This is a genomic window from Paenibacillus thailandensis, from assembly GCF_042685365.1.
GTDB classification, from domain to species: domain Bacteria; phylum Bacillota; class Bacilli; order Paenibacillales; family Paenibacillaceae; genus Paenibacillus_AP; species Paenibacillus_AP thailandensis.
Map to the genome: position 1 here is coordinate 1 of NZ_JBHUMY010000004.1, position 53,497 is coordinate 53,497.

General features: G+C 53.7%; 68 protein-coding genes and 3 pseudogenes. 9 read left to right on the top strand and 62 right to left on the bottom strand.

The genetic code is table 11. The features are described from left to right. The 48 genes and pseudogenes from ACFSW5_RS04070 to ACFSW5_RS04305 all read right to left on the bottom strand — a co-directional run. Positions 1-593 (bottom strand): pyocin knob domain-containing protein (locus tag ACFSW5_RS04070; RefSeq protein ID WP_379270133.1); only part of this gene is annotated, 593 nt, incomplete at its 3' end. After that, on the bottom strand, positions 593-1,006 hold the full coding sequence (locus ACFSW5_RS04075; RefSeq protein WP_379270134.1) for a hypothetical protein: 414 nt from the start codon (positions 1,004-1,006) through the stop codon (positions 593-595). The genes ACFSW5_RS04075 and ACFSW5_RS04070, both read right to left, overlap by 1 nt. Next, on the bottom strand, positions 1,006-2,559 hold the full coding sequence (locus ACFSW5_RS04080; RefSeq protein ID WP_379270135.1) for a phage tail protein: 1,554 nt from the start codon (positions 2,557-2,559) through the stop codon (positions 1,006-1,008). Before ACFSW5_RS04080 ends, ACFSW5_RS04075 begins: the two co-directional genes overlap by 1 nt. 9 nt (positions 2,560-2,568) lie before the next feature. Next, positions 2,569-2,919 carry a DUF6711 family protein gene (locus ACFSW5_RS04085; RefSeq protein ID WP_379270136.1) on the bottom strand — a complete coding sequence of 117 codons (351 nt, stop codon included), beginning with the start codon at positions 2,917-2,919 and terminating at the stop codon, positions 2,569-2,571. A gap of 11 nt (positions 2,920-2,930) precedes the next feature. Next, positions 2,931-5,600, bottom strand: a complete 2,670-nt coding sequence (locus ACFSW5_RS04090) for a phage tail protein (protein WP_379270137.1) — start codon at positions 5,598-5,600, stop codon at positions 2,931-2,933. Beyond that, positions 5,536-5,958: a hypothetical protein gene (locus ACFSW5_RS04095; RefSeq protein WP_379270138.1), complete on the bottom strand. Its 423-nt coding sequence runs from the start codon at positions 5,956-5,958 to the stop codon at positions 5,536-5,538. Before ACFSW5_RS04095 ends, ACFSW5_RS04090 begins: the two co-directional genes overlap by 65 nt. Positions 5,959-5,993: 35 nt before the next feature. Next, positions 5,994-6,335 carry a DUF6096 family protein gene (locus ACFSW5_RS04100; RefSeq protein ID WP_379270139.1) on the bottom strand — a complete coding sequence of 114 codons (342 nt, stop codon included), beginning with the start codon at positions 6,333-6,335 and terminating at the stop codon, positions 5,994-5,996. 70 nt (positions 6,336-6,405) lie between these two features. Next, positions 6,406-6,825 (bottom strand): phage tail tube protein, encoded by a 420-nt coding sequence (locus tag ACFSW5_RS04105; RefSeq protein WP_379270140.1) that lies wholly within the window; start codon positions 6,823-6,825, stop codon positions 6,406-6,408. A gap of 15 nt (positions 6,826-6,840) precedes the next feature. Continuing rightward, positions 6,841-7,194 (bottom strand): hypothetical protein, encoded by a 354-nt coding sequence (locus tag ACFSW5_RS04110; RefSeq protein WP_379270141.1) that lies wholly within the window; start codon positions 7,192-7,194, stop codon positions 6,841-6,843. Next, positions 7,194-7,733, bottom strand: coding sequence for an HK97-gp10 family putative phage morphogenesis protein (locus ACFSW5_RS04115; protein ID WP_379270142.1), 540 nt, complete (start codon positions 7,731-7,733; stop codon positions 7,194-7,196). Before ACFSW5_RS04115 ends, ACFSW5_RS04110 begins: the two co-directional genes overlap by 1 nt. Beyond that, entirely contained in the window at positions 7,730-8,047 is a 318-nt protein-coding gene (locus ACFSW5_RS04120; protein ID WP_379270143.1) for a hypothetical protein, read from the bottom strand. The genes ACFSW5_RS04115 and ACFSW5_RS04120 overlap by 4 nt, the downstream gene beginning before the upstream one ends. 7 nt (positions 8,048-8,054) lie before the next feature. Continuing rightward, positions 8,055-8,375, bottom strand: a complete 321-nt coding sequence (locus tag ACFSW5_RS04125) for a phage head-tail connector protein (protein WP_379270144.1) — start codon at positions 8,373-8,375, stop codon at positions 8,055-8,057. A 30-nt stretch (positions 8,376-8,405) separates the two neighbouring features. Next, on the bottom strand, positions 8,406-8,654 hold the full coding sequence (locus ACFSW5_RS04130; RefSeq protein WP_379270145.1) for a hypothetical protein: 249 nt from the start codon (positions 8,652-8,654) through the stop codon (positions 8,406-8,408). A 4-nt stretch (positions 8,655-8,658) separates the two neighbouring features. After that, on the bottom strand, positions 8,659-9,576 hold the full coding sequence (locus tag ACFSW5_RS04135) for a hypothetical protein (RefSeq protein WP_379270146.1): 918 nt from the start codon (positions 9,574-9,576) through the stop codon (positions 8,659-8,661). Between the two features lie 4 nt (positions 9,577-9,580). Further along, a complete protein-coding gene (locus tag ACFSW5_RS04140) occupies positions 9,581-10,204 on the bottom strand; it encodes a DUF4355 domain-containing protein (protein WP_379270147.1) in 624 nt (207 codons plus the stop codon). A gap of 100 nt (positions 10,205-10,304) precedes the next feature. Beyond that, positions 10,305-10,982 carry a hypothetical protein gene (locus ACFSW5_RS04145; RefSeq protein WP_379270148.1) on the bottom strand — a complete coding sequence of 226 codons (678 nt, stop codon included), beginning with the start codon at positions 10,980-10,982 and terminating at the stop codon, positions 10,305-10,307. 3 nt (positions 10,983-10,985) lie between these two features. After that, positions 10,986-12,122, bottom strand: a complete 1,137-nt coding sequence (locus ACFSW5_RS04150) for a hypothetical protein (RefSeq protein ID WP_379270149.1) — start codon at positions 12,120-12,122, stop codon at positions 10,986-10,988. Continuing rightward, on the bottom strand, positions 12,112-13,152 hold the full coding sequence (locus ACFSW5_RS04155) for a minor capsid protein (protein WP_379270150.1): 1,041 nt from the start codon (positions 13,150-13,152) through the stop codon (positions 12,112-12,114). The genes ACFSW5_RS04150 and ACFSW5_RS04155 overlap by 11 nt, the downstream gene beginning before the upstream one ends. Then, complete coding sequence (locus tag ACFSW5_RS04160; RefSeq protein ID WP_379270151.1) at positions 13,133-14,533, bottom strand: phage portal protein; 1,401 nt, start codon at positions 14,531-14,533, stop codon at positions 13,133-13,135. Before ACFSW5_RS04160 ends, ACFSW5_RS04155 begins: the two co-directional genes overlap by 20 nt. Beyond that, positions 14,533-15,795, bottom strand: a complete 1,263-nt coding sequence (locus ACFSW5_RS04165) for a PBSX family phage terminase large subunit (protein ID WP_379270152.1) — start codon at positions 15,793-15,795, stop codon at positions 14,533-14,535. Before ACFSW5_RS04165 ends, ACFSW5_RS04160 begins: the two co-directional genes overlap by 1 nt. 189 nt (positions 15,796-15,984) lie before the next feature. Further along, positions 15,985-16,485 carry a terminase small subunit gene (locus ACFSW5_RS04170; protein WP_379270153.1) on the bottom strand — a complete coding sequence of 167 codons (501 nt, stop codon included), beginning with the start codon at positions 16,483-16,485 and terminating at the stop codon, positions 15,985-15,987. Between the two features lie 52 nt (positions 16,486-16,537). Continuing rightward, the gene (locus tag ACFSW5_RS04175; protein ID WP_379270154.1) at positions 16,538-16,717 is read right to left on the bottom strand and encodes a hypothetical protein; all 180 of its coding nucleotides are present in this window, start codon (positions 16,715-16,717) and stop codon (positions 16,538-16,540) included. A 420-nt stretch (positions 16,718-17,137) separates the two neighbouring features. Beyond that, the gene (locus ACFSW5_RS04180; protein ID WP_379270155.1) at positions 17,138-17,569 is read right to left on the bottom strand and encodes a transcriptional regulator; all 432 of its coding nucleotides are present in this window, start codon (positions 17,567-17,569) and stop codon (positions 17,138-17,140) included. After that, positions 17,550-17,846 carry a hypothetical protein gene (locus ACFSW5_RS04185; RefSeq protein WP_379270156.1) on the bottom strand — a complete coding sequence of 99 codons (297 nt, stop codon included), beginning with the start codon at positions 17,844-17,846 and terminating at the stop codon, positions 17,550-17,552. Before ACFSW5_RS04185 ends, ACFSW5_RS04180 begins: the two co-directional genes overlap by 20 nt. 1 nt (position 17,847) lies before the next feature. Next, positions 17,848-18,039, bottom strand: a complete 192-nt coding sequence (locus ACFSW5_RS04190) for a hypothetical protein (RefSeq protein ID WP_379270157.1) — start codon at positions 18,037-18,039, stop codon at positions 17,848-17,850. Continuing rightward, positions 18,036-19,422: pseudogene (locus ACFSW5_RS04195) on the bottom strand (SNF2-related protein). The gene ACFSW5_RS04190 and the pseudogene ACFSW5_RS04195 overlap by 4 nt, the downstream one beginning before the upstream one ends. After that, a complete protein-coding gene (locus ACFSW5_RS04200; protein ID WP_379270158.1) occupies positions 19,419-19,814 on the bottom strand; it encodes an HNH endonuclease in 396 nt (131 codons plus the stop codon). Before ACFSW5_RS04200 ends, ACFSW5_RS04195 begins: the two are co-directional and overlap by 4 nt. A gap of 22 nt (positions 19,815-19,836) precedes the next feature. Continuing rightward, complete coding sequence (locus ACFSW5_RS04205) at positions 19,837-20,124, bottom strand: VRR-NUC domain-containing protein (protein ID WP_379270159.1); 288 nt, start codon at positions 20,122-20,124, stop codon at positions 19,837-19,839. A 115-nt stretch (positions 20,125-20,239) separates the two neighbouring features. After that, positions 20,240-22,730 (bottom strand): annotated as a pseudogene (locus tag ACFSW5_RS04210) (VapE domain-containing protein). Between the two features lie 15 nt (positions 22,731-22,745). After that, complete coding sequence (locus ACFSW5_RS04215) at positions 22,746-22,916, bottom strand: hypothetical protein (RefSeq protein WP_379270160.1); 171 nt, start codon at positions 22,914-22,916, stop codon at positions 22,746-22,748. Positions 22,917-23,529: 613 nt separating this feature from the next. Continuing rightward, positions 23,530-24,024: a hypothetical protein gene (locus tag ACFSW5_RS04220; protein ID WP_379270161.1), complete on the bottom strand. Its 495-nt coding sequence runs from the start codon at positions 24,022-24,024 to the stop codon at positions 23,530-23,532. Positions 24,025-24,355: 331 nt separating this feature from the next. After that, entirely contained in the window at positions 24,356-24,724 is a 369-nt protein-coding gene (locus tag ACFSW5_RS04225; RefSeq protein WP_379270162.1) for a hypothetical protein, read from the bottom strand. 11 nt (positions 24,725-24,735) lie between these two features. Beyond that, on the bottom strand, positions 24,736-25,041 hold the full coding sequence (locus ACFSW5_RS04230) for a hypothetical protein (protein WP_379270163.1): 306 nt from the start codon (positions 25,039-25,041) through the stop codon (positions 24,736-24,738). A gap of 142 nt (positions 25,042-25,183) precedes the next feature. Then, on the bottom strand, positions 25,184-25,798 hold the full coding sequence (locus ACFSW5_RS04235; protein WP_379270201.1) for a DUF3310 domain-containing protein: 615 nt from the start codon (positions 25,796-25,798) through the stop codon (positions 25,184-25,186). Between the two features lie 243 nt (positions 25,799-26,041). Beyond that, positions 26,042-26,188: pseudogene (locus tag ACFSW5_RS04240) on the bottom strand (zinc-finger domain-containing protein); the annotation flags it as partial. Beyond that, complete coding sequence (locus ACFSW5_RS04245; protein ID WP_379270164.1) at positions 26,185-26,958, bottom strand: hypothetical protein; 774 nt, start codon at positions 26,956-26,958, stop codon at positions 26,185-26,187. The pseudogene ACFSW5_RS04240 and the gene ACFSW5_RS04245, both read right to left, overlap by 4 nt. A gap of 6 nt (positions 26,959-26,964) precedes the next feature. After that, positions 26,965-28,923: a DNA polymerase gene (locus ACFSW5_RS04250; protein WP_379270165.1), complete on the bottom strand. Its 1,959-nt coding sequence runs from the start codon at positions 28,921-28,923 to the stop codon at positions 26,965-26,967. Then, on the bottom strand, positions 28,920-29,111 hold the full coding sequence (locus ACFSW5_RS04255; protein ID WP_379270166.1) for a hypothetical protein: 192 nt from the start codon (positions 29,109-29,111) through the stop codon (positions 28,920-28,922). Before ACFSW5_RS04255 ends, ACFSW5_RS04250 begins: the two co-directional genes overlap by 4 nt. Continuing rightward, positions 29,108-29,476, bottom strand: a complete 369-nt coding sequence (locus tag ACFSW5_RS04260; protein ID WP_379270167.1) for a hypothetical protein — start codon at positions 29,474-29,476, stop codon at positions 29,108-29,110. Before ACFSW5_RS04260 ends, ACFSW5_RS04255 begins: the two co-directional genes overlap by 4 nt. A gap of 65 nt (positions 29,477-29,541) precedes the next feature. Then, the gene (locus ACFSW5_RS04265; protein ID WP_379270168.1) at positions 29,542-30,138 is read right to left on the bottom strand and encodes a DUF2815 family protein; all 597 of its coding nucleotides are present in this window, start codon (positions 30,136-30,138) and stop codon (positions 29,542-29,544) included. A 6-nt stretch (positions 30,139-30,144) separates the two neighbouring features. Next, positions 30,145-31,338, bottom strand: coding sequence for a DUF2800 domain-containing protein (locus ACFSW5_RS04270; protein WP_379270169.1), 1,194 nt, complete (start codon positions 31,336-31,338; stop codon positions 30,145-30,147). After that, entirely contained in the window at positions 31,335-31,781 is a 447-nt protein-coding gene (locus ACFSW5_RS04275; protein ID WP_379270170.1) for a hypothetical protein, read from the bottom strand. The genes ACFSW5_RS04270 and ACFSW5_RS04275 overlap by 4 nt, the downstream gene beginning before the upstream one ends. A 147-nt stretch (positions 31,782-31,928) precedes the next feature. Beyond that, positions 31,929-32,174 (bottom strand): AbrB/MazE/SpoVT family DNA-binding domain-containing protein, encoded by a 246-nt coding sequence (locus ACFSW5_RS04280; protein WP_379270171.1) that lies wholly within the window; start codon positions 32,172-32,174, stop codon positions 31,929-31,931. Further along, positions 32,167-32,931, bottom strand: coding sequence for a hypothetical protein (locus tag ACFSW5_RS04285; RefSeq protein WP_379270172.1), 765 nt, complete (start codon positions 32,929-32,931; stop codon positions 32,167-32,169). The genes ACFSW5_RS04280 and ACFSW5_RS04285 overlap by 8 nt, the downstream gene beginning before the upstream one ends. Before the next feature lie 204 nt (positions 32,932-33,135). Further along, positions 33,136-33,294, bottom strand: a complete 159-nt coding sequence (locus ACFSW5_RS04290) for a hypothetical protein (protein WP_379270173.1) — start codon at positions 33,292-33,294, stop codon at positions 33,136-33,138. Next, entirely contained in the window at positions 33,291-33,542 is a 252-nt protein-coding gene (locus tag ACFSW5_RS04295; RefSeq protein WP_379270203.1) for a DUF7667 family protein, read from the bottom strand. The genes ACFSW5_RS04290 and ACFSW5_RS04295 overlap by 4 nt, the downstream gene beginning before the upstream one ends. Then, positions 33,487-33,741: a helix-turn-helix domain-containing protein gene (locus ACFSW5_RS04300; protein ID WP_379270174.1), complete on the bottom strand. Its 255-nt coding sequence runs from the start codon at positions 33,739-33,741 to the stop codon at positions 33,487-33,489. Before ACFSW5_RS04300 ends, ACFSW5_RS04295 begins: the two co-directional genes overlap by 56 nt. Beyond that, a complete protein-coding gene (locus tag ACFSW5_RS04305; protein ID WP_379270175.1) occupies positions 33,738-33,935 on the bottom strand; it encodes a helix-turn-helix domain-containing protein in 198 nt (65 codons plus the stop codon). The genes ACFSW5_RS04300 and ACFSW5_RS04305 overlap by 4 nt, the downstream gene beginning before the upstream one ends. A 223-nt stretch (positions 33,936-34,158) precedes the next feature. Here ACFSW5_RS04305 and ACFSW5_RS04310 point away from each other — a divergent pair, with 223 nt between their 5' ends. From ACFSW5_RS04310 to ACFSW5_RS04320, 3 genes are all read left to right on the top strand, one after another. Next, entirely contained in the window at positions 34,159-34,533 is a 375-nt protein-coding gene (locus tag ACFSW5_RS04310; RefSeq protein WP_379270176.1) for a helix-turn-helix domain-containing protein, read from the top strand. A gap of 194 nt (positions 34,534-34,727) precedes the next feature. Beyond that, on the top strand, positions 34,728-34,967 hold the full coding sequence (locus tag ACFSW5_RS04315; RefSeq protein ID WP_379270177.1) for a helix-turn-helix transcriptional regulator: 240 nt from the start codon (positions 34,728-34,730) through the stop codon (positions 34,965-34,967). 145 nt (positions 34,968-35,112) lie between these two features. Beyond that, entirely contained in the window at positions 35,113-36,303 is a 1,191-nt protein-coding gene (locus ACFSW5_RS04320; protein ID WP_379270178.1) for a tyrosine-type recombinase/integrase, read from the top strand. 64 nt (positions 36,304-36,367) lie between these two features. On the opposite strand, the gene ACFSW5_RS04325 is transcribed toward ACFSW5_RS04320, so the two are convergent. The 11 genes from ACFSW5_RS04325 to ACFSW5_RS04375 form a co-directional block, all read right to left on the bottom strand. Next, positions 36,368-36,508 carry a hypothetical protein gene (locus ACFSW5_RS04325; protein WP_379270179.1) on the bottom strand — a complete coding sequence of 47 codons (141 nt, stop codon included), beginning with the start codon at positions 36,506-36,508 and terminating at the stop codon, positions 36,368-36,370. A gap of 31 nt (positions 36,509-36,539) precedes the next feature. Next, entirely contained in the window at positions 36,540-36,689 is a 150-nt protein-coding gene (locus ACFSW5_RS04330; protein ID WP_379270180.1) for a hypothetical protein, read from the bottom strand. A 37-nt stretch (positions 36,690-36,726) separates the two neighbouring features. Next, a complete protein-coding gene (locus ACFSW5_RS04335) occupies positions 36,727-37,620 on the bottom strand; it encodes a hypothetical protein (protein ID WP_379270181.1) in 894 nt (297 codons plus the stop codon). A gap of 39 nt (positions 37,621-37,659) precedes the next feature. Further along, a complete protein-coding gene (locus ACFSW5_RS04340; protein WP_379270182.1) occupies positions 37,660-38,595 on the bottom strand; it encodes a type II secretion system F family protein in 936 nt (311 codons plus the stop codon). Further along, positions 38,589-39,941, bottom strand: coding sequence for an ATPase, T2SS/T4P/T4SS family (locus ACFSW5_RS04345; protein ID WP_379270183.1), 1,353 nt, complete (start codon positions 39,939-39,941; stop codon positions 38,589-38,591). The genes ACFSW5_RS04340 and ACFSW5_RS04345 overlap by 7 nt, the downstream gene beginning before the upstream one ends. Further along, positions 39,938-40,786: a hypothetical protein gene (locus ACFSW5_RS04350; protein ID WP_379270184.1), complete on the bottom strand. Its 849-nt coding sequence runs from the start codon at positions 40,784-40,786 to the stop codon at positions 39,938-39,940. Before ACFSW5_RS04350 ends, ACFSW5_RS04345 begins: the two co-directional genes overlap by 4 nt. After that, positions 40,783-41,511, bottom strand: coding sequence for an SAF domain-containing protein (locus ACFSW5_RS04355; RefSeq protein ID WP_379270185.1), 729 nt, complete (start codon positions 41,509-41,511; stop codon positions 40,783-40,785). The genes ACFSW5_RS04350 and ACFSW5_RS04355 overlap by 4 nt, the downstream gene beginning before the upstream one ends. Before the next feature lie 242 nt (positions 41,512-41,753). Beyond that, positions 41,754-42,104, bottom strand: coding sequence for a type II toxin-antitoxin system PemK/MazF family toxin (locus tag ACFSW5_RS04360; RefSeq protein WP_379270186.1), 351 nt, complete (start codon positions 42,102-42,104; stop codon positions 41,754-41,756). A gap of 3 nt (positions 42,105-42,107) precedes the next feature. Continuing rightward, positions 42,108-42,389: a CopG family ribbon-helix-helix protein gene (locus ACFSW5_RS04365; RefSeq protein ID WP_379270187.1), complete on the bottom strand. Its 282-nt coding sequence runs from the start codon at positions 42,387-42,389 to the stop codon at positions 42,108-42,110. A gap of 227 nt (positions 42,390-42,616) precedes the next feature. Continuing rightward, positions 42,617-43,804: an alanine racemase gene (alr, locus tag ACFSW5_RS04370; protein WP_379270188.1), complete on the bottom strand. Its 1,188-nt coding sequence runs from the start codon at positions 43,802-43,804 to the stop codon at positions 42,617-42,619. A gap of 143 nt (positions 43,805-43,947) precedes the next feature. Continuing rightward, the gene (locus ACFSW5_RS04375) at positions 43,948-45,126 is read right to left on the bottom strand and encodes a LolA family protein (RefSeq protein ID WP_379270189.1); all 1,179 of its coding nucleotides are present in this window, start codon (positions 45,124-45,126) and stop codon (positions 43,948-43,950) included. 358 nt (positions 45,127-45,484) lie between these two features. Here ACFSW5_RS04375 and ACFSW5_RS04380 point away from each other — a divergent pair, with 358 nt between their 5' ends. Continuing rightward, the gene (locus tag ACFSW5_RS04380; RefSeq protein ID WP_379270190.1) at positions 45,485-46,249 is read left to right on the top strand and encodes a hypothetical protein; all 765 of its coding nucleotides are present in this window, start codon (positions 45,485-45,487) and stop codon (positions 46,247-46,249) included. A gap of 85 nt (positions 46,250-46,334) precedes the next feature. Here ACFSW5_RS04380 and ACFSW5_RS04385 read toward each other — a convergent pair whose 3' ends face one another. Together ACFSW5_RS04385 and ACFSW5_RS04390 are read right to left on the bottom strand one after the other, a co-directional pair. Next, positions 46,335-46,985, bottom strand: a complete 651-nt coding sequence (locus ACFSW5_RS04385; RefSeq protein ID WP_379270191.1) for a PspA/IM30 family protein — start codon at positions 46,983-46,985, stop codon at positions 46,335-46,337. 43 nt (positions 46,986-47,028) lie between these two features. Further along, on the bottom strand, positions 47,029-47,232 hold the full coding sequence (locus ACFSW5_RS04390) for a PspC domain-containing protein (RefSeq protein ID WP_379270192.1): 204 nt from the start codon (positions 47,230-47,232) through the stop codon (positions 47,029-47,031). Between the two features lie 249 nt (positions 47,233-47,481). On the opposite strand from ACFSW5_RS04390, the gene ACFSW5_RS04395 reads away from it, so the two are divergent. From ACFSW5_RS04395 to ACFSW5_RS04415, 5 genes are all read left to right on the top strand, one after another. Beyond that, entirely contained in the window at positions 47,482-48,084 is a 603-nt protein-coding gene (locus ACFSW5_RS04395) for a TetR/AcrR family transcriptional regulator (RefSeq protein ID WP_379270193.1), read from the top strand. Between the two features lie 17 nt (positions 48,085-48,101). Further along, the gene (locus ACFSW5_RS04400; RefSeq protein ID WP_379270194.1) at positions 48,102-49,382 is read left to right on the top strand and encodes an HlyD family secretion protein; all 1,281 of its coding nucleotides are present in this window, start codon (positions 48,102-48,104) and stop codon (positions 49,380-49,382) included. 1 nt (position 49,383) lies between these two features. Further along, entirely contained in the window at positions 49,384-50,595 is a 1,212-nt protein-coding gene (locus ACFSW5_RS04405; protein ID WP_379270195.1) for an ABC transporter permease, read from the top strand. A 35-nt stretch (positions 50,596-50,630) separates the two neighbouring features. After that, positions 50,631-52,001 (top strand): TolC family protein, encoded by a 1,371-nt coding sequence (locus ACFSW5_RS04410; RefSeq protein WP_379270196.1) that lies wholly within the window; start codon positions 50,631-50,633, stop codon positions 51,999-52,001. A gap of 213 nt (positions 52,002-52,214) precedes the next feature. After that, positions 52,215-52,907: a YqaA family protein gene (locus ACFSW5_RS04415; RefSeq protein WP_379270197.1), complete on the top strand. Its 693-nt coding sequence runs from the start codon at positions 52,215-52,217 to the stop codon at positions 52,905-52,907. Between the two features lie 116 nt (positions 52,908-53,023). Here ACFSW5_RS04415 and ACFSW5_RS04420 read toward each other — a convergent pair whose 3' ends face one another. Continuing rightward, positions 53,024-53,494 (bottom strand): GNAT family N-acetyltransferase, encoded by a 471-nt coding sequence (locus ACFSW5_RS04420; protein WP_379270198.1) that lies wholly within the window; start codon positions 53,492-53,494, stop codon positions 53,024-53,026. Positions 53,495-53,497 lie beyond the last annotated feature (3 nt).

Below are 53,497 nucleotides of genomic sequence, written 5' to 3' on the forward strand. Positions count from 1 at the left end.
GTTGCAGTATCGGACGAAGTATATATGCCTTCCAAAATTACGGGCTTTTTCCCTGTATGATAAAAATTCATCCAAGCAGACCACGATCCAGTTCCTCCGATATTCGGTGGATTGCCGGTCCTAAAAGAAATCATCCCGTTCGAATACCCCGAGACAACTTGTAGAATTGTATCGCCTCCACCATGCACTACAAGCATTTGGCCGTAATCGGCCCCCGAAGGAGCGTTAACCAAATTGTCCCAAAGTCGGTAAAACCCCGATATCGTAAAGTTATTTAAGTCGGCCCCGCCGAATGCGTCCCCCGTTCTCTGAGCAAAGGTAGACGCATGTATCCCGTCCAATGTATCCGCGTCTAACCCACTTCCCGCTCCATCAACGGTTTTAAGCCACGCCAGAATATTAGCAGGCGTCTGCGCATCCGCTATACCCTGTTCCATTTTGTTCGCCAGCGCAGCGGAGAACGCCGTTCCCGGCTCGTATACCGTCCCCGGCGCCGGAATGAGCGTTATCGTCCCGTCTCCGTTGTCTTGCATGGTGTAGGTTAACGGGCGTTGCACCGCCCTGTCTTTCCAATCTGTCGGATCATACGCCATTAATATAATTCCTCCCCAGCGCCGCAAGTGAACGCGCCGCAGTATCTGAACTCCTTGACGACGTTACCCCACAATTCGTAAATCAAGAGCAAATTTTTCTCCAAGCGGATTGCATCGCGGAATCCGAACCCACGAACGGCAGCCGACCAATCCGTAACCGGCTGTTCCCAGCCAATCGGCTCGTAAAAGGCGTCGACAATCGCTCGCTCATTCGATTCAATCCGGTTCAGTTCGTCGGCGAACTCGATAGTTTTCACGGTCCGGCCCGTCTTCGTGACAATCTCCACGGTATAGCCGTAGGAAGTCAGAACGTCGGCGAGATACCTTGTGTTATTCTCTACCCGGTCAAGGTCGCCAAAGTTATACCTATCGCTTGCCGTCCAGTTTGTACGCGGCTCAATCCAATCCGCCATTAAATCGCCCCCCTCGTCAGCGAACGGCCCCGGAGAAATCCCGCGTAATTGTATTCCTGCCTCGTTATGCGGCTCTGCTTCGTCTCGTTGTAGCTATTCTCCACTTCCACAAGGTCGCCGCATTCAAGCGCGGGATTCTGCCGCCAATTGATCTCGTATATGGCCCGCTTCAAGTTCTCGGCAAGAAACCAATTCGCCACGGCCTGCGCGTGCGCTTGGCTGCTGATTAAGGTATTCTCTACCTTTAGCGTTTTTCCACCGGCTACGGCTACGGTAGCCACGGCCACCCCCGCCACGTCAACCCCGGAATAATAGTTAACCTCAACGCGGGTAACGAGTTCTTCAAGGTTTATTTTTGGCTCCTTGTAGATATTGTCGAAGTCCAGTGTATCGACGGAAGCGCCTGCCGGTAGCTGCTCAATAATCAACTTGTCGTACCGGTCAACACGCACGACGGACATACCGGCCAAAGCGATCATTTGCAGAATTTCACGGCGCGTAAGCGAATCATAAACGCCTTGCGTCGTAATAGACGAAAGCGCCGGGTCGATCTCGTAGCGTTCGACGCCTGCCCCGGTAAGGAGCGCCGCCGTGAAGTCGTAAAGGCTCATACTGCCCGACGTCAAGTTCGTTATTTCCTCGTCCGAAAGGAAGTCTATCAGGTTCCGGGCCGTGAAAGTCGTCGTTAAGGCCCCCTCGTCGCTCTGCCAATCGCTTAAGTAATAATAGCCAAGAGTCAAATATTCGAAGCGATTCGGCGCAATCATGACGCCAATCTCCGTATGAACCCGCTGCCGCTCCGCCAAATACGCATAGCTACCGGTCGGATTGAGTATATTAAACTCCCGGCTGGAATTGTCCACGACAAATTTCATCTCCGAGACGGGCAATGCCGCACTTGTCGGGTCGATTTCCTCCGTCACATCTACCCGGATCAATTTATTGTCTTCGTAGACGCGGACAACGCCAAACGTTACTTCGATCACCTTCGCCCGGCGGTTCCCTGCGCTCCATTTCGATATAGAAACCGTAACCCGGTTGTAATCGTTAAGCTGTTTTTCAAGGACGTACTGCGCCAAGGTATTACCGGTAACTGTATCCGTATATATAACAGTTCCGCCGTTATAAACGTTAATAACAAAGTCCGTCGCACATTCCCCGGTAGGTGTGTCAAAAGTCACGGTAATACCAATGCTGGAATGCGTTTGTCCGAAAGTATAGTCGAGTACTTGCGGAACCGAAAACGATCCGTCAGCGTTTGAAAATGCGTCCGAGTACCATCCCACCTCATAATCAGTTTCGGAGGGCTTCGGCGGCAGGACAAACGATCCGTCCAGCTTCCAGTAATCAGGCTCAAACGTGGCGTAAGCCGGGCGCGTTAGAATACTGTCTTTCGTCTCTTGCAGCCGACTAAACCCCGCCACTTCACTCGTTACCGTAACGGCGGCGTCGCCGGGAGCCGTAACGTCCGAAATGTTGAACGACACCCGCGCCCTCGTCGTCCGCGTTGGCGCGTAAACCGCTGTTTTAAACTCGGGGCTTACGTTCAGCACGCGCACCGCCTACCTTTCGATAATGTTAAATTTGAAGTCCTTCCAACGGACAACGCCGTTCAGGAAGTCTAGCGCTCCCGCCGAACGATCCCCGGCGTAAAACGTCTTTGTCGTCTCCCCGAGTTCCGGGTCGATATACGTTACATTGAAAAAGTTTTCGGAAGTGTAGGAGAACGCCCGTTGTATATCCTCCTGCGTCATAAACTTCCAACCAAGCGATATTTTCCGCTTATAGGTTATATGTTCTTTCAGAATGTCGCCCCGCGCGTTACGTTCGGCATTCGATATTTCCGATACGGTTACGGAATAGTCGGAAGGAGTTGGCAGCGCCAACCCCTGAACCTTGATTAAATGAGCCAAGCCCACTCCCCCTAACTCGTAATGATCCGCATGCCTTGGCGATTCATTTCCCGCACCAGCGACGGTAGGAATGCCCGTGCAAACGTCGTGCCGTCGATGTTAAATATTGCCTCGGTAGGTTGATTCGTGTTGCTGTTGCCGCCAGTAAGCTGCATTACACTCAACATGGCCGTGCCCACTGCCGATGTAATCATGTTTTGCAAATCTCCGAGCGGCGCCACGACTTCACGCTGCGTCTTATTGTCGCCGATCATAGCAAGAAACGGGCTATTAACGTCGGTAATACCGCCATTAGCCAGCTTCGGTATGTTCGGGACGTCGAAGCCGAAAGAAAACCCGTCGGTAATCCCCGGAATGGCTGGCACATCAACGCTTAATCTGTCCAAGCTGTCGAGAAATTCATTAATGAGGTCGATAACCCGGTTTACCGGCCTTCTTATTACGTCGATAAATCCGTCCCACACTTCTCCGAGCGTATCTCCCACGCCTTCCCAAGAAGTGCGCCATGCGGTCGTAAATGTCGTCCTAATGTAAGTGATAAAGTCATCGAACCGATGTTCATCTGTAACGACGGAGACAATATTGTTCCATAGGCCGCTTATGTCGGATTGGATATTCCCCCATGCTTCGGTAGCGCCCGTCCTGATATTCCCCCAAACGGTCGAGACGCGAGTTACAACGTTATCCCAAGTTACATGTGTTTGAAGGCCATTCCACCATTCGGAAACGGTCGTTTGAATCTGTGACCATCCGGTCGCCGCGCCGGTCCTAATCTCCTGCCATACTTGGGAGGCTCGCTCCGTCATTCGGTCCCATTGGATGAATGTTAAAAACATTTCCCAAGCAACCTGAAGCGTGATCCCGATTTCCGTCCATCGGGTCGCTGCGTCGTCCCTTATGTTCCCCCATATTTCCTGCAATCGGCTGCGGATGTCGCCCCACCAGTTGCCGGTAGCCTCCATTACGTCGCCCCAAGTTTCTGCTGCTTTGTCCCGGATGAAATATACAAAGTCGGTGAACTCGAGTTTTGTCGGATCGCCGTATGCGGTAATATCGGCTTTAATCTGCTGCCACGCTTCCGACAAACGGCCCTTGAAGTTCGCCATTGCGTCGCCCCAATCGCTATTAATCAGGTATACGACACCATTAATGATGTCGTAGAAGCCGGAAATGGCTGTTTCTCCGCCTTCGAAGAATTGTTCAAAGTTGCCGGAGGTAATACCGTCGAAACCTTTAATAACGCCCGCCAAAACGTTTAGGGCGCCCGCAGCGGCATATGCAACGCCGGTGATAGTGCCGGTATGCTTCCAAGAGAAAAATTCAAGTAACCGCTCGATAGCCGGATTGTCCGCAACCTCTTTAATCGAATCGAGGAGATTATCGAAAGCTTCACGCACTTTTTCAATACCATTTTTGATTCTGTCGCGGGCCTCTTGCGGGAAGATGCGGTCGAGAAACGACTTAATTTCCTCAGCCATCTTTTGGAACTTCTCCGATATGCCTTGCGTTCCATCGTCCGTTTCTTTAAGCGCCTTATTAACATCCGTCACAAGCCCCGCGCCAACACCGCCAGCAGTTCCTCCAGCAGTCGCGCCGGTTGCCTTGGAAATACTGTTGATCTCGTCGAATCCGGCCAGTGCGCCTGTCATGGCTTTAGCGGCGTCGGCTGTCTCTTTTGCCGCATTGGTAGCACCTGAACCGATCGACGAAACGGCATTCGATGCTTGCGTAGCAGCTTGGGCTGTTGCTTCAAAACTTGTCCCGAAAAGCGCTTGTGATAAGTTTGCCAGCCAGCCTAATGCGTCAGCAATTGCTTGGCTGAATGCCGTGAGCGCCGGAAGGACGGCATTATAGATCGGTTGAAAAACCTGTCCAAGGCTCAAACGCATATTTTCAAGCTGTGCGATAAATCGAGCCTGGCGAACGGCCGTATTATCGACAAGTTGCGTCCCGTACAGAGCGGATGCCTGTTCAAGAATAGCAAAGTGGCGAATAAGTCCTTGCGTCTTAAAATCGATTTGATCCCACGACCGGCCGTTCGCAAAGTCCCTAAATGCTTTAGTCGATTCGATCATGGAGACACTGATTTGAATACCTAGGTCCTCAATCGCGTCGGTCTCGCCCCGGAGACCGGAGAGAATACGTTCGTTTACGTCCGCGAGACTACGGCCCGTTCTGGACTGTATGATCGTCGAAGCCTTTAACAGGTCTTGCGTAAAAGTCGCGAGTTGTGCCTTGCTCGATGCGAAATTTCGTTCCATCGTTGCATATTGTGCGGCGAATTGAGCAAATACGAGTCTGCTCATACCTAGCGCTTCCCGATTGGCATCGCCCCATGCAAAAAAGCTATCAGCAGCTTCCCCGAGTTGCAGGTTAAGCGTGCCAATAGCCGATTCATATTTTATAGCGTCCTGCAAGGCTGCATTAAGCCCAAGAGTGCCTATAGCACCAACCAATCCCATGAACGCATTTTTCAGCGTAGAGGCCGTATTTTTTAGCTCTACACCAAAGCTAGCAACGTCCCGTTTGACATTGTTCAGTTCTTTGTTGATGTTTCGCGTACTTTGCTTAAGTCCATCGTCCATGCTGGAAAGTTGCTTTTTAACTGCGGCCAGCTCACGCTTTAGCGAGGCCGTCTCCGCCGAGATCAGTATTTGCAGCTCCTCGATCGTCAGCGCCATTCTTCTCACCTCGCTTTCTCTTGCTGTAAGCTGCAGCATGTTGCTCGATGCGAGCCTTCATAATCCGCCAATCCTGCTGCTTAGGCGTAGCGGTAAAGTCATCGAAAATGCCAGGATATAGTTCAGAAATGCGTTGAGCGGGAGCTTTAGATCCAAAAATACGAGCAACGTTTTCCGCAATATGGTTAGCCTGGTGACAAGCAATAACCGCGGAGTGTTGGAGCTGGCGCCGCTCTTTTTCAATTAACCCTTTGAGATAAGAAGAAGCATCCTTAATGCTCATGGCGTAAAATTCATCAGGCTTAACACCATATTCGCAGGCGTGCATAAACAACCTCTCGACTGCATCTCGTACCATGAAAAGTGGCGCCTCGCTGAGGGATCCGTCAGAGGTTAGGCGTTCGTTCCCTCCGTCGTCCCCTTCGGGAAAAAACCCGCCTTCTGGAATACCTCCATAAGCACCTTAATAAGTTCGACCACGTTTCCGCCCTCAGCGACAAACTCATCATAAATCGCTAAAGTCTGGTTGAAATTCGTTCCGTGGTTAAATTGCTGAAGCGAGGCATGCAGGATCTGCAGCAAGGACGTGATTTGCGGAAAGCTACCGGACCGCTCCATTTCCATCAGCACCATAACCGGATTCATCCCACCGAGTTGCTTTTCGAGCTGAACCGCTTGCGCTGCAGGAAGGTAGAGTTTGTACTCTTTCAAGCCGACGTTCAAAATTGTAAACATTTGCATCTCTCCTTTTGGACATGAAAAAAGCACCCTCATGAGGAGAGTGCTTTATCATCGTATTTTTAGATTAGACCGGGTCAGTGATATCGATGTCGCTTTGTAAATAAAACGTCGCTGTGAATTGCAGCGCACCATTTACCGCGGTCGATCCCATTTTCACATTTACCTGGGCATCGAATTCGTGCTTCGTACCGTCTGGATATTCCAGAGTAAATGAAGCAGTTTCCCCGGATTCCTGCAAACCTTTCAGAATGCGGAAATTAGAAGTTGCACTGCTGTTGTCATAAAGGAACGTAAAAGCAAGGTCGCCATAATCTTTTACCCCCGGAATGTACTGGCGTACGCTGTTGGCCAGTGTCGTTACGTCCACTTGCTCCGGATCTCCACCCATCTCCGGGACCTCTAGCATATCTTTAATTTCTGTGGGAGTAGTAACCGTCGCCGATGTATAGCTAAGTTTCGTCCCTTTAGAAAGAATACCGCTCATTTAAAGGATCACCTCTCATTGATATACTAAATTTGTCCTGCTATCGACGATTCCGCGAAAGCGCATCGTCTTGCGTTTCAAACCGCTCGGATCCGGCAGGTCAGCCGACAGGTCCCGCCGCAGACCCATTTCATTCATTTTCTCGTTAACCACCTGCGCGATTGGCCCCGTGGAACGGTCATGCCAGATATCGATCTGGAAAACAATCTCTGTCAAAACTCCCGGAATAGCCGGCTGCCCCTCTCGATTGGACTGCTCGTAGAAGGCAATATGCGGGAGCTTGGAGAAGTCGGATGGATAGAAATCGGATACGTGCACACCCTCAATCGATGACAGCTCGTCGCCGATAATCTTCTTCGCATCAAACATCAGCTTTCGCCTCCTAGTCCCTTAATCTTCTGCCGAATCACCGCCGCGACCATCTTCGGCACGATGTCTTTGTTCTGATTAGCGGCTGGGAACAAGAACGGCTGCGCCGGCTGTCCTTCCGTGTAGTAAAAAACACCATCGTCCGTCTCTCTGCGGACAAAATGGTATTTCTCAGCGGTCTTCGCGTCGATTTGGCTTTCGTGGATCCACCAACCGTTATGGCGGTAGGAGAGCTTGCTCAATACGTCATGAGGCAGTTCCCCTTTGTCGGAAGCCATACCGACTGGCCCCGTACCGAACTCCACATACGGCGCGTGCTCAGCGTTCGTGTAAACCTCACCGACGATTTTATCGCCTTCAACCTTAACATCGTCGTTTATGCTGTTCCGCAATTCCCCATCGTTGACGGGAGCCAGCATTTTCGCGTCCCCGGCAACCTTTTTGGCCCCTTGAGCTACTCCGATCTTGAGCGCTTGATTGACGTCCCCGCCTAGCGCATCGAGCTTGGCAAGTAGCCGACTCAAATTCTTTACCGTCATCGTTTCACCTTCTCCAGCGTTAAGACCTTATGCGTTCCCCACGGCTGAATAGATACCAGCTTATAATCCGGATCCCTCCCGGCATCGTATGGGATCTCTACGTACGCCCCGGCGCTCTCCGTGATCGTCTCCGGCCACTTCGTCACGTAGAAGGTTCGCATATAGCTCAACCGCTCCCCGTACTGTTCGGCCATGACACGGCCGCCGGCCGGATAGTCCTTAACCTCAACCGCAACCGGTTCGCCCCAGCCCTCATACGTCGTATAATCTTCGTCCTGGAGCGTCTCACGATTCCGGAATATGATCTTCTTCATATCGCGCCTACGTAGCCGCATTCAGCCTCACCAACTTCACAAGCCGATACTGGCCGATAGTCTGACGGATGGGCAGCGGCAGCTCATCAAAGGAGCGGGAGACGCCGCCCTCACCATGGGAAGTCTGCCCCTCGATGCCCTGCATATTAAAGCGGATAACGGCGATCTGCCGTTGCGTTGGCTCCAATGCGGCTGGCAGCGTAGTTCTGTTCGTCCAAGTGAGCAAATCGGACAGCACATCATCAAGCAGCAGCTGCAATGCCTCGTCCTGGTCCGTCGTGCCGCTCAGCTCCGGGATCATCAGCTTAAGCTTTTCAAGCTGCGTCATACGAACCGCCCTCCAATAGAAAGAGGACGGTTATTCGCCGCCCTCTGCTTCTTTGATTTTCGCCAGAATCTCGTCTTTCTTCGTGGCCTCACCCAGGTCAATGCTATTGGCCTTGGCATAAGCTTTCAGTTCGGTTACAGTCATTTCACCGACCGGCTTGTCGGCTTCTTCCTTCTCGGCCACCGACTCAATATCTTTATAACCCAGCGTCCGGAGTTGCTGGGCCTTTGCCGTTGAATCCGTAATTTTCACGACGTTTAGCAGTTGCAGTTTGTACATCAAATTAAGCCCCCACGCTTACGCGCATCGTTCCGAGCTGATTTTCAGGGATGATGAGATCGTGGTATTTGCGGTAATCGATCTTCCACGCATGCGCCTTTTGGTTTTGCATCGGATCGAAGATGCGGATGGTATCCGTCTTAGAAATACCGATCGGAGCCCGGCGCGGCGTAATGATCCAATTAATGTCTTTCGCTTCTGCAGTCGGTGTGAAGCCCCCAGCTTCCTGTCCAGCGGTTGTGCCATCGTTGAAGACATAAGCGGTCTTCATGCGATCGCCCGCAATTGGGATGATCGGCACACCCTCGAATTTCCGTACCGAGATCACGATCCCGCCCTGACTGAATTCATCAACTTGGAGCTGCTTCAAAACAGATTCGTTTTGGCCAAGGACCCCGAAGGTGTTCCAGGACATCGAGATAACGAGATTTGTCCAGTCGACACCTGTGTTGCCCAAAGCTATCAGATCAGCGTAAAGCTTATTCAATACATCCGTCGGATCAGGCGTATATGTGCTCGATTGACCAGCAGCCGCCAATTTGGTCGCAATTTTGCTGTATCGATAAGCATCGATCTCCGGAATAACCTTTAGACGCTGGAATTCGGACATTACGTTTGCCGCAGCAATGCCGAAATTCGTTTCGTCGACGTCGTTTGCGTCCAGCTGGAATGTCCGGCCGCGATCTTGAGTTAGCGTGTGTGTTTGGTAACCAAACGTTACCGAGCCTTGCACAAAACCGTTGTCCCGGTCATAATCGCCCATACCACTGGTCGAGATTTCCGGGATTTTGATTTCGTTACCGCCGTTGTATTTGACTTGTCCGGCGTTTTCCTCCATCCAGCCGGAAGTCGCTTGCTGGGTAACTTGCTTGTCGAGCTCCGTTTGGAACAGTTTTGCGTATTCGAGTGTGTTAATAGCCATCTAATTACCTCCCAGAAAATTGTTGTTTGATTGCTTCGGCATCTGGCACGGCGCTATTACTCCCGCCAGCTGCGCCTCCGCCCTTCGGCGGTGTACCCTTCAGCCGTTCATTCACGCCGGCCTCGACTGCCGCGCGGAATGCCTTCTCTACTGCTTCGATCGACTGGTTCGTGCTGTCCGCATCGGTGTAAACCAAAATCTCGGCCAAATCCTTCGGCAGCCCCTTCTCGGCCAGCGTCTCCAGTGCAGTTGCCCGAAGCTCCCGGCGCGTGATCTCGCTCTCGCGCTTCGCCAGCGCATCCTCACGCTGCTGCCGCTCATACTCGGCTTTCTGCTCGGCGTTCATCTTGGCTAGCTTCTGTGCCTCGGTCTTGGCCTCTTCGAGCTTAGTCGTAAAATCCTTCTCCCATTTCGCCTTTTCCTTGCCAAGTCGTTCGCCGAGAATACGGTCTACATCGGCTTGCGTAAATGTCTTTTCGCCTGCGCCGCCAGCCGCAGCGCCATCTCCGGCTCCGGCACCATCGCCAGTTGGGCCAGTTGGGCCAGCTCCACCTGCGCCGTCGGCACCGGCGCCGCCTTCTGCGAATGTTTGAAGATCGAGCATATATTTGTACTTGCGTTTTTGCATCGTAAGACCTCCCGTTTTACGCCCGTCGGCTAGGATCCATGCAGCTTTTAACGTCATCAGCACGTTCTGGACAAAAGATAAAGCCGCTCATATGAACGGCTTAATTGTGTATAAGGGTAACGGAAACCTGTGGAATCCGGCATGTGACCGTGGACGCCTGTCGGTTCTTTATGCCGATCTTCGGAAACATGATGTCCGCAAGTTCGATCTCGTTCGCGGCAAACGTCTTGTAAAATACAAGGCTTTCCCTCTCTCCATGCGGCCCTTCACCGAATCCGACCGTACCGTCACTTTGGATGCGGATAAGCAGGTTCCGTTTCCGGCTATGCTCACCGTTATTGATGATCTGATACGGCGCGTTGACCGTCTTAATGCCGTTCGTCGAGTGGTACGCCTTCACAAACACGGTTTGTTCCGTGCCTTGTCCGATGACAACACCTTTCGTACCGGCTGCATTCAAAAACTCGAAAGAGATGTCCGATTGATTGGAGCCAAGCACGAGCGAATCGAACTCGAAAATGATTTCTTTCAGGTATTGGAACCCGATGCCGGTAGCCGCGAACATGTTCAAGAAGCAACTATTCCCCGCACCTGCCGATGCCGTAAGCCGAATACCACCGGAAGATTGATCCGGCGTTACAATCGCGCCTGTTGGCGTTCCCGCCCCGGTAATCGTCAGCCATTCCGGAAGCGCTGTTATTCCGAGAAATGTCTCGCGGATCGTCCGCGATGTTTTCCCGCTGGGCACTTCGCCATTATAACCATGCAAAATAGCCATGCTTTACGCCTCCCCTATCGCTAATCCGAAGGCGTTATCTCCGGCAGCATTCACGCCTTCATAGAACAGATAAAGCTTGTCCTCGTATTCCGTGATCGTGACATTGCGGATGCTCTTTTCGTCCCACGCCCCCGCGCCACCGACCTTAAGAATCTCGTACAGGCCATAGCCCGGCTTGCGCGGCCCGTTGTACGGCGATACAAATACTTTCGACGTCGAATCGCCGGAGCCGGACGCCCACGAGTTTTCGTTGACGTTTGCCCAAAGGCGACCACGCCATTGGAACACGTCATTGACTCCAATTTTCCGCGTCGTGCCGTCTGATGCAATTTCGGCATTGCCAAGGATCGGGTACGGGTCCGTTGTCCAATTGATGCCGTCCAGCGAGTACGAAATACCGTTGTGCGAGTAGTTTGTGCCTCCCATCGAGTGCCGCATGATCCACAATTCATTAAAGCGGTAAACGCGAGCATAGCCGGTATGCCCGTCGCCCGGAAAGTCGCCGTCAGGAATCGTAATCAGCGGAGCCTTAAGGATCGTCCACGTAACCCCGTCCGGACTTGTTGCAAGGCAAGTCGCCTGCGAACGGTAGACGTTCGTGTCACCAGCAGCGTAGTAGTTTTGATGGTAGTACATGTGGAAAAGGCCGGTGTTCTCGTTGTACAGGACGCAAGGCGTTTCGGTTTGCTCTCCTGCTGTCGTATCTACGAATACACGGCCACGGTCCTTCCATGGTCCGCCGGGATGCGGAGCCGTCGCAAGGCCGATACCGCCCGCGCCGCTGGCATGGTCAGTGGAATAATATAGATACCATGTGTCGAGCGCTGCAGAACCCAACACCGACCGCATCTCTACAAGACATGGGAAGTAAATCGGTACACCGCCCGTCCACGACGCCATAGCTTTTGTGAATACCGCTTTCGTGCCGTATTTCTTGAATGTCGGCGGCTGCATGCGTTGCCCTTGTGTTAGTGCGACCGGGTCCCAATAACCTCCGGTACGCTTCTTAACAAGATCAACGTCTTGCTTCCGCCCGAAAACCCGCCCTAAAGGACCATACACCATTGTAAATTCACCCCTCAATGAATAAATTTGGAATAATAAAAGCACTCCCAAAGAGAGAGAGGTGCTAGGTTCCATATTTCTGTTTCCAATCCTCATAGCTCATGCTTGCCGGAACGAGCACGCTGCGGCCCGTCTCCGGATCCGTAGCCCTCCTCTGGATGCCTTCCAGCGTCTCCAGCCCAAAATAAGCCCGCGTCGTTGATCGGCAGTATGGATGAAGGGGAGGCATATTGACTCCAGCTTTCGCCTCCTTCACCGCGTAGACCTTCAAATCATGTTTTCGGCATATCTCCGATGTCCTAGAGTCAAGCGTCGCCAAAAACTGATACTCGTCGACTTCGGCCTCTTCGTAGCTCTCCATCTCCGCGCTGTTGGCCATGTACGTTGTTTCTGTCCGGACAAGTCGGTTTGCCGCGTGCTTGCCGACATTCATTCGTTCTTCCAGCTCGAGTGCAAGCTTTCGTCGAGGTGTGCCGCTCATAAAGCCAGCTGTTAACCTCTCCTCCAGCAGCTTCGCCAGTTCCTCCGTATTCGCCCATACACGCCGGCTAAAGTGCTTGCCGCTCCACGGATTACGGAGGATCTCCTGAACCACTTTCTGCGGCATCGGGTCAAAACGGAAACCTAGTCCAAGCCCGCGTTGAATATCGAACATCGTGCGATAAAACGCCTCATCGATGACATCGACATACCACTTCTCAGTGATTTTAACTTCGATATCGGCAAGCAGCTTCGTCTGCAGATGAATATTCTCCCGAAGCGCCTGGAGCCGTGTGATCCTGGCCCGATAAGCTGCGGAGTTCAGCCGGTTAAGCATCTGTTGCCGGATTGTCGGATCTCTCACCTTTCGCATCTGCTCAGTCAACTCGCTGCGCTCCTGGGGCGTCAGCGGGGTGTTGAGCAGCTGACGGGCTTCCTTTGGGCTCATTCGGCCGTCGCGGGAGTATCGGTTGAAGATCTTGTCGATTTCGGCCTGTATGTTGGCCAGCGCGGCATCGTATGCCGCAGAGAGTGTCCGCATTGTGCGGTCAGCGCCCCGATGGTATTCGGCCATGCGCTCCATTGCCCGCCGATCCCAATATTCGTTACTCCGCTGCTTCATCATCCGTCACGCTGCCCTCTGACCCGCCATCCATCGGCATGCCGAAAGCTTGCTGTTGCTGCTTAGCCGCCTCTTTACGCTGTTTCGCAACGCGCTTCAGCTCCTCTGCCGGATCCTTAACGAAAGAAATCTGCGACAGCAGCGTCTCGTCGCTGACCAGGTCCTTCAGCTGGACGACCACGTTTGCCTTCTCCACGTCGTCAGCCGGCAGCTCATGCGTCATTGTGATCTCGACGTCATCCACATTGACCGCTTTGCCCTTGACGCGCAAGACATTAGCAAACAGCTTCAGCCGCTCGCGCAGCCCCTGAATGAAATACCGGTCCTTCGTCTTGGACAACGTATCAAGGCCGAAAAGCTTGTACCGCATGGCCACGCCGGAGACGTTGGAAGCGAAATTCTCATCCGTCAGGTCCGGAACCATTGAAAACTCATGGATATCGGACTTAATCGCGTTCCGAAGAACTTCTGTGTCAGCTTCGTTAAGAGCCTTGGTCAACCATCCTGCATCGGCGTCCGCGTTCGGCGGAAGCTCCAAAACCTTGTATTTCTTGAGCATTTGAATCGTCTTGGAATACTCGTCTTCCGTATCTCCTAGTGATGCGCCGACAATTTTGAGAATAGCATCAACAAACTGCGCCTTGTCGTTTACCCTATCGCTCTGCAGCGTGTTATAAGCGTCGATCAGCGACAGCTGCTGTTCGAAGTCGCCTTGCTGCTCCTCGTTGTTCCAGAATTCCACGACCGGCACGCCGCCGAAAAAGTGCTCCCGGACATCGATAAGCTCGTAAGCCTCGCTGCTGATATTCTTAACCTCGTAATACAGGACCATATTCTCGGTATAGACGTTTACGGACCATTTGACGATATTGCCGTCGCCGTCTTTCCGCGGATAATAATGCACGCCAAAAATAGGCCTGTATTCGATCGTATCGTCTACAACCAGAAACAGCTGCCGCGGGTCAATCACCGTCGCCTTTGGATAGGGGCTCTCATCGCTGCTCATGTAATAAAGCTCGAGTCCGACGCCGTACATGGACAGGTCTTTCGCAAGCTCCGTGTCGTGGCTTACGATATCGATTTTGTCGTAAACCTCTAGCACAGGCTCAATATTGCCGCCACTATATTTCACCGGATCGCCGACCATGTAGCCCACCACAATGTCAGTTATGTACTTGGCGTGATTAGCCACCAGCCGATGATTCGGCAGCCCGGTATCCGAGTCCATAGTGCGATTTAGGATCGGATGCTTGCCGAGATAATACCGTTCCAGCTCATTCAGCCGCGGGATACTTTGCTGGTGTTCCGCAATACATTTTCGAAGCACGCTTGCCGGCATGTCGTTCCAGTCCGCTACCAGATCCCGATCTCGTATAATCGCCATTATCTCACCCCAATCTTTGCTTTATTGCCAACCTTAACTTTCGCTTGCTTCATATCAGCCTCCAGAGCGTACCGGACAGCGTCAATGCTGTGGTTGTCCCTATCCGGATAACCGGCCTTCCAGCCGCCATTGCCGTCCGGATCGAGCTCGTATCCATCAAACTCCCGCGCCGTATTCGGGCAGCGGACCGGGTCGATCACGATCTCGTTTAGGTCTTCGAGAAACTTCATGCCGTGGTCTACGCTGTCCGGTCCCTTCTTGGCGCCGATCGCATTGACGCCCAGATTCCGCAGCTCGTTAATCGTCCGCGGCTCCGCGCTATCCGCCGTGACTGGACGGTTTGCGGTATTCTCCGTCTTGATCGCAGCCGCAAGCGGTCCGTTTGCCAGGCCGGCTTTATGCAGCTCGTAGAAAATAAAAAGACGCCTGCGAGTGGCGTCAAAATGCATAACCGCGTAATGTGTCGGGTGCGCGGCAAAACCAAAGTCGAGCCCCCGCTTAATCCGGTCGAACGTCGCGATCTCCTCATCGCTGATCCGGCGCAGCGTAAGGTTATGAAATACCTCGCCGCCGGTTCCCGTGTCCTCTCCGAGATATTCATGCCGATAAGCCTGGTCATTACGGTCTCGCAGGCTCTCAGCCTCAAGGAAAAACTGCTCACCAAGCCAATGCCTCGGCACGCTTCGGTAATCGCTGTGATGAGTCAGCCAGTCCCGCGGAGGGTTCTTGCGATACTCATGCACCCAACGCTTACGGCTCTTCGGCGGGTTATACGTATAAAACACACGGTAGCCGTCGCCGCCGCGGAGCAGGGTCTGGTTGATCGAGCGGATATCCTCGACAGCAAATTCATCTGCCTCCTCATACCAGACGTATTTAAAAAAGCCCTTGCGAAGACGCAAGGACTTAATCTTTATTGGGTTATCTGCACCCCGGAAAATAATTTTTTGGCCGGTCGGCTTGTAAACGATTTGCATCGGCGACACCCGTGCGTCAAAGAGATGCGAGACGCCAAGTTTATCAATCGCCCATTCGAACGACTCATAGACGGATTCACGCAGCGTGTCTTTGACCTTCCTGAGCGCAATTGCATTGGCGTTAGGATCCTCAATCAGCCCTAGTATGATCTCCGTTGGTGTAAACGAAGACTTCGTCGAACCGCGCCCGCCGCCTAACAGAAAATGCGTCGCTTCCCCGTTTTTGACGGAATGATGCACACCATAGAAGCCCGGAGCGATAAGATCAGTCAACGCGACTTGCATATCGGTACAAGCCTCCTTTCTTCGACATATGTACAAAACCCGGGATTTTATACAGAAGTCCGAAAGCCTGATTTTGATTTCCGGCCATTTTCGGCCTTCTCAGCTGATTAACCTTGCCTCATTACGAGGTCGGAGGGGCATATAATCATGCAAAAAGTACAAATGGCCCATTCTCGCAAATGCTCTCTATTACTCCGATTTTCTCGGTATATTGTCAATGATTTGGACGACTCCCGAACCTTCAATTTGCTGCTTATCGGTCCACATCGCAAAGCGTTTGCCAAGAAGCTCAAGCGCTTTAATCTTGTCCGCAAACCGAACCTCTCGCTCGATCTCTTCGCCGTACTCGCCTGGCCGCGTCTTAACCTTGACAGAAGCAATCGCCGCCGTATCGTCCTTGGTAGCATCAACCCGTACAGTCGCGTCACCCATATCCACCAGTTCAGTCGGATCCACGAAAGCGATCCGCGCCAGTTCCCGGATGATTCTTTCCTGATTAACGCCCGTTCGCTTTGACAATTCAGCCATTCGCTCATCGATGTACGCGCGAACCTTCGGATTGCTTAACAAAGCACTTCCTTGCTGCTCAGCCGAATTCGTGCTGTAACCGGCTCTGATCGCTGCCTGTTTGGCATTGAGGTCGATCAGATATTCGTCAGCGAAACGCTGCTGTTTGGCCGTCAATGCCATACAACCAGCTCCTTTCTGAAAATAGAAAAGCACCCGTTAGGGTGCTTTGTGCTTATTTGGGTTCAAGTATTGTGTCAAGAACCGTCTTGAACGTTTTTGCTACAGCCTCATCACTTAGAAAAAGCTCTAAGTACTCTTTTCTATGATTCGACGCATTTGCTATTACCGCTCCTTTTGCCTGAATCACTGCTTGGGTTATTTCTGCAGCCAGTTCATATTGAGTTTTAGCCATGTGAGTCACCTCCCCTTCACCAATATTTCGGAAGATACTTCCATTTTCCTTCCGAATATGGTATAAAAGGAGTAGGCCTAGTGGGAAAGCATCCCCCGGGCTATTTCTTTTTCCCGAAATCGCGTCCTACGCATCGCGGCATGCTGCGCACCTGTTTAATGCCAGTCCATCTGCACCATATGCAACCAACGCACCCGGCCGGCTGCTTCGGCGGTTCCGGCTCATCCAGAAGCTTTTTATTTTTCATTGCATTCATGTCATCACCTTCTCGTACCGTCTCGGCCACCACCCTGACCATCCAATAGACGTTAACCCACGCAAAAAGGCCGCCCAACGGGCAGCCCTCCTGCAATCACCTACATATCGACAATGCCATAATATCATGATTTATAAAGCCAAAAGTGCAAATATAGTGCAATCTTAATGCCATCCCAATTTAACGGCAATCGAATTGATAATCTCGTCTCGCCAGTTAAGGGCAGTCCTACGGCTTATATTAAGCTCCAGCGCAAGCCCATCCCAAGTTAAGGTCTGTGGCCGGGTCCAATACCGTTTCTCCACAAGGCGACGCTTATCGTCAGGCAAGCGCTCCACAACCCATTCAATTGCCCGGGTTACATGTTGCATCTGCTCCAGTTTGGTATGGCTCGCAAGCAAAGTCGCTGTCCTGCCTGTCGGATCTCCGGGCAAACTGCTTCGCCCGCCACCGGCATTCTCATCATCACTGGTTTTCCCGTGCAAGATGTCATTTTTCAAGCGGACAATTTCTCTCATCGTCTCGTGATAAGCGTAAAGCTCAGACTCGATATGCTGAAAAGTTCCCCGCCTTAATTTAATTGTTTGGTTGCTCATTCGTGTTATCCTCCTCTTGGATGCCATAAAACAATGCTGCGTCTGTCTTGTCCGTCGTTATGATCGCCATGCCGTCCCACTGCTCCCGGATCTCCTTCGCTTTGGCCTCGACGGCCTCGCGCTGCTTCGGCGTCAGGCAGATAAACATCGCTTCCCGATAGTGCCGCTGCGCTGCCGCGTAAGCCCGGCTATGCAGGACGTTCATCTGCACCCAAAACTTCTCGTTGGAAAGGGATTTAAGTTTCTGGAAGATTCGCCTTTGCTCCTCTGGCGTCATGCTACTGCACCTCCCTATACTGCCCGATCACGTAAACTCGCCCGTCGCGCTTCCAGTCCACGTCTCGAATCTTGATAATGACCCCCTTCGTGCCGTCCGGAAACGCAATCGGTCCGCCGATTCGGTAAGCCTGATTCGGGCCTGTCATTGCTGCCCGAAACGGGATTGCTTTGCCTATCAATTTACCTCTCATGCTGTCTCCCCCTTGACCTTATCGATTCTCGCCTTGACTGCCTCCATCAACGCATCCTGCCCGCTCGCTTTACGCTCCAGTGCCGCGACCGCCTCCTCGTCCATGGTCCCCTCGGCCACCAGACGCATGATAACAATCCGCCGGGTCTGCCCCTGTCGGTGAACGCGGGCATTTGCCTGCTGATCTTCTTCCAGGCTCCAGATCTGGTCGTACCAAACAACGGTTTGACAACTCGACTCCTGCAGGTTAAGTCCGTGGCCGGCTGACTTCGGATGCAGAAGCAAAAGCGGTATTTCGTCGTTATTCCAAGCCCGGATATCCTCATTCCCGTCTTTGCCCTTCCGCAGCGTTCGTGCTTCCGGAAACCGGCGCTGGATCCGCTCCAGGCTGTGCTTGAAGTTGTAAAACACCATGACCGGTTTTCCGTTCGCGGCCTCGATGATGTCCTCTAAGGCATCAAGCTTGGCGACATGGATCTCTTTCACGCCGCGGTCCTCGTCGTACACAGCTCCGCTCGCCATCTGCAGGAGCTTGTTCGAAAGAACGGCTGCCGTCTGCGCGACGACGTCGGCGTCGGCATATTCCAGCAGCAGCTCGCGCTCCAGTTTCGTATACAACTCCCGCGCCTTGCTCGAAAGCTTAACCGGTACAGTCCGGTCAATCCGTTCCGGAAGCTCCAACCAGTCAGCCGCCTTCATGCTAACGGCAATATCGCTAATCGCCTCGTAAATCCGTTCTTCGGACTCCTTCTTCTGCCGCCAGTTATAAACGACATGGCCGCTGCGCTCGCCTGGAGTAAAATATCGATCGCGGAAGCCCGTTATCGTCTTACCAAGGCGCTCCCCTTGATCCAGCAGGTATACCGGCGCCCATAAGTCCATTAGGCTATTCGGTGCCGGCGTACCGGTCAGGCCAACAAGACGACGGATAAACGGCCGGACCCTGCGAAGCGCCTTGAATCGCTTGGATTGATGATTTTTGAAACTGGAAAGCTCATCGATTACCACCGTATCAAACGGCCACTTGCTGCCGTATTCTCCGACAAGCCATTCGACGTTTTCCCGGTTGATGACGTAGATATCTGCCTCGGCTTTTAATGCTCGGCGCCGCTGATCGGCACTCCCCAGAACCTTGCTGATTCGTAGATGCTGCAGATGATCCCATTTCTGGATCTCCCGCGCCCAGGTATCCTCGGCCACTCGCAGCGGCGCGATGACCAGCACGCGTCCGGCTTCGAAATAATCGTTCAGCAGCTGATCGATCGCCGTCAGTGTGGATACCGTTTTGCTAACCTAAGCCCATCTCCAGCAGTAACGCGATATACGGTGTGTCCAGGATCCGCTGTGTGGCGTACTGCTGATACTGGTGTGGGATGAACTTCATTTGGCATCACCTCTCTTTTTCTTCGCATGCCAAGCTGCATGCTCACTCTGGGATGCAAATACTCTTAGATTTTCAGGACTAGGATTTCGCTTGTTTTCGTTCTCGTGATGGACGACTTCCCCTGGCATAAGTTTTCGACCAATCTTTATCTCTGCTACAACCCGATGCAGATGACGGCCGAATAGTTTAGGGTAAGACTTACCTTTACCCGTTCCCAGCCGTGCATTTCTGATTTTTACTCTGGTACTATAAGTCATCCGAGTTGGATTCAATTCGGCATTCATCATTTTCAAATTACAAGTACGATTGCAAAAATGGCGTGAAGCCTCAAGATATCTCGAATAGGCAGGTCGTTCAATGGGCGATCCACAGTAGGCACACACCGTAATCATTACTCGCTTCCGCCCTCGTTGTTCAATCTTCAAGGCTGCTCACCTCGGCTATGAAACGATCGATGTCTTCGTCTGAATCGATCTTGTAATGCCGGTGCCCCATTCCAAGCAACGTCTTCTGCCATTTTCGCTGAAGCGGCTCAAGCGGTTTACCTGGTGCTTTTAATTCGGCGTATACGGTTCGACCGCCGGGAAGGATAACTAATCGGTCCGGGACACCTCGGTTTCCCGGAGATACCCATTTCGGCGCCTTCCCACCAATACGTTCCACCGCAAGCCTAAACTTTCGTTCCAGGGTAGATTCTCTCATGTTGTTCCCCTTTCTCGGGGTTGCCGATTTTGCCCTCACGCACGCGTACTGCGTTTTTTCGCGTTTAACCTATATTGCCGTGGTCGCTATATATAGTTAATTAATATATTTCTTATTAAATGGATTTTACGGCAACCTCGGCAACCACAGCCCGCAATTCCTTGATATTACTAGGTTTGTCGGGTTGCCGTGCCTCGGCAACTTTCGGCAACCTCGGCAACCACTCTCGGCAACCTCGGCAACCTCTCGGCAACCGTTCACGGCAACCTCTCAAAAACGCGTTGAACGCCATATCCGGGAACCTTTGCTTTCCCTTTTCGTTCAGCCCAGCCCGGTATGTGGCGTAAAATATCCATTATCTCCTTTGCTTCCCAAGCTCGCATATCGCCTTTTTTCTTCCCCAGGCATTCCACCCATATCTGGGCCGCACAAATGCGCTGCCGCAATTGTCCGGATGGCCGGTCCAGTTCGTCCATTTCTTCCGACTCCAGCCATTCCTGTATAAGCCCCTCCCGGGGATCACTTTCCATGTGCGAAGCTTGCTGCCGCTCTGCCGCCTCCCGGGCTTCCCGATCCAGCTCCAAGGATTCCCCCGCCTTAAACCAGCTCAGCGCCTCCGCCCAGATTTGGCGGACAAGCGGCTCCGTCAGATGGTCCCAATGGCTGTATGCTGCCCGCGCCGGATCCACCTCGATCGGCCAAAAGCGGCGGTTCCCGGTCGCATCCCGTAGAAACTCCCGCGTATTCGTCGTGCCGAAGAAAACGCATTTCCGCGGAAACTCCGATACCTGCCGGTCATAAGCCACCCGGTAACGGTCTTCCGTCTTGGACAAGAACGCCTTGACCTCCTCGACCTCCGTCTTCTTCATGGCCGACAGCTCGCCGATCTCAAAGATCCAGCCGCTCTGCAAATGCTCGCCGGCTTCCTTGTTTTCGAATGTCCGCAAGCTGTCGCTGAACCACTCCCGGCCAAGCTTCGCCAGCAAAGAGCTCTTGCCGGCCCCCTGCGGACCGACGAGAACAAGCATCTGGTCAAACTTGCAACCTGGATGATACAGCCGCGCAACGGCCGCCAGCAGCATCTTCCGGGTCGCCTGGCGCGTATAATGCGTGTCCGCGGCGCCGAGATAATCGATAAAGAGACGTTCCGCCCGCGGCACGCCATCCCATTCCGCGCTCTCGACGAATGCTTTGATCGGATGAAACGTATTGCGGTGAACGACCTCTGTAAAAGCGTTCTGAATCGTCTTGGCCGAATTAATCCCGTGTACCTTAGCGAACCAATGCTGCAGGCGCTTATCGTCCGCGCCCAGCCACGGCTCATAGCTTCTCCCCGGTCGCTCGCGGTCCCGCCACGGCAGCGGCCGCCGGATCACCTCCGTATTGCCGAAGGCGTCGTAAGCCAACACGCCGCGCCAAGGGCCGTGCTCGAGTAACAGCTCCACATTCCCAGCTGTCGGGAGGATAGCGCCCGTTTTATGATGGACTTCGAGCTTTTCCTTCCAGTCATCGGGCTCCGGATCCTCGTCGTTTTCCGCCGGCGCCGTCTCGTCGAAGTCGGCTCCCAGCTCGTCGATTTTTAGCTTTTTTACTTCCGGCAGCCCCGCGGCGAAATGCTCCATTGCCAAATGACTCGGCTTCTTCGCATCCGGCGTATGTTCCTTAACGCGCTCGTCCAGATGCCCGAATTTATGCACGCGGACTAGGTCGAACAGGTTATAAGTCCGGCCGTCCGCGATCGGGTCGCTGTCCTGGTGCGAGTAGGCGAGCTCCTGATCCGGATAAATCTCGAGACCGTTTGCAGACGTCCCGCCGGCGTAGGTGTACCGGTTCGGCATCGTCCCCGGGAGATATACCTCGCTCAAAAACCGGTCGATGCCTTCCTCGATCGTGAACGCCCGGCAAAATAGACCGATCGTGCCGAGCTTCTCCCGCGGATCCTGCGCCCGCTGCCCGATCCGCTGCACCGTCTTCGCCTCTTCCGGATGCCGCGGCCACGCCATGACGTCCTGCCAATCCTCATAGAGCGCCAGCATGCCGTCAACGTCCAGCGCATCGCCCTCGTAAACCTCCAACACCGGCTCCGCATCCTTGGAACAAGACGGGAAGAACATCAACCGGTGAACCTGAAACGTCGTCTTATCGAAGTAGGTCATGCCGATCTGCTCCGCCAGCTTACGGGCGACGGCTGTATATTCGTCCGGCGTCATGGTACGTCTGGCGGGCACGATCAACCGGTATTTCGGCTTGTGCGGCCGGTGGCTGTGCGTGGAGTAAACGGCGTAAGCCGTGCCGCCCAGGACGAGCTCAACGGTAAAGAGGAAGTCTTCGTCGGCAAAGTCCGCGTCGAGCGTGAAAAGACTGCGCGTGTCGACGTTCTCCTTCTTCCTCCGGCCGCCGCGGACAAGCCCGCCCACGAAGGCAGGCCCATCCTTTGCTTTTCCCTTGCCGGCGACGTCCATCTTGTCGTATTGGGCCATGGTTTCGTTCGTCCGGCGCACTCTCCGCAGCCGCTCGACGAACTCCTCCCAGGTCAAATATTCCGGCTTCCAGTTCGTGTCGGCGCGGTGTTTGCCGAATGAAATGTCTAGTTCGATGTCGTGCATGTGGCAACCGCCCTTCTAATCTTTTGCTGCTAGTCCTTTGAAACTCTTTTCAAATGATTCCGTTATGTCCTTCCGTGCTTGGGCATAGCCCATCTCATACCCGTGCAGAAAGCCCTTGCTGTATGTTGCTGCCTCCGCGGCGCGCCTGGCGTCCCGCTGGGCTTTGTTCGGCTTCTTCGCTCTCATAGGGCAGCCGCCTTTCGGAATAAATATCAAACGGTGTTCATTTTCTTGGGCATTCGGATTTTCATGTTGAAACTACCGTTTCAATTTCCAATTGATGAAACAAAATAATTATTCCGTCTATAGCGTTTTTCTGATCCTATCTTGAAAATCGATAGGTGGAACCCAATTAAATCCGAACATATCGAAAAAAGAATCATTGCTCATCGTCAACCAGCATTTTGTTAGATATTCCTTTTTGTAAATTTTCTGCTCCTTGCCTTTTATCGCGACTATTGAGTCCCCGCGATCATAAGTCTTAACGATCAAACAGGCTATATAATCGTCTATATTCACATGAACACCACCTATTCATTAAGTTTCCATATACCAATTTCTTGTAAAAATGGATTTTGTAATTTTTGTTTCAACTCAATAATCCGAATAGCCATTTTCTTTAAGTGTTCTTCGAGCAAATCAGGTTCGTTGGAAATCCTTTTAAGCTTCGCAGAAGTTATATCAATGTTGAGCACGCCAACGAACTTTAAGTAGGGCTTTTCTTCCGATTCTTTTATGCCCCGATTCCTTGCTTCCTCGAGTGTGATTGCATTTGCAAATTTTGATGGGTATTCGGATTTTATGGTTGAAACTGCCTTTTTAATTTCCAGTTAATCTGGGACTCTTCTACAGCCAACAAGACCATCTCTATTTGCTCCAACGAAGGTGGCGTATCCCCGAGATCACCAAAACAAGAAAGATCGTACAGACGGTCAGAAACACCTTTGAGATAGTCCATAGCCACAGTCCACCCGCCTTCTCTCTTCGGCTGACGAGGGAATTTTACGTTAGTCTTCTCAAGTTTCTCGATCAATTTCTGTGCCTCAATTAGTTCGGTCACATGCACGTTATGAGCCGCCCGCTCATCCGAGTATTCTGCCTTAATCTGTTCCAGTTCGCGTTGTGCCACTTCGCTTATCGCTTTCCAACTTTCATGGGATTCAAGTTCTCTCCGCAGCCGTTCGTTCTCTTCTCGTAACTGTTTATTGGCTTTATCCAGTTCTCCGATTGTCAGGCACAGTGTATGCTCGATTGATTTCAGACGATTGATTTCATCATTTAATTTTTTAATCAATCAGTAAACCTCCATTCACCATTTTCTTGAAATAATGGATTTTGAATTTTTCGTTTCAACTCAATAATCCGAATAGCCATTTTGATTTAACATGATAACCATCACCAACATGGCAAATTGTCCACTTTTTCAATTCCAAGCTTAATCATCTCCCGTGTAGTTCAGTAGTCACAAGTGTTCGTTGGATTTATTGCCCAATTAACCTCATTTGCGTCTGTTGTACATAAACTCGGCATAGCCGATAATGGCAAAGAATCCGCCGACGATAACCGTTGTAATTATTCCTATTACAGTAAATACAATCATTCATGCACACCGCCTAGTCATCGAATTACATCGCTTCAGCTTGACTCGCCATCGACGTCGGGACAAACCGGCCATAACATTTATCCTTTACCGACTCTTCACCGCCGCAAATCGGGCAAGCCGTGGCCGAATGGTCGACTTCCTCGTAATCCTCGACGGCGAAAGTGATCGCGCACTCGTCGCACTCGTAAAGGTGCATCATAAGCGGCTGTTCAGCCGACTTTCCGGGGTAATTCACCCGATGTGGCCAGTCCAGCGGATTCCGGAGGCGCTCCTGGTAGATCAGCGTTCGGATCGCCCCGTGCGTGCTTCCGAGCTCCTTCGCAATTTCAGCCAACGGTTTTCCGGAGAGGAACAGCTTATGAAGCTGCTCCCTATCGACCATAGGTTTCATATCCGTTTCTCCTACCCCCATCTTTTATGTGCGGCTTCCAAATAACCGTTCAAATCCTGATTCTGTCTTTCCAGCGCTTCTATCCGCTGTATCGCCCATTGCAGCCATGTGGGGGAGTTGGCGATAAGGTGAGCGTTGTTTTGATAGTTGGACATGTTTTCTTCGTCTTTGTACCAAAGTTGACATACCCAATTATCGCTCCTAGGTTCTTCGATCGCATAAACTTCAGAGCAGTACCCCTTTGTGTAACTCCACGGTCCCGGCGTAGCTGCCGCCAATGCCTCTTTAATCTGCTGTAGGGTATCGTCGTTACTCATTTACCTTTTCGCCTCCTCGGCGGCCGCGCCGGAGGGAACGTGAATAAGTGCAGCGTGTAAACCTCCCCAATAACGCGGCCGTGTTCGTCGTATATGATTTCATAGGGAATGTCATAAAAATATGGATCCACGACGGATTCGCTCATTGTGCTTCAACCGCCCAGCCGAGGTACACGGACGCCTTCCGTAAATCCTCGTCGCCGCCTTTCAGATTGGCCCGAGCGACGTATTTAAGCACGTTCCCTTTGCAGAAGCCCCGGAACTCCTCCGGCGTCATTTTCGAGCGGATAAAATCAATCGTCTCGATGCCGCCCTGGGTGTAATGGTTCGGATGGTTGACGGGGTCACTGGCCGACGCCGCCTTGTCGATCGTGTCGATGAGCACGCTTCGATCGGCGCTCAGCTCGGCGATGGCCTGGTCACGTTCCGCCAGCTGCCGCTTAAGCTCCTGCGCCTCCTGTTTCCAGTTGTCCCGGTCCTCCTGCATCTCGGCAATCTCCACCGCTTTTTCCGTATCGTGCTGCGCCCACCGGGCAAGCTCCTGCTCATAATCCGCAGCGCGTGCCTTCAAGCCCGATATTTGTTCATGAAGCCGCTTATTCTCTTCCAGCAGATTGTCAACGGCCGCATTTCTCTCGTGAATCCTTGCCGTGAGCGCTTTGATTTTATCTTCCTCACGTTGTTCGTTTAATGCCTTTAGCCCCGTATCTTCTTCGACTGCTGCGGCGGGCGCCAGCGGATTTTTTTGGAGCAACATCTCGCGGGCCTTTTCTGAATTTATACCTTTAAGCCCCCATTTATCGATCCAGTAGAAAATAGAATTTGGTCGAAGCTCCCACGACCTTTCAATACTTGCGATCGTTTCGCCAGAAGCCAATTGCTCAAGAAATATGTCCCTTGTAAGCCCTGGGACCGGGCCCGGTTTTATCCTTTTATCCATCTCCCACAACCTCCGTTTCTCATTTCGTATTACCTTCGTCCTCTCGAGCAACATGTCGCCGAGCCGGCGGAAGTTCTCCCCTACCGGACATCCTTCGCGGCATAAACTGTCCGCTAAAATGTGGTTCGAATTATGTTCGCAGGCCTTGCAATGCTGCACGGTTAAAGCGTCGATCTCACGTAAAATAGAGACCCTATCCATGCTCATCTCACGTCCTTAAAGCGCCTCCGTTTGAAATCGAAGCCCATTCGCTCCAGTTTCCCGCGTATACCTAATGCGCTTATATCCGGGCCCAGCGCGGCCGCGATAGCCTCATAACCGTAGCCGGCTACCGCCATTCGCTTCAGTGTTTCGACTTCACCAGGCGTATATTTATGGCCGGGCATTCGCTCCGGTCGAAATTTGACATTAAGCTGATATAGCCGACGTTTTATAGATTGTTCGGTGCGATTGAGCAGCCGGACCAATTCCGGATATGTGATGCTTGGTTGCTTTACAAGCTGGAGCAGCAGCTGATCTTCATCCGCTCGCCACGAATCAATTTGTCGACTCTTTTGCGGTCGGATCTGGTCGGCCTTACGCTTCTCCTTGACCCACTCCGGCTCCGGCCCAAGCAAGTTTTCCTCCAGCCTGGCAAGGTCAAGAAGCCCTTTATGCACTGCGGCCCATTCCCAGAAGTCCTCGTAAGTAATGACCCATACCTTGCCCTTTTCACCGAATTGCTTCCGCCTGGCCGGCATTCCATATCTACTAATCCATCGCTTAACCTTGGAGTAGTCTCTGCCAAGTGCTTTCGCCAGTTGGAAGACCGTTATTCCGTCGAACGCCAGTTTTGAATCGCCAAGCTTAAGCTGAACAGCCTTGCTCCTTATCGCCGCCGGGCTGCGGTTAAGCCGCCCAGCAATAGCAGGCAAGCTTACGGCTCCCCAGTTCTTTAAGTATTCCAGCTCGTCAGGCTTCCAGCGTGGTCCTTTCATTCGTCCTCAATCCTTTTGATAGAATGCTGTCACAAACCCGGCAGCCTTAAGTGGCAGCCCTGGCGCCCAATCTATCGGTCGACCCATAATCTCCGTAACGTGATCCACGGAGCCGGTCCCGATCGGGACGTCCAGAACAACCTCATCGTGAACGTGCATCACGATGTCGTATCCCTCAGCATTAAGCCTCATCATGCTTTCCCCCAAGCAGTCCCGAGCAATCGCCTGCACCAAGTTCTCCACCAGACGGCCGCCGTAGGTCCGATGCGACATCCACTTTTTCTTGACCTGGTCCATCCCGTCGAACACAAGGCCATCTTTGTTGAATTTTGGATCCGACTTAATCTGCGGATTAACGTACGCCAGGCTGCGGCCACTCGGCAGATCGGCGAACAGCATGCCGGCTTCGTACCGATAACGAACGCCGTGCTTGAGCTTGACGGTCGTTTTCTCCCGAACCGCCGTTACGGCCGCCTCCTCTGTTTCGTACCAGAGCTTAACGATATTCGGATTCGCGTCCCGCCATTGGCGAACCAAACGTGGGTACTCCTCTGGATTGATCTCCTTCTTGGTGTCCATGGCCTCCATTGCGTTTGGACCACCCTGGTATCCGCAGGCCAGAACCGCGACTTTTCCGCGCGCCCGCAGTTCGTAATTGGCGTGCCCTTTGACGATTGTCTCGAATGGGACGCCGAACATGCTGGCCGCTGTTGCCTCGTAGATCTTCCCGTGATCATTGAACACGTTCAGCACCCATTGCTCGTCTGCCAGCCAGGCGATAACGCGGGCCTCGATCGCGTTGAAGTCGGCGACAATGAACCGGCAACCTTCTGACGGGATGAACGTGGTCCGAATGAGCTGGGAAAGGACAAACGGAGGCGCGCCGTATAGTATCTCTAGCAGCTCGAAGTCGCCGCTCCGCAGCGTCTCCCGCGCCAGTTCCAAGTCCTCGATCTTGTTTTGCGGCAGATTCTGCACTTGGATAAGCCGCCCCGCCCACCGCCATGTCCGGCCGGCGCCGCAGAACTGCAGCAGTCCGTGTGCCCGGCTGTCTGCGCACACCGCGCGCGCCATGGCGTTATACTTGTCGACGCTGGTCTTGCTCATCTCCTGCCGGAGCTCCAGAACCCGCCGCGTCTCCTCGTCCGGAGCGGCATCCAACAGCGCTGGCATAAACTCCTTGCTGAGCCCGTCGGGCGTCTCCAGTCCGCGCTCACCGAGCCAGGCTTTCAGCTGCGTTAGGCTGTTCGGATTGGAGAGCCCGGTTATCTCCCGGGCCTCCTCCACCAGACGTTCCTCGTATTGCTCGTCGCAGGCGATCGCTGCCTGGAACAACTCCGGATCCAGCCGGACGCCGCGATCGTTAATCTGCTGATCCAGAGCCCACAGCCGCCATTCGTGGTCCGGGATCGGGAAGCGCTCCAGCTGCCGGCGGACTTCCCGTTCGACGACAACGTCCTGCCGGTTGTATTCGATGTATTGCTGCCACTTCTCCGGGTCGTGATGCGGATAGTTCCGCGTTCGGCCCCCGTTAACTTTCGTCGGCTTGCACGGCACGCTGAAATACTTGATAAGCGCCTTGCCCTTAGCGTCCTTCTGGGCATCGAGCTTAAGCACCTCGGCAACGCCTTCCAGGTAGCCCGGCAGCCCCAGCGCGAGCGCCCAGACCGCCGTACACCGCCACTGAAGTGGATCGCATTCGATACCGAAGTGCTTGGCGATAGCCGTCCGTTCGAACGCAGCGTTAAAGGCGGTTTTGGTTACGGCCGGATCCGTCAGATCACGAAGTACGCGCTCCGGCAGTTCCGCGAAAGCCGTCAGGTCGATTACTTGAACTGGCTCATCATCGTAAGCGTATGCGAACAACAGGATTTCGAAGTCCGGCGCCTCCACGTAACGGTGGACGCCGCATTTTGTTAAATCTATGGATGAATAGGTTTCAAGGTCGATCTGTAAAACGGTCATGATTGAACAAGCACTCCTAGCTTCTCGAGAACGATGTCAATATGTTCGATAACGACTGCCGCCGTTGCAATGTCTTCCGGATCGCGGTTATTCGCCGTCAGGTACAGCGACGCCGTCTCAGCTTGCTCCTTGGCTTTTACAAGTGTCTTAATGAGAGCGTCTCTCCGGGCTTGATCGTGTTTGTTCATATCACCTTACCCCCATGCCGGCGCGGCCGCGTCGAGTTATACTGCATCTTGAGCCGGATCGCCTCCTCCAGATCGATGCCGAGATGACCGCAAGCGTCGAATATGCGGATAACCGTATCGGCAAGCTCTGTCGGAATGCCGCATGGCTTGTCGCCTTCGTAGTAGATTTCTGTAAAGCCCCTGCCGTTCCGGTAATCCTCCAGTGCCTCCGACAGCTCAGAATGCATAAGTGCAATCACTTCGCCGAAGCCACGCGGCTCCTCGTACCAGCCTTTATCGATCGCGTTCTGATGGGCTTCGTGAACAAGGTTACAAATACGCGCTTGTGCGCACTCAATGGCTAACTCCGCTTTTCGATCACTCATTGAAAGGTTTCCTCCCTGAATATTTGATAGAGAAAGGGGACCCGTTATCGAATCCCCTCCTGTTGTTAGCTCAAGAAATCTTCTTCCTCGCCGTCGACATCGACATCGAAGTCCTCGTTGGCAAAGTCATCATTTACACTGCTGCGGCCGCCCAGGAAGTCTCCGTCTTGTACCTTTACGACATTGTTCAGGCCGGCGGCTACTCCGCGATTACCCTTCGCGTCGAATGGATAGAAGTTGAGCGACACCCGCGCATAGCAGCCGCTGTAAACTTCCGTCGTGTCCGTGATCTCTTGGAATTTGGTTTTGCCGTCCGGGCCCTTGCCGATTGGCTTCGCGATCCCCGGTTTGTAATTGCTCGTCGCGTTCAGGAAATAATGGCCGGCATAAGCTTCGTCGTCCGGGCGCTCCTCGTCCCCGTCCCGCAGTGGCGTCTTGCAGTTCGCCGGGATCTTGCCGCCCCATTTGCTTTTGCCGAGCTCTTTGGCGGCATTAACAGCTGCCTGGATCTTGCGTAACGTCTCCTTGTCGCTCTTTGGGATCAAGATGGCCGTGCTGTATTTTTCTTCCCCGCCGTCGATGGATTGAGGTTCGAAGATGTGCGCATAAGAAAGCCGTACCTTGCCTGTGATTACTTTCGTTGCTTGATTGTCGATTGCCATGAAAAATCAGTCCTCCATTTCGATGTCTGCAAAATCAGATTCAATGCTATTGAGTTCTGGTCGTTTATCCGTTTCCGGTACAAGAACCGGTTTGCCTGGCGGCTTAATAAGCAGCCCATTCAAAAGAGAAGCTAGCTCCTTCTTACCAATTCGCTTCTCCAGTTCACCAATCCCAAGCAGCTCCCGCGGCTTAAGAAACGTCTCCGAGTCAAGACCTGTATCAGATAACCGTTTAAGCGCGGCCTCCTTATCCGTGAAAGTGCGGTTGCTCCGGCCCTCAACAAGCTTCCAACCCGAGACGCGCTTCCCCGCCTTGGCCTGGTCAAAGGCATATTCGAAGACGTCCTTCGCCCAAGCAGCGAGCTGATCGGCGATGTGCAGGATACTGCCGATTTCCTCCAGATCCAGCAACGCCGGATCCTTGAACTCGTAGGCCAGAGCTTTCATGTTCTCGTCGGCGCGGGCACGGCAATTTGCCTTCACCTTACACCAGCGGCAATGATCGCCGGCCTTAAACTCGCCTTCGCCGGCATCAGCCAAGAGCGCCGCCGGCCCGACGACCGTCTCCGCCCACTCTAGCAGCTCCTCGACGGTCACCGTGTCCGTACTGACGCTATCAAGCCGCGGCTGAACGATCGTCATTCGGACCTCGCGAATATCGTACAGGTAGCTGTAGCCCGACCAGGCGCCGAGCGCATAGAGCCGCATCTGCGGATTGCCGACGGCGCTAACCGGAACGCCTTTGCCGTATTTCAGGTCGATAACCTCCATAACCCTGTCAGCGATCAGAAGAACGTCTCCGGTCCCGAAGCCGTCCGGCACCCATTCCGAGAAGTCCAATTGCTCTTCCAGTAGGATGACAGCGTCGGCTGACCGAGCCTTCGCCTCCATATAGCGCTCCTCGACGATCGCGACATATTCATCGGTCGCGTTTTCCATCTCGGGGCCGTAATAGGCACTGGTTTTAATTTTCTCGAGTGCGTTGTCCAGGCGTTTCCGCTCTTTGGAATCGCAAGGAAGGAGCCGCCGGCGCAGCTTAATTTCGGACAGCTCATGAGCAAGTGTACCCTCATCGGCGTACTCGCTCCGCTTATCGGGGATGCCCTCCTGCAGCCGGGCACTCGGCGGGCAGTTAATCCACTGCGCAGCCTTCGACGCACCCAGCAAGGCATGTGCGCGCTCTGCGTGAGCCCCACTCATTCGAGAGCCTCCAGGTCCCGGAGGAAGGCGATTCGCTTATTAGCCGGCACCCCGGTCACGTTCGGGACGCCGTACTTCTGCAGCAATGCCTTGACCTTCTCCTTGCCTGCCGTTTTTGCTTTGGCTGCGGAAACCTCGCGCAGCTGTACGTCCGTTGGGATCTCCACTTCGTCGCTGTCGGTATCGTCGGCTTCGTATTGCACCGTTTCTGCCGCCGCTGTGCGGGTTTCTTCCTCGATTTCCTTCGCAAGGGCATCGACATTAGGCTCTTCGTGCTTCGATGCCGATCGCGGCTTACGCGTCTTCGGCGCATCGGCCGTTGAAACGTTCGTTTCAGCTGGAACGTCAGCGGGATTGACGCGCTGCATCGTCCAAGCCAGATCATGTACGAGCTGGGCAACTTCTGCCGCAGCTTCACCGGATATGTTAATTTGAATAGGCATATAGTTCTGTTTCCTCCTCGATGGTATGAATGCAATGATTGCAAACTTGCTTACCGTTCCACGGCTTCAGGAAGCGCGGATGGGCTTGCTGGACACATACGTCGCACGGTTCAAGTTCAACGAGATTCAGCACTTTGGACATAACGATTACCTGCCAACAGCAGCGGCGCAGCTCGTGCAAACCAGTTTGTCGCGGAATGTTTTCAGATCCCCTTCCGCCACCCCGCAGAATGTGCAACCAGGCTCGTATTTACGAAGAATTATCTGGTCTCCGTTGACGAATATCTCCAATGGATCTTTCTCGCCAATTTCCAACGTCCGGCGCAGCTCCATCGGGATTACTACACGGCCAAGATCGTCGATTCGACGTACAATTCCTGTAGCTTTAAGCATCCTCATCACCACCCTCGCTGACAGTCACGGTTACTTCGCGGAAACGCAACTTGACATATTGAATCAAAACGAGGTATTCCTCTGCGTACCGACTCTCGCCATGTCGTTTATTCACAGCCGCTTCGAATTCAGACAGCGTGCCCAAGAAGCAGCCCCGTGTTACCCCGATCTCTCCGGATTTCAGCGTGTAGGCTGTTAGCGTGCCGTCTTCCGATCCGACCGATGAAGCCCAAAAAATATGCTTGCTGGATTCCACCCATGCATTGCCGGACACCCATGCATCGCCGTACACCCGTGCATTGCCGTACACCCGTGCATTGCCGTACACCCGTGCATTGCCGGACACCCATGCATCGCCGTACACCCATGCATTGCCGTACACCCGTGCATCGCCGTACACCCATGCATTGCCGTACACCCATGCATTGCCGTACACCCGTGCATCGCCGTACACCCGTGCATCGCCGTACACCCGTGCATTGCCGTACACCCATGCATTGCCGGACACCCATGCATCGCCGTACACCCGTGCATTGCCGTACACCCGTGCATCGCCGGACACCCGTGCATTGCCGGACACCCATGCATTGCCGGACACCCATGCATTGCCGGAATGTTCAAGGTTTTCTTCCGATGCGATCCAACCGCCCAATTCGCCTTCTTCAACGCCACCGAATGAGCGTACTGCTTTGATTTGGTAGAGTGTTACGCCTAACCACTCTCGAGTCGTTTCGGTTAATACGTATTTTTTATCCATTGCTTTTCTCCCTCTGCCAGTGATAAACTGGCCTTAGATATGTTGATTTTGATTTGATTAGCTTCCTGCGGCTCCTACCCCGCAAGAGGCTTTTTCATTTTCTTGGCGTTCTGCCAAGCTGCGAATTCCAAGCAAACCATGCGTTCCTCGCGAGTTAACTCCCGCCAAACATATCCGGTTACATTCACGGCTCCTCACCTCCTTTCAATCACCGACTACAAATTGCTGCGGGACGCACTTCTCGCCATAGATGGCGTAGAGCGCGTTTTCCTTCTCCAGCGCTTCGATCTTCGCTTCAAGCTCCCGAATATAGGCCTCTTGTTGCATACACCGCGCCGCTAATTCTTCGAGGCGTTCGATCACTGCATCTTCGCCTCCATCGAATCGATTCGCCGGCATAAATCATGCTGCCACTCCGTGTCCCCGGCTTCGTGGGCGATAAAGGACAATTCCTTCAAAGCATCCAGTCGATAGACCAGATCAGCGTTTGCTCTCAGCAAAAACTCAATCTCGATCTGCTCGCTGTCCTGCAGCTTTTTATATCCACCGAGGCGTTTAGCTTTTAAGGTTAGATCCGCGAGTCGGCGATGAATGGCGTGAATTGCGATCATGAGGATCACCCCTTTTGCTTTCAAGTTTTTCGATCCACTCAACCAGCGTATCTTTTCGTATCCGGCGAGTGTTTCCTACCTTGAAGCTGGGAAGCTCCCCGGAATTACACCAGTTATACGCTGTCGCACGGCAGACGCCGAGATATTTCGCAGCCTGCTCAACCGACATAACTGGCGGCAGGCTCTCCAGCGTAATCATTTCGTTGCGCTGCTAATCTCGATCGTTATGTCGAGCGCAGCGCACACCTTGTTAATCGCGTCCTCGTTCCAGCGCCTCTCTCCTTTCAGGAGGTCGTAAAGATACTGAGACGTGTAGCCAGTCGCTTTTGCGATCGTTGGCACGTTCTTCCCCTGTGTATCCATCGCCTTTTTAACCGCTTCACTGAAATTCATCTTTTGTGCTCACCTCCATGAAGCAATTATCCAGCACATAGCTTTATTTATCAAACGGAGATATGAAGCATATAGCGTGATTTAGCTCGAAAAACAACAAAAATACGGCTATATGCTTTATTTTTCGCAAATTTAAAGCTATATGCGTGTTGTTTTTTATCTCGAGGAATGGTAACATCAAATTCAGCAAATAGCTTGATATTAATAAAAAGGAGGCTTTGAAGTGGAGAGTCCAAATAGGATTAGAGAATTGAGGAAGTCATTAAAACTGACTGGACCTGAGGTGTCCGCAAAATTAGGGATATCGACACAGTATCTTTACGACATAGAAAAAGGAAAACGAGGCCTGAGTGCGGAGATTGTAAGCAAACTTTCAGATATCCTTGGTGCTACTACGGATTACATTCTAAAGAAAACAGATACCAATCAGTATCATGAAAATAACTCCGATCCCCATGAAGAATCGGAGCTCGCAGACATTCCTATCGAACGACTTAATCAGTACAAGCTAACGTATAAAGGGCACACTTTAAGCAAAGATGAGGCTGACGATATTATTGCATTGTTGGAGGCGGCGTTGAAACGGTGGAAGGAATGACGCAATCAAGGTAATTTAAGACCTCAGTAACGTCGACACCTTGGTTCTTTAGTTGTATCAGATATTGCTCCAAATCAATAGTTTGCATAACCCTTCCCCCTGTGTCTTGAAATGTAGTAAGTTGATTATAGCACAGAATACGAACAAGCGTTCCTACAAATTGCCGACATGAATCGACACGAAAGGAGATTGTCATGGCGTTCCTTCTGGGGGAATGCCTGTTACAAGATCATCTCAATAGAAAAGGGATGAGCCAGTCCGAATTTGCCCGTCGCATGGGTTGTTCGCGCCAGTTTGTAAGCCAGCTTATCGCAGGTAAGGCATTCATGTCGCTCGAATTCGCTATAAATGCAGCCTATATTCTGGAATGCAAGCCTACCGACTTTTACATCTTAGAGACGGGAAAAAGGAAGCAGCGTAACAGGAAAGAGTAGAATTTTCTACTCTAGCCCCAGAGATTTTGTCCAGTATTACTTGACATCCTCATTTTTCTCATTGTATTAACAAAAAAGGGAAAATACTGTCGTATCGTGTCGATTTTTTAATTTGTAATATATGGTACTAAGGAGGCATATCAGAATGGCTAAAAAATACCCCAATGTTCGGGAACGAAATGGAAAGTTCCATTACCGCTACAGCATAAAAGATAAAGTAACCGGCAAACGAATTCAGAAGGAAACACCAGGATTTGCCTCGGCGAAAGAAGCTTATAACGAAGGTATCAAGATACAAGCCGAGCTGTTGAAAGGGACATATGTAGATGAGGAAAATATCTTGTTTACGGATTGGTGTGATCGCTGGATTGAGATTTATGCCGCAACTGGGAAAGTTAAAAATAGGACGGTAAATATCAGGAGAGATAGTCTCAAAATTGCCAAGAAGATGCTTGGTGGCCTTAAGCTTAACGAAATAACAAAGTTACAATATCAAGAGACGCTTCAGGAATTAAAAAAGAGCGGATACAAGAAAAATACATTGAAAATGTTCCACGCAGCGATGAGGATGCTGTTCAAAAAAGCGATTGAGTTGGAGATCCTTAGAACCGATATTACGGAAGGGACTACTGTTCCTGCTTACAATCCAACTGTCGAAGAGCTTGAGAATAATTCCGATCTGCCCAAATTTCTTGAGAAAGAAGAACTTGCGCTACTGCTTAATGCAGCGCTTGAGTTTGGAGACGATCAATATTATCGGGCGCTCTATGTTCTAGCTTATACTGGCATGCGAATCGGCGAGTTATGCGCTCTCAAGGTATCAGACATAGATGAAGTGAACAAAAAGATTTCCATTACAAAAACCCTTAACGAAGAAGAGGGTATTAGCAATTACGAACTTGGTACGCCTAAAACGATCAGTTCGGCTAGAAAAATTGCTGTTAGCGCAAAAGTTATTGTAATTTTAAAAAAACAAATAGCCTGGAGAAAAGCTTATAAAATGGCTACCTTGGATAAATTTTACAAAAAGGAAAATTTCTTATTCATTAACACAGAAACTATGCCAGGCCGACCAATGTCCAAAAAGAGGTTACAGGAATTCATGAAAGATTGTTTACGGCTGGCTGAGCTACCGACTGATTTTACTCCGCACTCTCTCCGTCATACCTATACTTCGCTTATGGCAGAGGCGGGCGTCGATTTAATCGCCATACAGAAGTTATTAGGCCATGAGAGCGGCAGCAAAACAACGGAAGCCGTTTACCTTCATGTTACCGAATCGAAGTTACGGAACGATGTAGACAAATTAGACGCGCTATTAGACGGACTAATCTAAGTGTGGAAAGTGTGGGATATATGTGGGAAACAATGCCGAATACGTAGTAAAATCAAGCTTTTGGCTACATCCCCTTGATGTAGCTATGCACGGCTTCCCCGGCATCTTTCACGCGCCCGTTCAGCCCTTCGTCCCCTTTCGCTACGCCTTCGTACAGGATAAGAACCGTAACCAACAGCAATACGGCTGCTAGCAGGCTGCGCATGCTTTTCACCTCTTTTTCCGCGTTCTGATCCTTAATTAAGGAGCTCGCCGATCTTCGTGTTGGCGTTCGTCCCTTGCTCTTGGATGCGAGCCTGCGTCCCCGTCGAATCCGCGGCGATAATGTTGTTGAACAGAAGCACCACCACCACGATCAGCATTACCGTCATCAAAATGTTGCGCATGCTATCACCTCCTTCTTGCGGCTCCTTCCGGTCTTATTCAGCCTAGCGAATCGAACAGCTTCTGTCCTTCCCGCACCCACGGATATATGAACACCTGGAACGTGTACATAATGGGAATGCCGGCCAGCACAAACAGTACGTAGGAGCCGGATTCCTTGCGGCTTTCCTTCTCGAGCTCCAGCTTCTCCTTATAATCCTGTATCCGCTCGCGCAGCAGCTCGTAATACTCCCGGCTTTCATGCTGCCTCAAAGCGTCGATGGTCTCCACGAAGCTCATGCCTTCGTCCGTTCCGAGCTTTTGCTTGAACGTCCGCAGCGCCGAGCCGGCGTCATGGTACCACTCCGCCAGCAGCTTTTCCAGATCGCCGCGCATCGTCCGGGCGAACGGCAAGCAGCGCATCAGCTTCGTATGGATATGCAAGGAGGAATCCGCCAAATAAAGCAGCTGGTTGCTGATAACGTAAATTTCCTTCGTAATCTGGTGGGCGCGCAGCCGGCGGACGTACCGAAGCAAAGGCAAATCCCCGAAAAGCAAAACAATCAGCGTGCCGATAACGATGATGCAGAACGTCCATGCGTTTCCGGCCAGCACCGATGCCACCCTTGCCAATACCGCCAAAACCAGGGCGGCAAACAATACGCCCAGCATAAGCTTGCGGGCAAACACGTACCATGCCGCATCGGCCGTCACGCCGCAGCCGGCCAGCAGCGCCTCGCGCTCGGCGAACGCCGGATGGCTCCGATCTATGCCCGCGAGCTTCATCCATCTGTCCGGCATTTCCCGGCGCTTCATCCGGCCAAGCGTCAAATGAAGCCATCTCGGCTTCCGTTCGGGCTTCAGACGAAGCAGCAAATAAAAGGCGAGAAAAGCAAATAGGTATTGCCCGGCTATCGCCGCCGCGTTGATTCCCGTTTCGATCCATGCGGCCATTTCAAACGGACCTCCTCCCCAAGCTGCGGCTCTCGGCCGTTACATTTTTTTGCGGGACAACCATAAGCCCATCAGAAATGAAACGAAGATGAGCATAACCGCATTAAGCAGCAAATCTCTCCCGTGCGGGTCCACAACGTAGTAATGGTAAGCGTTCGCCCCGTTGAAGCGGCAGTTGATGCCGATGAACAAAGCAAGGAAAAAGACGGGGGAAAAGTTGGCGATGCGGATTTCCAGCAGCTTGTTCCGCTCCTGCTCGTTGGCCCGTCTCGCTTTGCGCATATCGGTTATGAGCTCCTTCAATCCGTCCGCGATCGAAATGCCCTCGGACAACGAAACGCGCAGCAAATTGGCGAAATAATCCCCCCAAACGCTGCCTACCGCAGCCGAAAACAAACGCAAGCTTGTGTCGTCGTCGTCTCGCACCGACAAATTGCGGTATAGCTGCTCGAATACGGGCTGCATCGGGCCGATCAAGCGGCGCTCTTCGATGGTTCGCTGCAGCGCGACCCGAACCTGCCTCCCGCCCGTCACCAAATAACATTGGTAAAACAGCTCCACCGCAGGCAAAAAATCATGCTGCGCCCGCTGCCTCCGCTGAACGAGCATGGCCCGAAGCACCGTATACGGCAGCAGAGCGGCGACGGCTCCTATTAGCAGCACTCCTTTGGCGCTTTGGAAGAACAGCCCGCCGGCCGCGATTCCGCCGAGCAGCAGCATAAAAGAAAGAAATACAAAGCCAAGCGGCTGCATGTTCAGCTGCAGCGTCTCAAGCAGGTCCGACAAATGAGTATGCAGCCTGCCCATCTCGCGAAGCCGATCCGCCATTCGCCGGCTGATGGCGTTGTTCGCTCTATAAGCGAGTCTGCTGCGCTTGTCGGTTCGCCTCGTCCATTCAACCATTAGACGGTAAATAACGACAAATACCAAAGCGGCCAGCAGTACCATGGCCGCGGCTATGGATATGTTCAGCATCGACTGTCCGCCTCCCGAATTTCCCGCTCAAACGGAGCGTTTGGAAACCGCCACTCTCCGTTTTTTTCGTCGTAGACGACCCAGTCCCGCACCGTCGCGTCGGTTCCGGACCATCCGATCCGGCCGATCCGCGCAACGATTCTTCTTCCGCCGATATTCCGCATCTCGATGCCGACCTGCGCGACATATGTGGCAACCCGCTTCGTCAGCCTTTCCGGATTCATCCCCCTGCCGTCTAACATGCACATATCGGCAATCGTCTCCGGCACGTCCTCCAGCTTATTCGCATGCACCGTCGTCATGCTGCCGGAATGTCCCCGGGTACAGGCCCGCACGTAGATGTTTGCGTCTTCGTCCCGAATTTCGGCGTGTACGATGCGCTGAGGCGACTGGCGAAGCGCCAGCTTGAACGCCTGCGCCGAGCGGTGAAGCGGATCGTCCTCGTCCGCTTCGTATTCGATGATGTTTTTGTCCGGAAAATCCCGCCCGAGCATCATCTCCCTCCGTCCCTCGATCGTAACGATTCTTTCCTCGGCGGGCAGCTCCGCGATAAGCGCCTTCATTAAGTTCGTCTTGCCCGAGTTCGTCGGGCCGATGATGACCAAGTTAAGCCGCTCGTGCAATATTTGCCGCAGCAGCTTGACGATGACGGCGTTAACCGTACCGTATGAGGGCCCGGCGAGCTCGTCCAGGCTAAACGTCTTGACCGTATAAAACCGGATCGTCAGCGTCGGCTTGGCCGTATAGCCGAAGCCGGTCATCGTCACGCGAGAGCCGTCCTTCAGCATCACCTCGGCCCATCGTTTGCGCGGATTAATCCGGTCGTTGTTAAACAGCACCAGATTCTGCTGAATGCGCTCGACATCACGTTCATGCTCGAACCGGTAGGCGGACGGGACCGCTTCTCCCCGTCTAACCTCGAAAATCCGGGTTCCGACCACCTGAATTTCCTCCAGCCCTTCCTTGTCGCGAAGCACAAGCTCCAATACGTTAAGTCCGATCACTTCGGCAAACAACGCTTCCGCCAGCGTTTGATACGGATGGCTGTATCCGTCCAGCTGATGAATCCGGAGCCGAATCAACCGGTCGGCGATCATCGCCAGTACCCGCTCCCGCTCCTTCGCGAACCCCAGCACGGCGCGGTTCAGCGTTTCGTTGTATTCGCGGCGCTCCTCTTCAGTCAGTCCTTGCGGCGAAGACAAATAGCTCCGAATGTCTTCGGCCAACCGGCCGAACTCGCTCCGGGACGTTTCCCCGGAGTTTGTCGTCTCGGCGGACAGCTGCTCCTCGCGGCGCAGGCGAGCCGAATAATCCGAGGGCGAGAACCGCTTCTCCCCCGCGGTCAAGAGCCGACGCCTCCCCGATGCTCCAGCAGCTTCCGGTACCACGGCTGAGCCGTGATCAACTGGTGTCTGGCTCTGACCAAGCCGTAGCGGTTCATCAGCGTTTCCGCTTCCTTGCCCATCGCTTGCTTGCCTGCAGCATCGCCGCTTAGCCATTGTTCGAAGCTTCCGCTGTCGAGCGAAGCAAACATCGACGGTTCCAATCGAAGCTCGCCTAGCTTCATCGTGCCTAATTCCTTGCAAATCTCCTTCACGCGATATCCTCCGTTTCGCATAGGTGATTGAATAACGATGGTTTCATATTGGCTCGGCTCAATGCCGAACAGGGGCGATACGCTCGATATCCACTTCTTCCCGTCCTCCTGAAAATGGGACAAAGCGGGCGTCGTGACCAAAATTCTCGTTCCCGCGCGGCGAAGCCCGATAATCGTGGCGGCATTGTCCCAATAAGCGCCGGCGTCAAGCACAACAATCGAAAAGATCTCCTCCGCGCAAGCGATCAAATGCTCCGCTTCTTCCGGCGTGAAATATTCCGCTTGATCCCTCGCCATATTGCCGAACAGGACGTGCAGCGCCGGCGCGCTTCTCGGGCGGTGCATCGACCGAAGCAGCTTATCCGCCGTCAAGCTTCCCGAACGCAAATCGGCGCGGAGCCTGTCCAGCGTCACTTCAGGCTCGTCGATGCCGAGATAACGGTGGATTTTGGCGCTCTTTAAATGAAGGCAAAAATAACCGACCGGCTTTTCCGTCTTTTCCGCCATCCGATAAGCTGCCGCGAAGGAAGCGACCGTCGTGCCGATGTTAGGTGTCGTTCCTACGAAGGCGACGATCGGAGCCAAACTGCTCATGGCGCCTCCTCCCCTTCTGCCGCTGCGGCGGCGTCCATCGTCTCCGGACTGTAGGCAATGACGATTTGGTTCGTGCCGTCTTTGCAGGCGGTATCGATCGCAAGCCACTGCGCTTCGGTCAAATTCAGATTGATATATTCAATCATGCCGTTCGCATCTCTTCGGGACGCATACATCCGCTCTTTGTCCCCTTCCGCCAGCGAAAGCAGATGGGGATCGTCCATATTGTCGATCTCCATGTTGCTGGAAGATTTGACCGACGCCACTTTGACCGTCTCCTCAAACAGCCGGCCCGAAGCCGCGCCTTCGCCGGACAAATAAACGACAACCCTGTCTCCCGCCCTTATCCCGTTCGAGATCGAGCGGATATAATCTTTAGGAATTTGAAAGGTCGATTCGTTCGGCCCCGGGAACAGATTGAAGCGATCGACCTTCCAGGACAATATCGGTTCGCCCTCTCCAAGCGGTATAACCGCCTCCATGCCCGCGGCGGCCTGTATATCGGCGATCGCTTCGCCGTCGTAGACCCCCTTCGGCACAAGCCGGAGAGCCAAATCGCCGGCGGCGATCGTTTCGCCTGCGCCGATAAACCGCTTCGGCACCACGACATAGGTCATCCCTTCTCTCGCCGTCCGGATTTCCTGCAACCTTCCGATCGCATAAACAAGCAGCACCGCAAAAAGCGCGGCTGCCGCCGTCATGACCAGGCTTCTTCTTCTGTTCATCGCCTCTCCTTCCCCGAGCGGACAAAAAAAAGAACGCAGCATCGGCCAACAGGCCAAAGCATGCGTTCTTCGCATTGCGTCGCTCATATTTAGTAATCATTATCTAATTAAATTATCCTAATAATAGCACTCTAATAATAGAGATGTCTACTATTTTTGATAAAAACTTCTATCGATGACCTTCCAAGCAGAGTGACGCGGTAAAAACAATCTGCTTAAAGCCCGCTCGATGCAGGGTCCGGTCAAAAATCGATTAATCCTACGCTAATTTGCAGAGCTTCGTCAACCTTGCGCATCGTCTCGTGGTCCAAATGTGTAATTTTGTCCGTCAGACGCTGCTTGTCAATGGTTCGGATCTGTTCGAGCAAAACGACAGAATCCCTGTCAAAGCCGTGTGTGGCGGCGTCCATCTCGACATGCGTGGGCAGCTTCGCCTTTTGAATTTGAGCGGTAATGGCTGCCACAATAACGGTCGGACTGAACCGGTTGCCGATATCGTTCTGAATGACAAGCACTGGTCTTACGCCTCCTTGCTCCGATCCGACGACCGGAGACAAATCCGCAAAAAACACATCGCCGCGTTTAACGATCAAGATCTACACCCCGCTTACGAGGCGACCGAGCGTATGGTCAGCCTCTTCCTCCGCTTGAAATGCTTCCGAGGCCATGTTCAGGTTGATTTTAGCCATCTCCAGATACCCTCGCTGCATCGATTCGCGAATTTGCCGCTTCTTGCGTTCCACCAGATACAGCTTCATCGCCTGACGAATAAACTCGCTCCGGTTGGAATTTTCCTTCGCGACGATTCCATCAACCTCTTCCAGCAATTGATCCGGTAAGCTAATCATTATCCTCTTCGTATTGTGCATATTGGCCACCGAACAAGCACCTCCAAAACTTTTCCAACCTAATAGTTACATTATGACTTAATCAAGCCGGGTCTATACTTCAACATATCTATGTGCCGCGTATATCAATTATGCTGCACGCGGACGCGCAAGTTGCCCGCCCCGTCCGAAAGCTACACTATAATTTTTCGGTAACGAACGCGAAAATCCTCTTGCCGAAAATGAAATGATTCATGTTATTATTTTCCGCTTAAACGTTAAGGCCGAACGATCGGGTTGCGGACGATTGCAATCTGCCCGCTGCGCTTATATACCCGCGGGACGCGGGCGTTCAGCATGCAGGTCACTTCGTAATGGATCGTACCGAGCTGGGCGGCCACTTCGTCCGCCGTAATGACGGCGTCGCCCTGACGGCCGATCAGCACGACCTCTTCCCCGCACCCGACGGGCGAATCCGGGCTGCCGGCATCGTCCAGGCCGATCATGCATTGATCCATGCAGATCGTGCCTCTAACCGGCACCTTCACCCCGCGGACGAGCGCATGGGCTTTGCCGGTAAGCATCCGGCTGAAGCCGTCCGCGTATCCGATCGGCAGCGTCCCGATCCGCTCTCCGTCCTTCGCGAAATATCGCGTGCCGTAGCTGATGCCCCAGCCTTCCGGCACGTTCTTGACCATGACGGTTTCGGTTTTCAGCGACAAAACGGGCTCCAGCGCGATTCGCGTTCGGTTCACTTCCTCCGAAGGGTACAAGCCGTACATGCCGATGCCGATTCGCACCATGCCGCACGCCCACTCCGGGGTATCGATGCCCGCCGCGCTGTTCGCCGCATGGATAAGCGGCAGGCGGACGCCGCGGCTCTCCAAATGCTTGACGACTTCGCCGAAGCGGCGGTATTGAAGCTCCGTATAGCTTTTGTCCGCCTCGTCCGCGCGGGCGTAATGCGTGAACATGCCTTCAAGCTCAAGGCCCGGCACCCGCATCGCACGGCCGATGAAGGCGGCCGCTTCGCCGGCGCCGAGCAGGCCAAGACGGCCCATCCCGGTGTCGACCTTGATATGGGCCTTCAGCCGCTTTCCTTCCGCATGCGGCGGAAGAGCTTCGATCGCCTCCAATATATCTTCCCTAAACAATGTTATCGTAATGTCAAGATCCCGCGCGAGCTCAAGCCCGTCCGCGGGCACGAAGCCGAGAACGAGAATAGGCGCCCGGATTCCGGCGCCTCTAAGCTGGAGCGCTTCGTCCAGGAAAGCGACGCCGAGATAGTCGATGCCGAACGCTTCCGCTTCCTTGGCGATTTCGACCGCGCCGTGCCCGTAGGCGTTGGCCTTGACGGAAGCAAGCATGCGCGTCTCCTTCGGCAATGCCCGGCGGTACGCCTCCAGGTTGCTTCTTAACGCATCAAGCGATATTTCGGCCCGCGTGGGGCGATAATACGATTCCAACCTCTCGTCACCTTCTCCTTCTTATGGCAGCCAATCCATTCCGATCTGCAAACACCAATAGCTTTAATGTTAAACGCTACGGCATAGGCTGTCAATGAATTGGCCGCCCGTCGGAGCTAGCACCTGCTGGAAAAAAAGGAGGCTTAAGGTTTGCCGGCTTCTCCCTGCACCGACTGCGCGATCTTGATCATTTCGGATTCGGGCAGCGTTTCGCTCGTAAGCCGGAACAAATTACCTTCGTATGTCCACGTGAGCGTTCGCTGATCCATTCCGCTAATCTGACCCAGCGTAAAACCGAGCTCGACAGGAGTGCCCGAATCGACAGTCGCGGCGACGTCTTTCGGCTGCGTCTGAATGAGCGTATAGTCGTAATCGCCCGTATACATCGTCATGACGCCCGGATTGCCGCCGTAAACGATATCGACCATATCTTTTTGCTCGACGTTGTCCGGCGTATATTCCGGCAGCATCGGCACGAATACGACCGCCGCCTCGTCGCCGGCGTCCGCCGCCGTATCCTCCGCGGCATCCTTGGACGGATCTTCCGCCGAAGCGTCCGACGAACGGTCGCCTTCCGGCTTCGCGGAAGCGTCGGTTTCCTCTTCCGTCTGCGCGTTCGGCTTGTCTTCCTCCGCCGCCGGGCTTGCGGAAGGCGCGTCGGACGTACCGCTCTCCGGAGAAGCGGACGACTTCATGTTCGCTTCCGTATCGAAATCGCTGCTGTCGAACTTGGCGCCGAAGTCAAACTTGTCGAAATTGACTTCTACCATCAGGGCCGCGTTCGTATCGCTCACTTCAACGTGAACCGGACGATAGTCGGACTTGTTCAGCCAAATTTTTTGGCGGGCGAAGGACCCGACGTTATAGTTGGCCATGACGTCGAACACGTAGGCGTCTTGCTTCTCGTCGATCGTAAATTGGCGCGAATTGTCCACGAGGATGCTCTGGGCAAGCGTTTGGTACAAATAAACCTGGCCGGAGCTTTGCGGCCAATCGCTTTGGAAGCGGAACACTTTGTTAAGTCGCGGCGTCAGCACGAACACGCCTTCGTCGTTGCGGAGTACGATCTGGGTAATGTCCTTCTCCGCGTTAGTCAGTTTAATGCGGTAATACGTCGGTTTCAAATACGAAACCTCGACGTTATAGGTGAGCGGCTGCGTGCCGGTATGCAGCTTCATCGTTCCGCTCGCCTGATAGCTTTCCATGCTGTTGACGACCTTGTCCAGCTCCTTCACGACAGAGTCGGCGTCCTTGCTTCCGCATGCGGCGAGAATAAGCGATAAAGCGAGTATAAATGCCGCGGTCCATGTGATGCGACGCATGAGTAATCATCCCCTCTTGTACAATGTTTTTTCAACTTGTACATGTCTATGAGGGGACTTGGCCATTTATGCGGACTGGCATCGGCTTGACCGGTTAAAATTACGGGCCCGAATACGGACAAGCCTACCGCTTCTATTCTCCGCTCTGCCGAGGCAACGCGTTTCCGTTTTAAATACAGCTTTAGTAGGTCTTTGGTAACATTTTGGAAACATTTTCATTTGGAAATGAATAGGCGAAAAGCACCGTTTCAGCGAAAAAAATCCGTAACGGCTAACGTTTCAAGTTGTTTCCACCGATAGTCCGTAAAGGAAATATTTCCATAAATCATTCACAGCATTGAAAAGGGAGAGGTTTGGATTGAAAAAGTTAATTGCATGCATGGCGGGGCTCATCCTTATTGTATCGGCCGGATGTTCGCAGAACGGCGCGGAAAAGGCGCCCGCTGCCGCCGAATCGGCTTCGCCGCAGGCGGAAGAAGCAAGCGCTTCGGCTCCGGCTGCCGCCGAATCGGCTTCGCCGCAAGCAGAGGTAACAAGCGCTTCGGCTCCGGCTGCCGCCGAATCGGCTTCGCCGCAAGCGGAGGAAGCAAGCGCTTCGGCTCCGGCTGCGGAAGAAACGGACAAGCAAGCGGAAGCCATCGCTTCCCTGAAAGAAAAAGCGGCGTTGAAAAAAACGAATATCATGTCCGATAAAGCCGTCATTCTCGTACCGGAATCGTTCGCCTTGATGAGCGAGGAGATGAAAGCAGTCAAATACCCGAGCGGCAACCCGCCTCAGGAAGTGTACACGAATGAAGACGGCACGATTAACGTCGCGGCCAGCGACACGGGGACCGAAATGACGCAAGAGGATCTGGAAGCTTTCACGGCGCAGATGAAAACGACGATCGAACCTACCGCCGCCGAATGGTATGAGGATGGCGTAATCGAGCTGGAAGGCCGCAAGGCCGGCCATATTTCCTTCCTGTCCGAAGGAGCCGACGGCAGCCAAATTTACAACCATATGGTGTATACGACGATTGACGACCAATTGGCCATTGTCAGCTTCAACTGTCTAAAGGAACAGATGGACGAATGGCAAACCGTCGGAGATACGATCGTGGAAACGGTTCTCGTTCGCTAATTCCGGTTCATAGGCGCAAAACAGAAAAAACCGACTTGCGGCCCGCGCAAGTCGGTTTTTTCTTTGACGTTAGACGAAATCCATCTTAGCCGTTGGAAGCTTTTTTCATCAAACGCTTCAATTCCTCTTCCACCCGTTCGCTGCGGACGGCGGACGCCGACGGAGCGCCTCCGGCAGTCGGCTTCGCCAATTCGCGCGCCGCTTCCCACTCCATGATCTTCTGCTCGATACGCTCGAAGCCTTTAACCGCCGAGCTGCCGTGCAGCGCATCCGGCGCCTGCGAGCCGGGAACGAATGCCGCCTTGCTCGCACGAGCGGCCAGCTCCGTCCGTTTCTCCTGCAGCCGCGTCCGCTCTTCCTTGAGCGAATCCGCCCGCTGCGACAGCTCAAGCGCCGCTTGCTTCGCCAGCTCGATCAGCTTTGCGCTTTCCTCGGCCTGCTGCTCGTACAGCAGCTTCGCTTCCAGAGCGGTGCGCGCTTCCGCTTCGCGGTTCTCCGCCGCGGCTTGCAGCGCCTTCTCTTCGTAATAATGCGCCTGCCGGCTTTGCTCCTCCCGCTTCGCTTCCAAATACCGCGCCTGGGCCTGCTGCCGGGCGGCGCCTTGCTCCGCTTGGGCGATTTCCTCCTCCAAGTCCCTTAAGTACTGGTTCATCATCATAACCGGGTTTTCCATCTTGTCCAACATTTCGTTGGCGGCAGCCTTCGTCATCGTCACTACGCGTTTCAATATGCTCATTCTAGTATCTCTCCTCTTTTTGAGTTATGGCCTTGCACAAGCTTTAATTCCAGTCACCGGCGTACGGCGCTTTCGGCACGAACAGCGACAACAGGAAGTAAGCAAGCAGCACCGTTCCGAAGCTGAAGAACATCAGGAGGACGACCATGATCCGCACGATGTTGGAATCGATACCCAGCCATTGCCCGATTCCTCCGCATAAACCCGTAATTTTGCTGTCATCCATCGACCTGAACAATTTTTTCATTTTTTCATCGTCCCTTTCGAGTACTAATCTATGACTTCATTGTAGTATGGACGGCGAGCCGCCGTAACGGTCCGCGGTCCATGAAACGTACTGGCCTTTAGGCGAGGAAAGGTTCGGGCTGACGACGGGGATGCGCTCATGAAAGCGCTAATCTAAATTTTTTGTTGCTATTTTCTTTGGAAGATGATACCTTCAGAACTACAGAACCAAATTGGATTTTTGGTCATTTTTTCGAAAAGCGGGGTTGAAATGCAAGACAAAAAAGCAAAAATTATCGAGGCCTGCAAACGGTCGTTCGCCCTGTACGGCTACAAGGGAACGACGATCGGGCAGGTTGCCAGGCTGGCCGGCATCGGCAAAGGAACGGTATATCTTTATTTCGAATCGAAGGAAGATATTTTGCGGGAAATCGTCGGCCAGCTCGTCGGCGAAATGATCGCACTGGCGGAGCAGTCGTTGAAGTCGGGGACGACGCTGGCGGAAAAGCTGCATAACGCGCTTTTCAACTGCCTGATGTTCCGCAAGGAGCACGCGATGCTGGCGAAGCTGACGCAGGAAGCGTCGCAATTCGGCACGGAGCCGTCGGCCGGCGCCCTCGCCCAAATCGAAACCGGGCTGCTCAGCTATATCAGCTTGAAGCTGCAGAAAGGAATCGAAACCGGACTCATTCGCCCGGTCGAGACGGAGGTCACTTCTTATGCGCTGCTTAAGCTGTACGTCGCGCTTGTCATCGATTGGGAAAACCATGGCCCGAGGCTGACGAACGAGCAGTCGTCCGCGCTGCTTGAGCGGTATATTCTCCACGGGCTGGTCCCCCCGGCAACCGCGGACCCATCTATCCAGATCAAATAGAAAGAGGTTAGACGTCTATGAAATGGCAAAGATCCGTCGTGTATATCGTATTCGCCGCGCTGATCGCCTGCGGCGTGGTGCTCTTGAACACGAACCAGGCGTTCACGCAAAGCGCGGACAACCGCAATCATCCGACCGCTTCCATCGAAGCGGAGCAATACAGCGCAAGCTTTAAAGTCGGAGGGCGCATCGCCTCCCTGCTCGTCGAAGAAGGCAGCGCCGTCAAAAAAGGCGACGTGCTCGCCACCCTCCAAAGCGACGAGCTGCAAGCGAAGGTCGATCAAGCCGAAGCGGCGCTCTCCGGCATCGAAGGCCAGATCGAGCAGGCCGAAGCCGCCGTCTCCGCCGCTGAAGCGAAAAAAGGGCAAGGCGAGGATGCCGTCGGCCTGACCAAAGAGACGGTCGAGAAGCAAATCGCGCAGGCCGAAGCCGCCGTTGAAGCCGCCGAAGCCCAAGTGAGCGCCCTGAAGAGCGGCGCCCGCCCCGAAGAGAAGAAGCAGGCGGAAATTCAAAGAGACGCGGCGAAGGAAGCGTTCGAAATCGCCGAAAACTCGTACAATCAGCTGCAAGGACTGCTCAAGGAGGGGCTCGTCAGCCAAACCGAGGTCGACAAAGCGAAGCTGTCGTACCTGGACGCCAAAGCGAAATACGAAGCCGCGGAGCAGCAATACAAGCTCGTGCAGGAAGGCGCGCGGCAGGAAGAGATCGAAGCGGCCGAAGCGCAAGTGGCGCAAGCGAAAGCCGCTCTGGCGCTGGCCCAAGCGAACCGGCAGCAAGTCGCCATTAAGGAAGGCGACGTAGCCGCGGCCGATGCGGCGGTGACCCAGGCCGAAGGCGCGCTCAGCGCGGCAAAAGCCGGCAAGGCGCAAGCCGAAGCGGCCAAGAAGGAAGCCGAGACGTATCTCGGCTATACGAAGCTGGTCGCGACGGCCGACGGCGTCGTGCTCAGCCGTTCGGCCGAGCTGGGGGAAATCGTCGGCGCCGGTTACCCGGTGTTTACGATTGAGAAGTCGGCAGCGAAAAAAACGGCGAAGTTCTTTTTGCCGGAGACGGAAATCGCAGGGCTGAAGGTCGGCGACGAAGTAACCGTCAAGGTAAGCTCCACCGGCGAAATGGCGAAAGCCCAAGTGAAAACGATCGCCAAAGCCGCTTCGTACGCGACGCAGAAGGCGTCCCAGAACCAAGGCGATCTGGATATCGTATCGTTCGGGGTCAAGGTCGAATTCCTCGAGCTGCCGGAAACCGCCATCGCCGGCATGACGGTGGAGTGGTACGGCACAGCGGAATCGGGTGAGTGACATGAACATAAGAGAGGTTCTCGCCAACGAATGGCGGTACATTTTCAAGGATAAAAAGGTGTTTGCGATTCTGTTCCTGATCCCGGCCCTGTACACGCTGCTCTTCGGCTCGGTGTACAGCCACCATAAAGTGACGGACGTGGCGACCGTCCTGTTCGATCAGGATCAAAGCAAGCTCAGCCGGGAAATCGTTCAGGCGCTGGACGCAAGCCAATCGCTGCGCGTCGAGCGCGAAGTCTACAGCGAAGCGGACGTCAAGCGGGCCATCGACGAAGGCGAAGCGAAAGCCGGGGTCATCATTCCAAGCGGACTTGAGGCCAGCGTTAAAGCCGGAACCCCTTCGTCCGTCATGACGCTCATCGACGGCAGCAACATGATGATCGCCAATACGGTCGTCAAAGGCGCAAACGAGGTCATTTCGACGTTCAGCTACGGCGTCTCGACGCAAAAGCTGCTCATGAGCGGCCAGCAGGAGGACGAAATAACGGCGACGTTCTCGACGATTCCGTTCAGCTACCGCGTCCTGTACAACCCGACGTTCGACTACAGCGATTTTCTGGTCAACGGCATGGTCGGCGTCGCGCTGCAGCAGGTATTGTTTCTCGGCATCGGCCTTACCGTGTCGCGGGAGAAGGAGGCGGGAAGCTGGGAAAGCCTCGGAGCGTGGAAGCTTCAGCCGTGGCGCCTTGCGTTCGCAAAGACGTTCCCGTACTTCGTGATCGGCACGTTCAACACGATCGTCGCCGCGCTCCTGATGACCCGCATATTCGGCTTGTCTCTGCGCGGAAGCATCGGGGCGCTCGTGCTGCTGGCGCTGTTGTTCTCCTATGCCGTCGCCGGACTCGGCTACTTGGTCAGCCTGACGGCCAAGGACCGCGTAAGCGCGACCCAGAACGCAATGCTCATCGCCTTGCCGTCCTTCGTATTGTCCGGCTATTCCTGGCCGTTCGACGCGATGCCGGACGCCTTGGTGACGATCGGCCATATGCTGCCCCTTACCTACTTCCTGGAAGGAATCCGCGACGTTTATTTGAAAGGACACGGCTTGTCGGCCATCGTCCAAGACTGCGCCGCGCTTGGCATTATCGGCTCCGCTTCGTTCCTGGCGGCGTTTCTGTATACGCGGTTTCTTGCCTTCAGAGCCAAATCCGAAGCGTCGGGAGACATTCAGCCGGCAGCCGCCCAATCGCCGTCGAACCCGGTATCGATGTAAGGAAAGATTTATAGAAGAAAGGCTGGTATCATCCCATGAAAAAACCACTATCGAAGCTTTTCGGAAATGAACGGAAAAATAAAACAATCGCATTTGCGGCGGCAGCCGCTATTGTGCTGACTGGCGCCGGGCTGCCTGCGGGGGCGCAATACGCCGCGGCAAGCGCGGACGCCGCCCCGGCAACCGCATCCGAGCCGCTCGATCCGAGCTTCGTCGCCGGCGGCCAATTGGAGCAAGTATCCGAGCTCGATCTGGACACCGCATTGAGCCTCGCAACCGGCAATTCGACGAACCTGCTGCTGCTGCAGCTGAAATACGAGGCGCTCGATGCGAAGCAAAAAGACCTTTCTTCCCAAGCGGAGGATATGGAAACGACCGACACCGATCCGTATTTCCTGCCCGGCAGCCCCGGAGAGATCATGTCGAAATACGGCATTACCGGGGATAACCCGTCCGATCTGCTCTGGCTGGGTCCCGTCACCGAAAACAATAAAGTGACCAACCAGCTTATGGCCGGCATGGTAACGATGGCGGACGGCATGAACGAGCTGATCGCGTCGCAGCGCAATCAAGCCGAAGTCGCGGCCAAGCAAATGGAGAACGACAAGTGGAACACGGAGCTGGACCAAGCGGAAGCGAAAGAAGGCATCGCGCTGAAGATGACCGCTCAATACGCCCAGCTGCTGGCCCAGCGGCAGCAAATCGCTTTGGCCGAGGAATATTCGGCCGTTCTGGCGAGCGACCTTAGCCGAGCCCTCAAGCTGCAGGCCGCCGGTCTTGCGTCCGGGGACGACATCGACGATCTGAAGGAAGCTTCCGCCGCGCAGGATGAGCAGCTCCAAACGCTGCGGAACAATTATCTGCTTGGACTTGCCCAGCTTTCGTTCGACCTCGGCATCGCCTATAACCCGGACCTGGCGCTGAAGGACATCGAGTTCGAGGTGCCCGCCGCCGCTAAGCGGACCGATACCGAAACGCTGCTAGCCGCATCCTTCGAAATGAAGCGGCTGTACAACGACATCGCTCAAGCGGAGTGGGAACAGAAGCATACCTCGACCCAAAACAGCGCGGGCAGAAAATATTTGGCCGTTAACGTGGAAATCGCCCGCCAGCAAGCCGAGCAGGCGAAGGCGGATCTAAGCAAGCAAATCGACGCCGTTTATACGTCGGCCGACAACGCTTATCTGAACTACGCCTCCAAGGTTCGCTCCGGCAAGGAAGGGCTGGCCGAATATGAGAAGATGAAGCTTCGTTACAACGGCGGCTTCATCTCCAAGCACGATTTGACGAAATACGAGCTCCAGCTTAAGCAGAACGACACGGAGACCGCGGTCGCAAAGCTGCAGGCATTCGTCCAAACGAAGCAGGTCGAAGCGATGGAACGCGGCTTCATCCAGCTTAACTAGCCGAATCCGGACGGCATCGTACAGCCTCGGAATATTTTTTTGAAACGGAGCGGCACTTCCCTACGTATGATGAATGGGTCTTTGTGAAATATAAGCAAAGCGATAAAGATAGCATTTATACTAAGGCTTATATTTCTCGCCGAAACGAACCGTCCGTAGCGTTGGACGACTAAAGTCGTTTCAGCTTGGCCAAGGAAGGTTGTGCCTGCTCGTATGATTCGGCAATTTATCGATTTTTTAATGAGTTTTGGTCCTTGGGGCTTGTTTGTGCATGCAATGATCGACGCCATTATATTTCCCGTGCCCGCCTTATTTCTGCAAATTCCGCTTAGCCTGCTGAATCCGTCGTCGGCGCTTTGGCTCGCGACCGTCGGCTTTATCGGCTGTCTGCTCGGCACCCCGGTCGGCTACTGGATCGGCAAAACGCTTGGCGACAAAGTTCTTTATAAGTGGCTGAAAAAAAGCTGGGTCGATTCGGCAACGGGCATGTTTCAAAAAAACGGCGAAGCGGCCATTCTGATCGGCTCCTTTACGCCGATTCCGTTCAAAGTGTTTACGATTCTGTCAGGCGCGCTTCACTTCCCGCTCTGGCGGCTTATGCTGTACGCGGCGGTCGGGCGCGCGGCCAAGTTTTACGTCGTGGGGGCGTTATTTTACTTCTACGGACAGGCAGCCGAGCATATGGTCGGCGACGTCTCGAAGTATATGCTGCTCATCGGTGTTCCGCTTGTCGCCTTGTTCCTCTTCCTCCGCGCCCGATCGCGCAAGAAACGCGCGGCGAAAGAGGCGGAAGCGGCAGAAACGGCGGAAAGCATTCCCGCCTCCACAGGCGAAAGCGCTATGGAACAAGCGAAAACGACTCCGCTGCCCCTGTCAAAGGACGAACCGTTTCGGCAGGAAGCATAAGGCGGCAATAAGAGCAAATGAAAGAGAAAGCCCTCCGCTCCGGTCTGTTCTTCGCAGCCGGCGGAGGGCTTTCTATTGCTGCGGCCTTCGCCGGGGCGAAGGCCGTTGTTTTTGCGTTATTTCAGCATTCCTTTATAAATGCCCGGAACGGAGTCGGGAATCTCGATGGCTCCCGCCGTCTTCTGGTAGAAATCTTTAGGCCCCGCTCCGCCGATAATGGCGTAGCCGTAACCCTCGCGGCGCATAGCGTCAAGGCAGGCCAGCAGCAGCCCTTTGCCCGCGCCTTTGCCCCGCGCTTGCTCCCCGACGCCGGTCGGGCCGAAGAAGCCTCGGCAAGTGACGTCGTAACAGCCGAAGCCGATCAGCTCGCCTTTCTCCAAAGCGATAAAAGCGCTAACCGGAACCCGCGAGAACGCGACGTCGCATTCGCTGACCCAGCCTTCGCTGAAGTGCTCCCGCACCCATTCCAGCACCTTGTGCTTCTCGGGCGCGATCGGTCTCCTGATTTCAATATCGCTGTCCTGCAGTTGACGCATGAACGCCGAATGATCCGGCAGCTTGTAAAGCGGCACAAGCATATCGCTCATCTC

What these genes read in the sequence shown, in the direction of transcription:
- ACFSW5_RS04075 (WP_379270134.1), bottom strand. Translation starts at nt 1,006, where the DNA reads ATGGCGGATTGGATTGAGCCGCGTACAAACTGGACGGCAAGCGATAGG.
- ACFSW5_RS04090 (WP_379270137.1), bottom strand. Translation starts at nt 5,600, where the DNA reads ATGGCGCTGACGATCGAGGAGCTGCAAATACTGATCTCGGCGGAGACG.
- ACFSW5_RS04095 (WP_379270138.1), bottom strand. Translation starts at nt 5,958, where the DNA reads ATGGTACGAGATGCAGTCGAGAGGTTGTTTATGCACGCCTGCGAATAT.
- ACFSW5_RS04100 (WP_379270139.1), bottom strand. Translation starts at nt 6,335, where the DNA reads ATGTTTACAATTTTGAACGTCGGCTTGAAAGAGTACAAACTCTACCTT.
- ACFSW5_RS04105 (WP_379270140.1), bottom strand. Translation starts at nt 6,825, where the DNA reads ATGAGCGGTATTCTTTCTAAAGGGACGAAACTTAGCTATACATCGGCG.
- ACFSW5_RS04110 (WP_379270141.1), bottom strand. Translation starts at nt 7,194, where the DNA reads ATGTTTGATGCGAAGAAGATTATCGGCGACGAGCTGTCATCGATTGAG.
- ACFSW5_RS04115 (WP_379270142.1), bottom strand. Translation starts at nt 7,733, where the DNA reads ATGACGGTAAAGAATTTGAGTCGGCTACTTGCCAAGCTCGATGCGCTA.
- ACFSW5_RS04120 (WP_379270143.1), bottom strand. Translation starts at nt 8,047, where the DNA reads ATGAAGAAGATCATATTCCGGAATCGTGAGACGCTCCAGGACGAAGAT.
- ACFSW5_RS04125 (WP_379270144.1), bottom strand. Translation starts at nt 8,375, where the DNA reads ATGACGCAGCTTGAAAAGCTTAAGCTGATGATCCCGGAGCTGAGCGGC.
- ACFSW5_RS04130 (WP_379270145.1), bottom strand. Translation starts at nt 8,654, where the DNA reads ATGTACAAACTGCAACTGCTAAACGTCGTGAAAATTACGGATTCAACG.
- ACFSW5_RS04135 (WP_379270146.1), bottom strand. Translation starts at nt 9,576, where the DNA reads ATGGCTATTAACACACTCGAATACGCAAAACTGTTCCAAACGGAGCTC.
- ACFSW5_RS04140 (WP_379270147.1), bottom strand. Translation starts at nt 10,204, where the DNA reads ATGCAAAAACGCAAGTACAAATATATGCTCGATCTTCAAACATTCGCA.
- ACFSW5_RS04145 (WP_379270148.1), bottom strand. Translation starts at nt 10,982, where the DNA reads ATGGCTATTTTGCATGGTTATAATGGCGAAGTGCCCAGCGGGAAAACA.
- ACFSW5_RS04150 (WP_379270149.1), bottom strand. Translation starts at nt 12,122, where the DNA reads ATGGAACCTAGCACCTCTCTCTCTTTGGGAGTGCTTTTATTATTCCAA.
- ACFSW5_RS04155 (WP_379270150.1), bottom strand. Translation starts at nt 13,152, where the DNA reads ATGATGAAGCAGCGGAGTAACGAATATTGGGATCGGCGGGCAATGGAG.
- ACFSW5_RS04160 (WP_379270151.1), bottom strand. Translation starts at nt 14,533, where the DNA reads ATGGCGATTATACGAGATCGGGATCTGGTAGCGGACTGGAACGACATG.
- ACFSW5_RS04165 (WP_379270152.1), bottom strand. Translation starts at nt 15,795, where the DNA reads ATGCAAGTCGCGTTGACTGATCTTATCGCTCCGGGCTTCTATGGTGTG.
- ACFSW5_RS04170 (WP_379270153.1), bottom strand. Translation starts at nt 16,485, where the DNA reads ATGGCATTGACGGCCAAACAGCAGCGTTTCGCTGACGAATATCTGATC.
- ACFSW5_RS04175 (WP_379270154.1), bottom strand. Translation starts at nt 16,717, where the DNA reads ATGGCTAAAACTCAATATGAACTGGCTGCAGAAATAACCCAAGCAGTG.
- ACFSW5_RS04180 (WP_379270155.1), bottom strand. Translation starts at nt 17,569, where the DNA reads ATGAGCAACCAAACAATTAAATTAAGGCGGGGAACTTTTCAGCATATC.
- ACFSW5_RS04185 (WP_379270156.1), bottom strand. Translation starts at nt 17,846, where the DNA reads ATGACGCCAGAGGAGCAAAGGCGAATCTTCCAGAAACTTAAATCCCTT.
- ACFSW5_RS04190 (WP_379270157.1), bottom strand. Translation starts at nt 18,039, where the DNA reads ATGAGAGGTAAATTGATAGGCAAAGCAATCCCGTTTCGGGCAGCAATG.
- ACFSW5_RS04200 (WP_379270158.1), bottom strand. Translation starts at nt 19,814, where the DNA reads ATGATTACGGTGTGTGCCTACTGTGGATCGCCCATTGAACGACCTGCC.
- ACFSW5_RS04205 (WP_379270159.1), bottom strand. Translation starts at nt 20,124, where the DNA reads ATGAGAGAATCTACCCTGGAACGAAAGTTTAGGCTTGCGGTGGAACGT.
- ACFSW5_RS04215 (WP_379270160.1), bottom strand. Translation starts at nt 22,916, where the DNA reads ATGAGAGCGAAGAAGCCGAACAAAGCCCAGCGGGACGCCAGGCGCGCC.
- ACFSW5_RS04225 (WP_379270162.1), bottom strand. Translation starts at nt 24,724, where the DNA reads ATGAAACCTATGGTCGATAGGGAGCAGCTTCATAAGCTGTTCCTCTCC.
- ACFSW5_RS04230 (WP_379270163.1), bottom strand. Translation starts at nt 25,041, where the DNA reads ATGAGTAACGACGATACCCTACAGCAGATTAAAGAGGCATTGGCGGCA.
- ACFSW5_RS04235 (WP_379270201.1), bottom strand. Translation starts at nt 25,798, where the DNA reads ATGTTGCTCCAAAAAAATCCGCTGGCGCCCGCCGCAGCAGTCGAAGAA.
- ACFSW5_RS04245 (WP_379270164.1), bottom strand. Translation starts at nt 26,958, where the DNA reads ATGAAAGGACCACGCTGGAAGCCTGACGAGCTGGAATACTTAAAGAAC.
- ACFSW5_RS04250 (WP_379270165.1), bottom strand. Translation starts at nt 28,923, where the DNA reads ATGACCGTTTTACAGATCGACCTTGAAACCTATTCATCCATAGATTTA.
- ACFSW5_RS04255 (WP_379270166.1), bottom strand. Translation starts at nt 29,111, where the DNA reads ATGAACAAACACGATCAAGCCCGGAGAGACGCTCTCATTAAGACACTT.
- ACFSW5_RS04260 (WP_379270167.1), bottom strand. Translation starts at nt 29,476, where the DNA reads ATGAGTGATCGAAAAGCGGAGTTAGCCATTGAGTGCGCACAAGCGCGT.
- ACFSW5_RS04265 (WP_379270168.1), bottom strand. Translation starts at nt 30,138, where the DNA reads ATGGCAATCGACAATCAAGCAACGAAAGTAATCACAGGCAAGGTACGG.
- ACFSW5_RS04270 (WP_379270169.1), bottom strand. Translation starts at nt 31,338, where the DNA reads ATGAGTGGGGCTCACGCAGAGCGCGCACATGCCTTGCTGGGTGCGTCG.
- ACFSW5_RS04275 (WP_379270170.1), bottom strand. Translation starts at nt 31,781, where the DNA reads ATGCCTATTCAAATTAACATATCCGGTGAAGCTGCGGCAGAAGTTGCC.
- ACFSW5_RS04280 (WP_379270171.1), bottom strand. Translation starts at nt 32,174, where the DNA reads ATGCTTAAAGCTACAGGAATTGTACGTCGAATCGACGATCTTGGCCGT.
- ACFSW5_RS04285 (WP_379270172.1), bottom strand. Translation starts at nt 32,931, where the DNA reads ATGGATAAAAAATACGTATTAACCGAAACGACTCGAGAGTGGTTAGGC.
- ACFSW5_RS04295 (WP_379270203.1), bottom strand. Translation starts at nt 33,542, where the DNA reads ATGATCGCAATTCACGCCATTCATCGCCGACTCGCGGATCTAACCTTA.
- ACFSW5_RS04300 (WP_379270174.1), bottom strand. Translation starts at nt 33,741, where the DNA reads ATGATTACGCTGGAGAGCCTGCCGCCAGTTATGTCGGTTGAGCAGGCT.
- ACFSW5_RS04305 (WP_379270175.1), bottom strand. Translation starts at nt 33,935, where the DNA reads ATGAATTTCAGTGAAGCGGTTAAAAAGGCGATGGATACACAGGGGAAG.
- ACFSW5_RS04315 (WP_379270177.1), top strand. Translation starts at nt 34,728, where the DNA reads ATGGCGTTCCTTCTGGGGGAATGCCTGTTACAAGATCATCTCAATAGA.
- ACFSW5_RS04320 (WP_379270178.1), top strand. Translation starts at nt 35,113, where the DNA reads ATGGCTAAAAAATACCCCAATGTTCGGGAACGAAATGGAAAGTTCCAT.
- ACFSW5_RS04325 (WP_379270179.1), bottom strand. Translation starts at nt 36,508, where the DNA reads ATGCGCAGCCTGCTAGCAGCCGTATTGCTGTTGGTTACGGTTCTTATC.
- ACFSW5_RS04330 (WP_379270180.1), bottom strand. Translation starts at nt 36,689, where the DNA reads ATGCGCAACATTTTGATGACGGTAATGCTGATCGTGGTGGTGGTGCTT.
- ACFSW5_RS04335 (WP_379270181.1), bottom strand. Translation starts at nt 37,620, where the DNA reads ATGGCCGCATGGATCGAAACGGGAATCAACGCGGCGGCGATAGCCGGG.
- ACFSW5_RS04340 (WP_379270182.1), bottom strand. Translation starts at nt 38,595, where the DNA reads ATGCTGAACATATCCATAGCCGCGGCCATGGTACTGCTGGCCGCTTTG.
- ACFSW5_RS04350 (WP_379270184.1), bottom strand. Translation starts at nt 40,786, where the DNA reads ATGAGCAGTTTGGCTCCGATCGTCGCCTTCGTAGGAACGACACCTAAC.
- ACFSW5_RS04355 (WP_379270185.1), bottom strand. Translation starts at nt 41,511, where the DNA reads ATGAACAGAAGAAGAAGCCTGGTCATGACGGCGGCAGCCGCGCTTTTT.
- ACFSW5_RS04375 (WP_379270189.1), bottom strand. Translation starts at nt 45,126, where the DNA reads ATGCGTCGCATCACATGGACCGCGGCATTTATACTCGCTTTATCGCTT.
- ACFSW5_RS04385 (WP_379270191.1), bottom strand. Translation starts at nt 46,985, where the DNA reads ATGAGCATATTGAAACGCGTAGTGACGATGACGAAGGCTGCCGCCAAC.
- ACFSW5_RS04390 (WP_379270192.1), bottom strand. Translation starts at nt 47,232, where the DNA reads ATGAAAAAATTGTTCAGGTCGATGGATGACAGCAAAATTACGGGTTTA.
- ACFSW5_RS04395 (WP_379270193.1), top strand. Translation starts at nt 47,482, where the DNA reads ATGCAAGACAAAAAAGCAAAAATTATCGAGGCCTGCAAACGGTCGTTC.
- ACFSW5_RS04400 (WP_379270194.1), top strand. Translation starts at nt 48,102, where the DNA reads ATGAAATGGCAAAGATCCGTCGTGTATATCGTATTCGCCGCGCTGATC.
- ACFSW5_RS04405 (WP_379270195.1), top strand. Translation starts at nt 49,384, where the DNA reads ATGAACATAAGAGAGGTTCTCGCCAACGAATGGCGGTACATTTTCAAG.
- ACFSW5_RS04410 (WP_379270196.1), top strand. Translation starts at nt 50,631, where the DNA reads ATGAAAAAACCACTATCGAAGCTTTTCGGAAATGAACGGAAAAATAAA.
- ACFSW5_RS04415 (WP_379270197.1), top strand. Translation starts at nt 52,215, where the DNA reads ATGATTCGGCAATTTATCGATTTTTTAATGAGTTTTGGTCCTTGGGGC.
- ACFSW5_RS04420 (WP_379270198.1), bottom strand. Translation starts at nt 53,494, where the DNA reads ATGAGCGATATGCTTGTGCCGCTTTACAAGCTGCCGGATCATTCGGCG.